This is a genomic window from Kitasatospora sp. NPDC088779 (assembly GCF_040685395.1).
GTDB lineage: Bacteria > Actinomycetota > Actinomycetes > Streptomycetales > Streptomycetaceae > Kitasatospora.
Genome location: NZ_JBFBHW010000016.1, coordinates 117,248 through 173,150, shown reverse-complemented (window position 1 = coordinate 173,150; position 55,903 = coordinate 117,248). Strand labels below are relative to the sequence as shown.

At 72.0% G+C, this 55,903-nt stretch carries 49 protein-coding genes and 1 pseudogene (1 of these 50 only partly in view); 27 read left to right on the top strand and 23 right to left on the bottom strand.

From position 1 onward, the window contains the following. On the bottom strand, positions 1–1,883 hold a 1,883-nt coding region (locus AB0P03_RS18045; protein ID WP_363629606.1), incomplete at its 3' end, for a choice-of-anchor A family protein. A 174-nt stretch (positions 1,884–2,057) separates the two neighbouring features. After that, positions 2,058–2,540 (bottom strand): MarR family transcriptional regulator, encoded by a 483-nt coding sequence (locus AB0P03_RS18040; RefSeq protein ID WP_063348015.1) that lies wholly within the window; start codon positions 2,538–2,540, stop codon positions 2,058–2,060. 122 nt (positions 2,541–2,662) lie between these two features. Between AB0P03_RS18040 and ilvA the strand changes: the two genes are divergently transcribed. The 3 genes from ilvA to AB0P03_RS18025 all read left to right on the top strand — a co-directional run bounded on the left by ilvA (position 2,663) and on the right by AB0P03_RS18025 (position 6,152). Continuing rightward, positions 2,663–3,874, top strand: coding sequence for a threonine ammonia-lyase (ilvA, locus tag AB0P03_RS18035; protein WP_363585470.1), 1,212 nt, complete (start codon positions 2,663–2,665; stop codon positions 3,872–3,874). A gap of 303 nt (positions 3,875–4,177) precedes the next feature. Then, the gene (locus AB0P03_RS18030) at positions 4,178–5,293 is read left to right on the top strand and encodes an ATP-binding cassette domain-containing protein (RefSeq protein WP_363629604.1); all 1,116 of its coding nucleotides are present in this window, start codon (positions 4,178–4,180) and stop codon (positions 5,291–5,293) included. 1 nt (position 5,294) lies between these two features. Further along, the gene (locus AB0P03_RS18025) at positions 5,295–6,152 is read left to right on the top strand and encodes an ABC transporter permease (protein ID WP_363621326.1); all 858 of its coding nucleotides are present in this window, start codon (positions 5,295–5,297) and stop codon (positions 6,150–6,152) included. Positions 6,153–6,269: 117 nt separating this feature from the next. Here the strand turns inward: AB0P03_RS18025 and greA are convergent, their stop codons facing one another. Further along, positions 6,270–6,770, bottom strand: coding sequence for a transcription elongation factor GreA (greA, locus tag AB0P03_RS18020; protein ID WP_363585467.1), 501 nt, complete (start codon positions 6,768–6,770; stop codon positions 6,270–6,272). A 380-nt stretch (positions 6,771–7,150) separates the two neighbouring features. Continuing rightward, positions 7,151–7,567, bottom strand: coding sequence for a DUF4307 domain-containing protein (locus AB0P03_RS18015; RefSeq protein WP_363585466.1), 417 nt, complete (start codon positions 7,565–7,567; stop codon positions 7,151–7,153). A gap of 239 nt (positions 7,568–7,806) precedes the next feature. On the opposite strand from AB0P03_RS18015, the gene mca reads away from it, so the two are divergent. From mca to AB0P03_RS18000, 3 genes and pseudogenes are all read left to right on the top strand, one after another. Continuing rightward, entirely contained in the window at positions 7,807–8,712 is a 906-nt protein-coding gene (gene mca / locus AB0P03_RS18010; RefSeq protein WP_063351176.1) for a mycothiol conjugate amidase Mca, read from the top strand. 49 nt (positions 8,713–8,761) lie between these two features. Next, complete coding sequence (locus tag AB0P03_RS18005) at positions 8,762–8,953, top strand: hypothetical protein (RefSeq protein WP_063348010.1); 192 nt, start codon at positions 8,762–8,764, stop codon at positions 8,951–8,953. 78 nt (positions 8,954–9,031) lie between these two features. Then, positions 9,032–9,190 (top strand): annotated as a pseudogene (locus AB0P03_RS18000) (DUF255 domain-containing protein); the annotation flags it as partial. Between the two features lie 111 nt (positions 9,191–9,301). Here AB0P03_RS18000 and AB0P03_RS17995 read toward each other — a convergent pair. Continuing rightward, positions 9,302–11,167 (bottom strand): DNA/RNA helicase domain-containing protein, encoded by a 1,866-nt coding sequence (locus AB0P03_RS17995; RefSeq protein WP_363629602.1) that lies wholly within the window; start codon positions 11,165–11,167, stop codon positions 9,302–9,304. A 321-nt stretch (positions 11,168–11,488) separates the two neighbouring features. On the opposite strand from AB0P03_RS17995, the gene AB0P03_RS17990 reads away from it, so the two are divergent. Then, positions 11,489–13,594 carry a thioredoxin domain-containing protein gene (locus tag AB0P03_RS17990; RefSeq protein ID WP_363629601.1) on the top strand — a complete coding sequence of 702 codons (2,106 nt, stop codon included), beginning with the start codon at positions 11,489–11,491 and terminating at the stop codon, positions 13,592–13,594. Positions 13,595–13,633: 39 nt separating this feature from the next. After that, positions 13,634–14,509, top strand: a complete 876-nt coding sequence (locus tag AB0P03_RS17985; protein WP_363629600.1) for a GNAT family N-acetyltransferase — start codon at positions 13,634–13,636, stop codon at positions 14,507–14,509. Here the strand turns inward: AB0P03_RS17985 and AB0P03_RS17980 are convergent. Further along, complete coding sequence (locus tag AB0P03_RS17980) at positions 14,500–14,856, bottom strand: hypothetical protein (protein ID WP_363629598.1); 357 nt, start codon at positions 14,854–14,856, stop codon at positions 14,500–14,502. The genes AB0P03_RS17985 and AB0P03_RS17980 overlap by 10 nt on opposite strands. Before the next feature lie 67 nt (positions 14,857–14,923). Here AB0P03_RS17980 and AB0P03_RS17975 point away from each other — a divergent pair, with 67 nt between their 5' ends. After that, positions 14,924–16,675, top strand: coding sequence for an alpha/beta hydrolase (locus AB0P03_RS17975; protein WP_363629596.1), 1,752 nt, complete (start codon positions 14,924–14,926; stop codon positions 16,673–16,675). Beyond that, positions 16,672–17,292: a hypothetical protein gene (locus tag AB0P03_RS17970; RefSeq protein WP_363585461.1), complete on the top strand. Its 621-nt coding sequence runs from the start codon at positions 16,672–16,674 to the stop codon at positions 17,290–17,292. Before AB0P03_RS17975 ends, AB0P03_RS17970 begins: the two co-directional genes overlap by 4 nt. An 11-nt stretch (positions 17,293–17,303) precedes the next feature. Here the strand turns inward: AB0P03_RS17970 and AB0P03_RS17965 are convergent, their stop codons facing one another. Continuing rightward, positions 17,304–18,236, bottom strand: a complete 933-nt coding sequence (locus AB0P03_RS17965; RefSeq protein ID WP_363629619.1) for a hypothetical protein — start codon at positions 18,234–18,236, stop codon at positions 17,304–17,306. A 265-nt stretch (positions 18,237–18,501) separates the two neighbouring features. Between AB0P03_RS17965 and AB0P03_RS17960 the strand changes: the two genes are divergently transcribed. The 3 genes from AB0P03_RS17960 to AB0P03_RS17950 all read left to right on the top strand — a co-directional run bounded on the left by AB0P03_RS17960 (position 18,502) and on the right by AB0P03_RS17950 (position 20,842). Continuing rightward, positions 18,502–19,176, top strand: coding sequence for a papain-like cysteine protease family protein (locus tag AB0P03_RS17960; protein WP_363629594.1), 675 nt, complete (start codon positions 18,502–18,504; stop codon positions 19,174–19,176). An 8-nt stretch (positions 19,177–19,184) separates the two neighbouring features. Then, positions 19,185–20,033 carry a hypothetical protein gene (locus AB0P03_RS17955; protein ID WP_363585459.1) on the top strand — a complete coding sequence of 283 codons (849 nt, stop codon included), beginning with the start codon at positions 19,185–19,187 and terminating at the stop codon, positions 20,031–20,033. A gap of 326 nt (positions 20,034–20,359) precedes the next feature. Beyond that, the gene (locus AB0P03_RS17950) at positions 20,360–20,842 is read left to right on the top strand and encodes a hypothetical protein (protein ID WP_363629592.1); all 483 of its coding nucleotides are present in this window, start codon (positions 20,360–20,362) and stop codon (positions 20,840–20,842) included. Here the strand turns inward: AB0P03_RS17950 and AB0P03_RS17945 are convergent. Continuing rightward, complete coding sequence (locus AB0P03_RS17945) at positions 20,813–21,508, bottom strand: hemolysin III family protein (RefSeq protein WP_063351175.1); 696 nt, start codon at positions 21,506–21,508, stop codon at positions 20,813–20,815. The genes AB0P03_RS17950 and AB0P03_RS17945 overlap by 30 nt on opposite strands. A gap of 285 nt (positions 21,509–21,793) precedes the next feature. Between AB0P03_RS17945 and AB0P03_RS17940 the strand changes: the two genes are divergently transcribed. Then, complete coding sequence (locus AB0P03_RS17940) at positions 21,794–23,620, top strand: phosphoenolpyruvate carboxykinase (GTP) (protein WP_363585457.1); 1,827 nt, start codon at positions 21,794–21,796, stop codon at positions 23,618–23,620. A 219-nt stretch (positions 23,621–23,839) separates the two neighbouring features. Here AB0P03_RS17940 and AB0P03_RS17935 read toward each other — a convergent pair whose 3' ends face one another. Together AB0P03_RS17935 and AB0P03_RS17930 are read right to left on the bottom strand one after the other, a co-directional pair. Then, positions 23,840–25,054: a pyridoxal phosphate-dependent aminotransferase gene (locus AB0P03_RS17935; protein ID WP_350879977.1), complete on the bottom strand. Its 1,215-nt coding sequence runs from the start codon at positions 25,052–25,054 to the stop codon at positions 23,840–23,842. Positions 25,055–25,154: 100 nt separating this feature from the next. Then, positions 25,155–25,862 carry a hypothetical protein gene (locus tag AB0P03_RS17930; protein ID WP_363629590.1) on the bottom strand — a complete coding sequence of 236 codons (708 nt, stop codon included), beginning with the start codon at positions 25,860–25,862 and terminating at the stop codon, positions 25,155–25,157. 99 nt (positions 25,863–25,961) lie between these two features. Between AB0P03_RS17930 and AB0P03_RS17925 the strand changes: the two genes are divergently transcribed. Then, positions 25,962–26,672, top strand: coding sequence for a prepilin peptidase (locus AB0P03_RS17925; protein ID WP_363585480.1), 711 nt, complete (start codon positions 25,962–25,964; stop codon positions 26,670–26,672). Between the two features lie 207 nt (positions 26,673–26,879). Here AB0P03_RS17925 and AB0P03_RS17920 read toward each other — a convergent pair whose 3' ends face one another. Then, positions 26,880–28,493 carry a glycosyl hydrolase family 18 protein gene (locus AB0P03_RS17920; protein ID WP_363629588.1) on the bottom strand — a complete coding sequence of 538 codons (1,614 nt, stop codon included), beginning with the start codon at positions 28,491–28,493 and terminating at the stop codon, positions 26,880–26,882. Positions 28,494–28,936: 443 nt separating this feature from the next. Here AB0P03_RS17920 and AB0P03_RS17915 point away from each other — a divergent pair, with 443 nt between their 5' ends. The 4 genes from AB0P03_RS17915 (at position 28,937) to AB0P03_RS17900 (ending at position 34,329) form a co-directional block, all read left to right on the top strand. Next, positions 28,937–29,731, top strand: coding sequence for an isoprenyl transferase (locus AB0P03_RS17915; protein ID WP_208869076.1), 795 nt, complete (start codon positions 28,937–28,939; stop codon positions 29,729–29,731). Between the two features lie 206 nt (positions 29,732–29,937). Further along, positions 29,938–31,272 carry a PhoH family protein gene (locus AB0P03_RS17910; protein ID WP_063347994.1) on the top strand — a complete coding sequence of 445 codons (1,335 nt, stop codon included), beginning with the start codon at positions 29,938–29,940 and terminating at the stop codon, positions 31,270–31,272. Between the two features lie 433 nt (positions 31,273–31,705). Continuing rightward, positions 31,706–32,464 carry a transglycosylase SLT domain-containing protein gene (locus tag AB0P03_RS17905; RefSeq protein WP_350879965.1) on the top strand — a complete coding sequence of 253 codons (759 nt, stop codon included), beginning with the start codon at positions 31,706–31,708 and terminating at the stop codon, positions 32,462–32,464. A gap of 473 nt (positions 32,465–32,937) precedes the next feature. After that, the gene (locus AB0P03_RS17900; RefSeq protein ID WP_363585454.1) at positions 32,938–34,329 is read left to right on the top strand and encodes an AI-2E family transporter; all 1,392 of its coding nucleotides are present in this window, start codon (positions 32,938–32,940) and stop codon (positions 34,327–34,329) included. Between the two features lie 75 nt (positions 34,330–34,404). Here AB0P03_RS17900 and AB0P03_RS17895 read toward each other — a convergent pair whose 3' ends face one another. Next, entirely contained in the window at positions 34,405–34,947 is a 543-nt protein-coding gene (locus tag AB0P03_RS17895; RefSeq protein ID WP_363629586.1) for an alkyl hydroperoxide reductase, read from the bottom strand. Positions 34,948–34,950: 3 nt separating this feature from the next. Then, positions 34,951–35,502 (bottom strand): peroxiredoxin, encoded by a 552-nt coding sequence (locus AB0P03_RS17890; RefSeq protein WP_063347991.1) that lies wholly within the window; start codon positions 35,500–35,502, stop codon positions 34,951–34,953. A gap of 117 nt (positions 35,503–35,619) precedes the next feature. Between AB0P03_RS17890 and AB0P03_RS17885 the strand changes: the two genes are divergently transcribed. Then, positions 35,620–36,645 carry a LysR substrate-binding domain-containing protein gene (locus AB0P03_RS17885; RefSeq protein ID WP_363629584.1) on the top strand — a complete coding sequence of 342 codons (1,026 nt, stop codon included), beginning with the start codon at positions 35,620–35,622 and terminating at the stop codon, positions 36,643–36,645. A 60-nt stretch (positions 36,646–36,705) separates the two neighbouring features. Here AB0P03_RS17885 and AB0P03_RS17880 read toward each other — a convergent pair whose 3' ends face one another. Continuing rightward, positions 36,706–37,329 (bottom strand): TetR/AcrR family transcriptional regulator, encoded by a 624-nt coding sequence (locus AB0P03_RS17880; protein WP_363585452.1) that lies wholly within the window; start codon positions 37,327–37,329, stop codon positions 36,706–36,708. A gap of 155 nt (positions 37,330–37,484) precedes the next feature. Between AB0P03_RS17880 and AB0P03_RS17875 the strand changes: the two genes are divergently transcribed. Beyond that, a complete protein-coding gene (locus tag AB0P03_RS17875; RefSeq protein ID WP_363629582.1) occupies positions 37,485–39,665 on the top strand; it encodes an MMPL family transporter in 2,181 nt (726 codons plus the stop codon). 94 nt (positions 39,666–39,759) lie between these two features. Here AB0P03_RS17875 and AB0P03_RS17870 read toward each other — a convergent pair whose 3' ends face one another. The 3 genes from AB0P03_RS17870 to AB0P03_RS17860 form a co-directional block, all read right to left on the bottom strand. Continuing rightward, positions 39,760–41,619, bottom strand: a complete 1,860-nt coding sequence (locus tag AB0P03_RS17870; protein WP_363629580.1) for an ATP-binding SpoIIE family protein phosphatase — start codon at positions 41,617–41,619, stop codon at positions 39,760–39,762. An 80-nt stretch (positions 41,620–41,699) separates the two neighbouring features. Further along, the gene (locus AB0P03_RS17865) at positions 41,700–42,464 is read right to left on the bottom strand and encodes a class I SAM-dependent methyltransferase (RefSeq protein WP_363585449.1); all 765 of its coding nucleotides are present in this window, start codon (positions 42,462–42,464) and stop codon (positions 41,700–41,702) included. Between the two features lie 471 nt (positions 42,465–42,935). Beyond that, entirely contained in the window at positions 42,936–45,911 is a 2,976-nt protein-coding gene (locus tag AB0P03_RS17860) for a BTAD domain-containing putative transcriptional regulator (protein ID WP_363629578.1), read from the bottom strand. A 215-nt stretch (positions 45,912–46,126) separates the two neighbouring features. Here AB0P03_RS17860 and AB0P03_RS17855 point away from each other — a divergent pair, with 215 nt between their 5' ends. Next, complete coding sequence (locus AB0P03_RS17855; protein WP_363629576.1) at positions 46,127–46,411, top strand: hypothetical protein; 285 nt, start codon at positions 46,127–46,129, stop codon at positions 46,409–46,411. A gap of 246 nt (positions 46,412–46,657) precedes the next feature. Here AB0P03_RS17855 and AB0P03_RS17850 read toward each other — a convergent pair whose 3' ends face one another. Further along, a complete protein-coding gene (locus AB0P03_RS17850; RefSeq protein ID WP_363585446.1) occupies positions 46,658–46,876 on the bottom strand; it encodes a hypothetical protein in 219 nt (72 codons plus the stop codon). 197 nt (positions 46,877–47,073) lie between these two features. Here AB0P03_RS17850 and AB0P03_RS17845 point away from each other — a divergent pair, with 197 nt between their 5' ends. Further along, entirely contained in the window at positions 47,074–47,832 is a 759-nt protein-coding gene (locus tag AB0P03_RS17845) for a GntR family transcriptional regulator (RefSeq protein ID WP_363585445.1), read from the top strand. Positions 47,833–47,898: 66 nt separating this feature from the next. Here AB0P03_RS17845 and AB0P03_RS17840 read toward each other — a convergent pair whose 3' ends face one another. After that, positions 47,899–49,566, bottom strand: coding sequence for a fumarate hydratase (locus AB0P03_RS17840; protein ID WP_063347981.1), 1,668 nt, complete (start codon positions 49,564–49,566; stop codon positions 47,899–47,901). 145 nt (positions 49,567–49,711) lie between these two features. Here AB0P03_RS17840 and AB0P03_RS17835 point away from each other — a divergent pair, with 145 nt between their 5' ends. Together AB0P03_RS17835 and AB0P03_RS17830 are read left to right on the top strand one after the other, a co-directional pair. Further along, positions 49,712–50,497: a DUF1707 domain-containing protein gene (locus tag AB0P03_RS17835; protein ID WP_363585444.1), complete on the top strand. Its 786-nt coding sequence runs from the start codon at positions 49,712–49,714 to the stop codon at positions 50,495–50,497. Between the two features lie 262 nt (positions 50,498–50,759). Then, positions 50,760–51,194: a WhiB family transcriptional regulator gene (locus AB0P03_RS17830; RefSeq protein WP_350879949.1), complete on the top strand. Its 435-nt coding sequence runs from the start codon at positions 50,760–50,762 to the stop codon at positions 51,192–51,194. Between the two features lie 87 nt (positions 51,195–51,281). On the opposite strand, the gene glpX is transcribed toward AB0P03_RS17830, so the two are convergent. Continuing rightward, a complete protein-coding gene (gene glpX, locus AB0P03_RS17825; RefSeq protein WP_063347979.1) occupies positions 51,282–52,322 on the bottom strand; it encodes a class II fructose-bisphosphatase in 1,041 nt (346 codons plus the stop codon). A 197-nt stretch (positions 52,323–52,519) separates the two neighbouring features. Between glpX and AB0P03_RS17820 the strand changes: the two genes are divergently transcribed. Further along, entirely contained in the window at positions 52,520–53,074 is a 555-nt protein-coding gene (locus AB0P03_RS17820; protein ID WP_363629574.1) for a DUF4245 domain-containing protein, read from the top strand. Between the two features lie 151 nt (positions 53,075–53,225). Here the strand turns inward: AB0P03_RS17820 and AB0P03_RS17815 are convergent, their stop codons facing one another. Next, on the bottom strand, positions 53,226–53,828 hold the full coding sequence (locus tag AB0P03_RS17815; RefSeq protein WP_363585443.1) for a malonic semialdehyde reductase: 603 nt from the start codon (positions 53,826–53,828) through the stop codon (positions 53,226–53,228). Positions 53,829–53,941: 113 nt separating this feature from the next. After that, the gene (locus AB0P03_RS17810; RefSeq protein WP_363585442.1) at positions 53,942–54,199 is read right to left on the bottom strand and encodes an exodeoxyribonuclease VII small subunit; all 258 of its coding nucleotides are present in this window, start codon (positions 54,197–54,199) and stop codon (positions 53,942–53,944) included. Positions 54,200–54,362: 163 nt separating this feature from the next. On the opposite strand from AB0P03_RS17810, the gene AB0P03_RS17805 reads away from it, so the two are divergent. Then, entirely contained in the window at positions 54,363–54,857 is a 495-nt protein-coding gene (locus AB0P03_RS17805) for a GNAT family N-acetyltransferase (protein WP_363585441.1), read from the top strand. Positions 54,858–54,926: 69 nt separating this feature from the next. On the opposite strand, the gene xseA is transcribed toward AB0P03_RS17805, so the two are convergent. Beyond that, positions 54,927–55,903: the 3' portion of an exodeoxyribonuclease VII large subunit gene (gene xseA, locus AB0P03_RS17800; protein ID WP_363629572.1), read on the bottom strand. Its footprint extends 244 nt past the window's final position; only the last 977 of its 1,221 coding nucleotides appear in the window; its start codon lies off the right edge, out of view; its stop codon occupies positions 54,927–54,929.

Below are 55,903 nucleotides of genomic sequence, written 5' to 3'. Positions count from 1 at the left end.
GGGGTGTCGGGGTTGGTTCCGGTGGTTTGGAGGCCGGGGGTGCCGTTGGTCTCGTGCCAGAGTTGGAAGGTGGCGCCGGCCAGTGGTTGTCCGGTGGCGGAGTCGACCTTGGTGACCGTGGTGGAGCCGGTCGGGGTGGTGGTCTTGGTGTCCTGGACGGTGATCGGGACGTTCTGTCCGTTGGTGTCGAGGACGACGGTGGTGACGTTGAGTTCCGGCAGGTCGTAGCCGGGGGGAGCGGCGGTCTCCTGCCAGTAGTAGGTGCCCAACGGGAGACCTGTCGTGGAGCAGGTGCCGTTTGCTCCGGTGGTGCAGGGGGAGCCGACGGGGGTGTCGGGGTTGGTTCCGGTGGTTTGGAGGCCGGGGACGCCGTTGGTCTCGTGCCACAGCTGGAAGGTGGCGCCGACCAGCGGTTGCCCGGTGGCGGAGTCGACCTTGGTCACGCTTGTGGACCCGGTCTCGACGATCGGGGACTTGGTGTCCTGGACGGTCACCGGGACGTTCTGCCCGTTCGTGTCCAGGACCACGGTCGTCACCGCGGGCTGCGGCAGGTCGTAACCGGGGGGAGCGGCGGTCTCCTGCCAGTAGTAGGTGCCCAACGGGAGACCGGCCGTGGAGCAGACGCCGTTCGCCCCGGTCGTGCAGGGGGCGCCCACCTCGGTGTCCGGGGTGACCCCCGAGGTCTGGAGGCCGGGGACGCCGTTGGTCTCACGCCACAGCTGGAAGGTGGCCCCCGCCAGGGGCTGCCCGGTGGCGGAGTCGACCTTGGTCACGCTGGTCGAGGCGGTGGGAGCGGGACTTCCGCACGCCGGAAGGTCGCCGTTGAAGGGATAGGCGTGGAACTCGGTCCCGGTCATCCCCGAGCCGGAGTTCTGGAGCAGCGAACCGGTGGTGAAGAACCGTCCGTTCAGACCGGGCAGGCTCATGGTGGCGGTGCTGGCCGGGTTGCCGACCAGCACACTGCCCTGGAACTGCCCCGATCCCTTGAGCGTGACGGACGTCGCGGCGGGGAAGTTCCACAGGAGGCGCTCGCGCAGCCGGTTCCAGGGATCGGTGTCCTGGAGGCTCCCGCTGTAGGTGTTGATGGTGCGGGCGCCGCCCACGAGGTTGACGAGTACCGTCGCGTTCGCGGGGATGCCGGCGAACGCGATGCCCTGAGTGGAGCCTCCGTTCCCGGCGATGTCGAAGTCGACGTTGAAGACCTGGAGTGCGGAGGTGCCGTCACCGGTGAACAGGGTCTGGAATCCCTGGTTGACCGCAGTTCCGGTGGCGGGGCGGGGTGTGCCGACCCCGGCGTAGCACTCGCTCGCCGTCTGCAGCTGACCGCGCAGCGGCGTGTAGGCGGCCACGGCCTGTGCTTCCTGGACCTTCGTGCCGACGATGGTGCCCGTGGCCGTGCCCGCGTAGCGGACGACGCCGCCCTCCGCCAGGAGCCTCTGCCCCGGGGCCACCGTGACGTTGCCTCCGGCGGTGAGGAAGTCGGCGCCGTTCGGCGGGGGGACCCGTGAGCCGACGCCGACGATGCCGATGTTGTAGACGGAGCTGCCTCCCGGGGCTTTGTTCAGGTCGAAGTTGCCGAGGGTCACCACGTGCCCCTCGGCCTCCGCGGCGGAACCGCCGACGTTGAAGTCGCCGCCGACGAAGATGTTCACGCCGTCGTCGCGGCCTGCGAAGGGACCGTTGTTGACCGGGGGGAACGTCGCGGGACAGTCCGCACCCAGGCACGGCCCGAGGCCGCCCGGAAGACCGGCCGCGTACGCGGCCGGCGGTGCGACGAGTGACATGCCGAAGGGCACGAGCGTCAGGGCCAGGACGGAACCCACCGTCCTGCCGAGTCGACGTCTCCAGGTGACGGTGGTCACCGGGTTCTGACTGGGCTTCACCTCAGTCCTCTCACCATGTGGACACAATGGGGCCCTCGGAGTGTTCCGGGCTGGAGGGCCGAGCATCGTGACTCGTTGGTGTTGTCATCTGAAAATCGTGTTAATGCACCCGTTCGGCTGTGTGTCGACGGGTGATCGGTCCGAGCGCGAGGGACGGCCTCCGGCCGTCGGCGGTCACTGGCCCTGCTGGTCCGCGGTGTACGACTCCATCGCGTGGTTGAAGCGGGCCAGCAGGGCGCAGAACGCCTGCTGTTCCTCGGGCGGCCAGTCGGCCGTCAGGCGGCGGGTCAACTCGGCCCGCCCGTCGCGGACTTCGGCCAGTCGGCCGGAGCCGACCGGGGTCAGCGCGAGGCGTACGGCGCGGCGGTCGGCCGGGTCCTGGACCCGGCCGACCAACCCGCCCGCGACCAGCGGGGCGACCTGCCGGGTCACCGTGGAGGAGTCGACGCCGAGCGACTCGGCCAGCGCCTTGACGTTCGCGGGCCCGTGCCGCTCCAGGCGGTCGAGCAGCAGGTAGGCGGCCCGGTCCAGCGCGCCGAGACCGCCGCCGGTGGTCCGGACCTGGTCCATCCGGCGGGCGAACACCGCCAGCTGGTACTGGAGTCGGGCGTGCACGGGGTCGGTGCGGTCGGTGGCCTGGGGCGAGGTCGTCGTCATCGCGGCTCACGATCGTCGTGCGGTGAGGGAGGCTCAGAAGCAGCAGCGTACGCGGGCGGGGCGGGCCCGGGAACAGCCCCGGCATCCCGGATTGCCGGTGTCGACCACCGTAGGCTGGCGTTATGCACAACTGGCCGGTCACCCTCGACGACGTCCGCGGCGCCCAGAAGATGCTCGCCGGAATCGCCCGGGTGACGCCGATGGAGGGCAGCCGGTACCTGTCCGGGCTGATCGGCGCGCCGGTCCACCTGAAGTGCGAGAACCTCCAGCGCACCGGTTCGTTCAAGCTGCGCGGCGCGTACGTGCGGATCGCCGGGCTCTCGCCGGTGCAGCGGGCCGGCGGGGTGGTGGCGGCGAGCGCGGGCAACCACGCGCAGGGGGTGGCGCTGGCGGCCTCGCTGCTGGGGGTGCACTCGACCGTGTTCATGCCGGTCGCGGCACCGCTGCCCAAGGTCGCGGCGACCCGGGAGTACGGCGCGCAGGTGAGGCTGCACGGTGCCACGGTGGACGAGGCGTTGCAGGCCGCGCAGCGGTACTCGGAGGCGACCGGCGCCGTGTTCATCCACCCCTTCGACCACTGGGACGTGGTCACCGGCCAGGCGACCGTCGGGCTGGAGATCCTGGAGCAGTGCCCCGAGGTGCGGACCATCCTGGCCGGGGTGGGCGGCGGCGGCCTGCTGGCCGGGATCGCGGCGGCGGTCAAGCCGTTGCGGCCGGACGTCCGGGTGGTGGGGGTGCAGGCGGCGGGCGCGGCCGCGTACCCGCCCTCGCTGGCGGCCGGGCGGCCGGTGTCGCTGGAGCACTACGCCACGATGGCCGACGGGATCATGGTCGGCCGGCCCGGGGACATCCCGTTCGAGGTGGTCAACTCGCTGGCGGACGGCGTCCGGACGGTCTCCGAGGACGCGCTGTCGCGGGCCCTGCTGCTCGGCCTGGAGCGGTTGAAACTGGTGGTCGAACCGGCCGGGGCGGCCCCGATCGCGGCGCTGCTGGAGCAGCCGGACTCCTTCGAGGGGCCGGTGGTGGCCGTGCTGTCCGGCGGCAACATCGACCCGCAGCTGATGCAGCGGGTGCTGCGGCACGGGCTGGCGGCGGCCGGCCGGTACCTGTCGCTGCGGGTGCGGCTGGCGGACAAGCCGGGCTCGCTGGCCGACCTGCTGGGGGTGCTGACCAGGCTGGACGCCAACGTGCTGGACGTCGCGCACGTGCGGATCGACCCGCGGCTGGGGCTGACCGAGGTCGAGGTGGACCTGCACCTGGAGACGAAGGGGCCGGAGCACTGCGCGGCCGTGGTCGGCGAGCTGCGGGACGCGGGGTACGTCGTTTCCAGCTGAGTCCCGAAGGCGCCTGAGGAGCATGAGGAGCCTGAGGAGCCTGAGAAGCCTGGGGCGCTTGGGGGGCTTGGCGTCTCGGGCGCCGGATGGTGCGGGGCGGGCCTCAGCGGATCTCGGTGGATGTCAGTGGTCCCTGTCACGATGGCGGAGCCCTATGCCTTGACGCGATATATCGCGTGCTGCCAGACTCGCGATACATCGCGTTCTGTGCGCCGGTAGGCGAAAACCGAGTCGCCCGCATGCCCGAAAAAGGGGCAGAGTGTGACAGATCGCCCATATTCGTCCGAGGAGATGAGGCAGGCCATGGCGCCAGCCATCCAAGCCGAGAACCTGGTCAAGACCTTCGGCGACGTACGAGCCCTGGACGGCGTGAGCCTCGACGTCCCCGAGGGCACGGTGCTCGGGCTGCTCGGCCCGAACGGCGCCGGCAAGACCACCACCGTGCGGGTCCTCACCACCCTGCTGCGCCCCGACTCGGGCCGCGCGGTGGTCGCCGGCGTCGACGTGCTCAAGCACCCCAACAAGGTCCGCAGTCTGATCGGCCTGTCCGGCCAGTACGCGGCGGTCGACGAGTACCTCACCGGCTTCGAGAACCTCCAGATGGTCGGCGAGCTCTACCAGATGAGCGCCCGTCAGGCGAAGGCCCGGGCGCTGGAGCTGCTGGAGTGGTTCAACCTCACCGAGGCCAAGGACCGCACCGCCAAGACCTACTCCGGCGGCATGCGCCGCCGCCTCGACCTCGCCGCCGCGCTGGTCGTCCGGCCGCCGGTGATGTTCCTCGACGAGCCGACCACCGGCCTCGACCCGCGCAACCGGCTCGCGCTCTGGGAGGTCATCGAGACCCTGGTCGAGCAGGGCACCACGCTGCTGCTCACCACCCAGTACTTGGAGGAGGCCGACCGGCTGGCGCACGACATCGCCGTCGTCGACCACGGCCGGGTGATCGCCCGCGGCACCGCCGACCAGCTCAAGGCCCAGATCGGCGGCGAGCGGATAGAGGTCGTGGTGCACGAGCCGGGCCTGGTCACCGACGCGGTCGCGGCGCTGTCCGGGTACGCGCTGGGCGAGCCGGCGGTGGAGAAGAACACCCGCCGGATCACCGTGCCGGTCAGCGGCGGCGCCCGGGTGCTCGCCGACGTCATCCGCGAACTGGACGCCCGCGGCATCGAGATCGACGACATCGGCCTGCGCCGCCCGACCCTGGACGACGTGTTCCTCACCCTCACCGGCCACGTCGCCGAGGCGGTGGAGGAGGAGAACGGCCGCCCCGGCCGCGGCCGGGGCGGCCGGGGCAAGGGCGGGCCGTCCGCCGAGGGGCCGCCCGCCGAGGGGCCGGACGGCTCCGACGGCCAGGGACAGGACGGCTCCGACGGCCAGGGACCGGACAAGCAGGCCGTCGCGGCCGGAACGGAGCGCTGAGATGAGCACCGCCACCGAGCACGCCATCGGCGAGGCGATGCCCAGGCAGCGCCGCGGCGTCGCCGCCACCCTGCACGACTCCTGGGTGGTCGCCAAGCGCAACCTGCGCCGGATGACCAGGATCCCCGAGATCGTGGTCTTCGGGCTGATGCAGCCGGTCATGTTCGTGCTGCTGTTCTCGTACGTGATGGGCGGGGCGATCAAGATCCCCGGGGCGAGCTCCAGCTCCGACTCGTACATCCAGTTCCTGATGGCCGGCATCTTCGCCCAGACCGTCACCTTCGCCGTCGCCGGCGCCTCCGCCGGGATCGCGGAGGACATGACCAAGGGCCTGGTGGACCGCTTCCGCTCGCTGCCGATGGCCCGCTCGGCCGTGCTGGTCGGCCGCACCCTGGCCGACCTGTGCCAGACCGCGTTCACCGTGGTCGTGCTGGCCCTGGTCGCGCTGCTGGTCGGCTGGCGGATCCACGACGGCGTGCTCAACGCACTCGGCGCCTTCGGCCTGCTGCTCCTGCTCGGCTACGCGTTCTCCTGGATCGGCGCGCTGATCGGCCTCTCGGTGCGCAGCCCCGAGGCGGCCACCTCGGCCGGCCTGATCTGGCTGTTCCCGCTGACCTTCGTCTCCAACGCCTTCGTGCCGGTCAGCTCGATGCCGGGCTGGCTGCAGGCGGTCGCGTACTGGAACCCGTTCAGCGCCACCGTGCAGGCCTGCCGGGACCTGTTCGGCAACCAGGTCGGCCCGGTGGACGCCACCTGGCCGATGCAGCACGCCGCACTGGTGTCGGTGCTCTGGTCGGTGCTGATCACCGCGGTGTTCTCCTGGCTGTCGGTGCGCAAGTACCGCTCGGCCGTGGGCTGAACCGCGCCCGGTACGCCGCGAGGGCGGCCGCGGGGTCCTGGACTCCGCGGCCGCCCTCGTCTGTCGGTCAGGCCTGGTCAGGCCGGATCGCGCCGGATCACGCCGGATCAGGCCTGGTCAGCCGGCGTGCGGCACGACCTTGACGATCTTCACCATGGCGGGCTTGCCGTTCGGCAGATCGTAGGTCGCCTCGTCGCCGATCTGCTTGCCGTCGATCGCGCGGCCCAGCGGCGACTGCGGCGAGTAGACGTCCATGGTGTCGGCGCCGGCGACCTCGCGCGAGGCGAGCAGGAACTCCATGGTGTCGTCCTCGTCGCCGTCGAAGGCGACCGTGACGACCATGCCCGGGGCCACCACACCCGAGTCGGCCGGGGCCTCGCCGACCTTGGCACGCTCCAGCAGCTGGGTCAGCTGGCGGATGCGCAGCTCGTACTTGCCCTGCTCCTCCTTGGCCGCGTGATAGCCGGCGTTCTCCTTGAGGTCGCCCTCCTCGCGCGCCGCCTCGATCTTCTGGGCGATCTCGATGCGCCAGGGCCCGGTCAGGTGATCCAGCTCGGCCTTCAGCTGGTCGTAGCCGGCCTGAGTGAGCCAGGTCACGTTCTCACTGGTCTGGGTCACGGGTGCTCCTCGTAGGTGCTGGGGCTGTGCTGAGGGTGTGAGTCGTCAGCAGGGTTGGTGGTGATATCGGTCGTAACTACAAAGCAACGCCCGCTCCCGTACCATCCGGTGCGGAAGGGGCGAAACCACGAGCCTAACAAGTCCTGCCGACAAGCAGAAGGGTCGTTGGCGCGCCATTGACGTCGGCGTTGCGCCACGGTGTACAGCGAATGCGCCACGGTGTACGGGGGCGGTGCGTGCCGGGCCGGGTGCGGGACTTCCTACGGATGCCCGTTCTCCCGATCGGTTATGCGCCGGTGCCCGGCAGAGTACCGGTGAGCGCGGCGCGCTGCCGGTGCGACTCGGCGGCCGGGCCTCCTCCTCCGCGCTCCTTCGGGGGCTTACTTCTTCGCCGGCGTGCAGCCCAGCAGTTCGGCGGTGGTGCCACGGGCGGTGGTCCGCAGCGTGACCACGGCGTCGTAGCTGGAGCCGCCGGCCGGCACCGGGAAGTCGGCCACCCCGACCACCGAGCCGTCCGAACCCTGCGAGCGGACCGTGCAGCTGCCGGCCGTCCCGCCGCTCTTGCGCACCGCCAGGTGCAGCTCGACCTCGGAGTCCGAGACCGCCTGGAAGGTCGGGACCGAGCCGTTGATCGTGGTCTCGCGCAGCAGGTAGGAGCCGCCCAGCCAGGCCACCAGGCCCAGGCCCAGCACGCCGCAGACCGCGCCGACCACCTTCAGGCGGCGGTCCGAATCGCGGTCGCCGCGCCGGCCGTAGCGCCCCTCGGGCAGCTGCGGGGTGGTGGTGCTCGCGTTCATCGGACCCAGTCCTCTCCTGACGGGAGGGCCGCGCGGGTGGTGCGGGGGAATGCGACGCTCCTCCAGTCCGTCACTATAGGAGGGGCACGCCCGCGGCCGGTCCGGCGGGGGCGGGGCTCGACCGGGCCGGGGTTCGTCCGCGGCCGGTCCCGCGGCGACGCGGCCCCGACGTGAGCGGCTCGTACGGTGGGCGGACCGGACTTCGCGGAACGCCCGATATGTGGAAGGAACGCAAGGCGTTGACTGAGCAGTTGCGACTGATGGCGGTGCACGCCCACCCGGACGACGAGTCCAGCAAGGGCGCGGCCACCATGGCCATGTACGTCGAGCAGGGAGTGGACGTGCTCGTGGCCACCTGCACCGGGGGCGAACGCGGGTCGGTTCTCAACCCCAAGCTCCAGGGGGACCCGTACATCGAGGAGAACATCCACGAGGTGCGCCGCAAGGAGATGGACGAGGCCCGGGCGATCCTGGGCGTCAAGCAGGCCTGGCTCGGCTTCGTCGACTCCGGCCTGCCCGAGGGCGACCCGCTGCCCCCGCTGCCCGAGGGCTGCTTCGCCCTGGAGGACGTGAAGGAGGCGGCCGAACCGCTGGTCCGGCTGATCCGGGAGTTCAAGCCGCAGGTCATCACGACCTACGACGAGAACGGCGGCTACCCGCACCCCGACCACATCATGACCCACAAGATCACCATGCTGGCCTTCGACGCCGCCGGAGACCCGGACGCCTACCCGGAGGCCGGCGAGCCCTGGCAGCCGCTGAAGGTCTACTACAACCACGGCTTCCCGATGGGCCGCATCCGCGCCCTGCACCAGTACCTCACCGAGCACGGCCACGACTCGCCGTACGGGGAGTGGATCGCGGGCTGGGAGAAGAGCGGCCGCCAGGAGCGCGAGATCACCACCCGGGTGAGCTGCGGCGACTGGTTCGAGACCCGCGACCGTGCGCTGATCGCCCACGCCACCCAGATCGACCCCGACGGGCCGTGGTTCCGCGTCCCGCTGGACGTCCAGCGCGAGGTCTGGCCCACCGAGGACTACGAACTCGCCCGTACCCTGATCGACGTGGACCTGCCGGAGGACGACCTGTTCGCCGGCCTGCGCACCCCCACCCTGGCCGTCGAGGCCGCCGACACGCGCGACTGAACCACCCCCCGATGGCCCGGCTCCCCGTGAGCCGGGCCACCATAGAGATATGAGCGCCCCCGTGAACCTCGTCAACCTCGCCGCCGACCTCGCCGTCGACGACGCCAAGGTCACCCCCGGACTCCTCGGCTTCGTCGTCTTCGCCGCCCTCGGCGTGGCCACCTGGTTCCTGGCCAAGTCCATGAACCGGCAGTTCAAGAAGGTCGACTTCGCGGAGGAGCCGGAAGCCCCCAAGGAGTAGCGCGCGGGCGCGCGCGGGGCCCGGCTCGCCGCAGCCGGTGTCCCGGCGCCCGGCCCCCGATGCGCGAGGATGGGGGGCATGCCGAACCGTCTCGCGGACGCGACCTCGCCGTACCTGCTGCAACATGCCGAGAACCCGGTCGACTGGTGGCCCTGGGGGCCGGAGGCCTTCGCGGAGGCGGAGCGGCGGGGGGTCCCGGTGCTGCTCAGCGTCGGGTACGCGGCGTGCCACTGGTGCCAGTGAACTCGTCAACCGAGTAGTCGGTCCGGCGGGACGTTACCGGCACCGCCCGGCCCGGGCTGAGGACCCATGGCGAGCCACCCGCCCGGCAAGCAGGAGACGGGCGGATCAGAGTTTCCGCACCCCGAGGTCAGCGAAGAGCTTCCTGGTGGCGGGGTCGACCGAGTAGAGCACCAGGCCGCGGATGGAACGGGTCATCAGCACGCCGTAGGCCCTGCACAACGCTCGGGTGAGTTCGGTGTCGTCCTCGATGCGTGAGGCCTTGCTCTTCACGTGCTCGCGTTGGGCGACCCAGGCGCCGTCCTCCCACGTGAGATCGGGGCCCACGATCACGCCGCCCCACTCGTACTCGAGCCCCTGGGCCGTGTGCACGCACCCGATCTGCCCGAAGCCTCCGGGGTCGGTCGCCCAGAACTTCCGCTTGGGTATTCCCTGGGTGCTGTGGTTGTCGCCGGCATTCCAGGGGCGTGCCCAGTCGGGATCGGGGCTGACGTCGGGGAAGGTGCCGGTGTCGTCGGTCCAGCCCCAGCACATTCCGGCGCTCATCCGGGCGCTCACGCCCGCCGGGTCCCTGCTTTGGAGGAAGGACTCCATCTCGGCGGCACTGTCAGCGTAGTAGAGCTCGAAGGGTTCGGGATCGGTGGCGCCGTCCGGGCGCCACGTGATGGGGTCCCCGGCCATGAGTCGGCTGACCCAAGTGTCGTAGGTCGAGCTGCCGACGGTTCGGAGTACCCGGTCCAAGTTGATCGGCACGATCTCCACGCCGAGGCTCCAGAGCTCGCTCTTGAGTCTCTCCGGAGACCAGACCTCCTCCGCGAAGAGGCGTTGATCGCCGTCGATGAAGAAGACCGGCACGCGAGCGCGGGTGACGACTACCTCCACCGAGCTCGGCCCCGTCGACCGCATGCTGAAGGAGCCGGTCATGGGCCGCTCGCTGAGGCGGTGGGCTTCGTCGCAGACGATCAGGTCCAGTTCGTCGGGTCCAAACTTGTCGGCGACCTGCACCAGCGGCCTGAAAACCTTCTGGTACCCCTTGGCGGCCCGCTTGAAGGTATCGCGGGAGGCGACGCCACCGGAAACGAAGGCAGCAGAGCGCCCGGCTTGCAGCGCGTCTCCCAGAGCGGTCAGCGCGACGAGCGACTTGCCGCTGCCCGCACGTCCCTCGATGACGAAGACCTTCTTCACCCCCTGAGACTCGACGGCTCCGGTGGCATCGGCGATCGCCCGGACCGCCCGCAGTTGGTGTTCGACGAGACTGAATCGGGTGTGCCCGTTGACGATCGCCCCGGTCTCGTCGGTCAGAAGGTTGCTCGAGCGTCGACGCCCGAGCAACTCCTGCGCGGCCTCCGCGCCGGAGTCCGAGCTGAAGTTCGCGGTCAGGAACTTCTCCAGGTCCCCTGGCTGCCGCGCGGTGAATGTGGGGATCCCGGGGCGAGGGGACACCTGGCTGATCCACTGGTGGTCCGGATCCATCAGGTTGTGCAGGTAGGCCGCGCCCACGAGGTTGACGTAGCGGTCGTCGAACATGCTGTGGTGTCTGAGAAGGTCGTCCATGTTGTTACTGACCTGGACCGCAGGATGCTTGACGTGCCTCTCGTACTCAGAGAACGGCGCATAGACCAGATCCCTGGCGCAGCGCTCGCAGAGCGTGCTGTTTCCCGCGGTCCTGCAGGAGGCGCAGAGCCCGGCCGTCTTCGAGACGGTCGGACGCTCGATACTGCCCCACTGCTTGAGCTCGATGACCGCGTAGCTGAGCCGTCCCGACGGATGCCGGCCGGCCAGGACCACGTCGATGTGGTTCATCCGGCCGTCGGCTAGGTACTCGATGAACATCCGCACCTGGCCGAGCCCGAGGTTGTCCAGTGTGGTTGCCAGCTCGTAGACGCTTTCACGCCAGGCTCTGACCTCGGCGGGACTCGGCTTTTTGTCCTTCGGGTGCGCGGCGGTGTAGCACTCGCTGATCTTCCGGACCAACTGATGGCGGTCTCGTACCAGACGCTGTACGGACCAGAACGCCTCCAGCGGCTTCCAACCGCCCCCGACCGCCATCCCGTTTACCCTCCAGCGAATGGAAACTCTCCCGAGCCGATTCACTGGAACCTAGCAGAATCGTATTGTCATTCAATCTGGGTTTCCCTGGCCGGGTGCGAGTGCAAGGGTTGCGACGGCACCGGGATGGAATCCACGCCTCCGTGCGCCAGAGGCAAGAGAGGTACTCCGGTTGTGGTACCCGGACCACGGCGGCGCCGGCCCGGGTGAGCCCTCAGGGCTGAGCCGCGTGAGAGGCTGGTTCGCATGAACCGTCTCGCCGACGTGACCTCGCCCTATCTCCAGCAGCATGCCGAGAACCCGGTCGACTGGTGGCCCTGGGGGCCGGAGGCCTTCGCGGAGGCGGAGCGGCGAGGGGTCCCGGTGCTGCTCAGCGTCGGGTACGCGGCGTGCCACTGGTGTCACGTGATGGCCCACGAGAGCTTCGAGGACACCGGGGTCGCCGGCTACCTGAACGAGCGGTTCGTCGCCGTCAAGGTGGACCGGGAGGAGCGGCCCGACGTCGATGCCGTCTACATGGAGGCCGTGCAGGCCGCCACCGGGCAGGGCGGCTGGCCGATGACGGTGTTCCTCACGCCCGACAAGGAGCCGTTCTACTTCGGCACCTACTTCCCGCCGGAGCCCCGGCACGGCATGCCGTCCTTCCGCCAGGTGCTGGAAGGCGTCGACGCCGCCTGGCGGGGCCGGCGGCAGGAGGTCGCGGAGGTCGCCGGGCGGATCCGGGCCGACCTCGCCGAGCGCGCCGCCGTCTACTCGGCCGGTGCCCACCATCCGCCCGCCGGCGCAGATCTGCACCAGGCGCTGGTCGCCCTCAGCCGGGAGTTCGACGACCGGCACGGCGGCTTCGGGGGCGCGCCCAAGTTCCCGCCGGCCATGGTCGTCGAGTTCCTGCTGCGCCACCACGCCCGCACCGGCTCCGAGGCGGCCCTGGAGATGGCCGTCCGCACCGGCGAGGCGATGGCCCGCGGCGGCATCCATGACCAACTCGGCGGCGGCTTCGCCCGGTACGCGGTCGACGCCGGCTGGGTCGTGCCGCACTTCGAGAAGATGCTGTACGACAACGCCCTGCTGCTGCGCGCCTACCTGCACCTGTGGCGGGCCACCGGCTCCCCGCTGGCCCGTCGGACCGCGCTGACCACCGCCGACTTCCTGCTGCGCGAACTGCGCACTCCCGAAGGCGCGTTCGCGTCCGCGCTGGACGCCGACAGCCTCGACGAGGAGACCGGGCAGTCCACCGAAGGCGCCTACTACGTGTGGGAACCCGGCCAGTTGGTCGACCTGCTCGGCCCCGCCGACGCGGCCACCGCCGCCCGGCTGTTCACCGTCACCGCCGGCGGAACCTTCGAACACGGCACCTCCGTTCTCCAACTCCTCGCCGATCCCGAGGACTTCACCGAGTACGAGACCATCCGCGCCCGGTTGTTCGAGGCCCGCGCCCGGCGGCCCGCCCCCGCCCGCGACGACAAGGTCGTCGCCGCCTGGAACGGCCTCGCCATCGCCGCCCTCGCCGAGACCGGCGCCCTCCTGGAGCGCCCCGACCTCGTCGAGGCCGCCGAACGCGCCGCCGACCTGCTGCTCGCCGTCCACCTCGCCCCCGACGGCCGGCTGCTGCGCACCTCCCGCGACGGCCGGGCCGGCACCAACGCGGGCGTCCTGGAGGACTACGCCGACACCGCCGAGGGCTTCCTGTCCCTGTACGCCGTCACCGGCGACGCCGCCTGGTTGCAACTGGCCGGCGGACTCCTCGACACCGTGCTCAAGCACTTCACCGACGAGGCCTCCGGCGCGCTCTACGACACCGCCGACGACGCCGAGGAACTCATCCGGCGCCCCCAGGACCCCACCGACAACGCCACCCCGTCCGGCTGGACCGCCGCCGCCGGCGCCCTGCTCACCTACGCCGCCTACACCGGCTCCGACCGGCACCGGACGGCCGCCGAACGGGCCCTCGGCATCGTCGGCGCGCTCGCGTCCCGGGCCCCCCGGTTCATCGGCTGGGGCCTCGCCGTCGCCGAGGCGCTGCTCGACGGGCCGCGCGAAGTCGCCGTCGTCGGCCCGGCCGAGGACCCGGCCACCGCCGCACTGCGCCGGGCCGCGCTGCTCGGGACCGCGCCCGGGGCGGTCGTCGCGGTGGGCGCGCCGGCGGGCCCGGCGGATGGTTCGGTGGAGAACCCGGCGGATGGTTCGGCGGACGGTTCGGTGGAGGACGGCGGCGCGGAGGTGCCGCTGCTGGCGGGTCGGCCGCTGGTCGGCGGAGCGCCCGCCGCCTACGTCTGCCGGCACTTCGCCTGTGAAGCGCCGACCACCGACCCGGCGGTCCTCGGCGAGCGGCTGGGCGTCGCCGTCGAATAAAACGCTGGTGGGAGGGGTGCGGCCGGGCCAGAATGGGCCATGACCTGGACCTTGAGCAGTTCGTTCGACGACTTCCGGCGCCACGCGGAAGAGTTCCTCGCCGCCCGCCCGGCCGAGAGCACCGTCCTGCTCACGGTCGTACACCGGCTGGCCGAACGCGGCCTGGACGTGTTCGGGCAGCGGCCACCGGTCTTCGGCTGGTGGCGCCCGACGGACGGCGGTCCGGTCGAAGGAGCCTTCCTCCAGACGCCGCCGTTCGGCCCCCGGCTCTCCTGCACACCGGCGGCGGCAGCCGAGCTGGCGGTCGAACTGGCCTCCGCCGGGAGCGAGTTCACCGAGGTGTCCGGCGTCGGCGGAGGCGCGGACGCGGTCCGGGCCTTCGCCGCGGCCTGGACCGCCGCCACCGGTGCCGGCCAGTCCGTCCGCTTCAACGAACGGCTCTACCGGCTCGGCGAGTTGACCGACCCGCCCCGCCCGCCCGCCGGCCACCACCGGCCCGCCGCCCCGGCCGACCGCGAACTGGCGATCCGCTGGTACGAGGAGTTCCTCGTCGAAGCCGGGGTCGACCTGCCCAACGTCCCCCAGGCCGTCGACGACCGGATCGCCACCGGCGGCCTCCGCCTGTGGGAGGACGGCGGCCGCCCCGTCGCCCTGGCCGGCAGTAGCCCGGTGATCGCCGGCATGTCCCGCATCGGCCCCGTCTACACCCCGACCGACCAGCGCGGACGCGGCTACGCCAGCGCCGTCACCGCCGCCGCCTCCGCCCACGCCCTCGCCCAGGGGGCGGCCGAGGTCCTGCTCTACACCGACCTCGCCAACCCGACCAGCAACTCCATCTACCAGCAGATCGGCTACCGGCCGGTCGAGGACTGCCTGACCCTGGACTTCACGACGCGGGGCGGAAATTACGCGTAGTCGACCGGGCGGCCGCCGACCACCTTCGTGTCGAAGGGGTCGACGGCCGCAGCTGCGGCGGGTGCCGGCAGGTGGTCCGCGTTCACGTACGTCTGCGCGCAGGTCAGCAGATTGCCGCCGGCCGACTTCATGTCACCGGCCAGGCCGTCCAGCAGCGCCTTCCAGGCCGCCCCGCACCCCTGCAACGCCGCCCCGCTCCGCCAACCCGCCAGACTCCCGGCCGCCTTGGCGCTCGGCTCGGCCAACTTCGCGGTCTCGTCGGGCACTTTCCCGGCGACGGTCAGCGCGCTGTTCCCGGCTGCGGTCAACTCGCCCGGCTTGACGGTGAATCCTGGGTCGCTCGGCACGATGTCCCCCCGGACGTCCGATGTCGGTCGTGGGCTATGGTAGCGGCGAGTACTGGGGGGTGCACTCATGGTTGACACGGATCGGCAAGCGGGAGAGAACCGCCTCGATCTCGCGAGCCTGAAGAACGCCAAGCCGGAGGATCTGCACACGGCGGCGGACGCCTACGACACGCTGCACAAGGCGTACACGCAGCACACCGCCGACTGGAAGAGCGGTACCGCCGACCGGGTCCACGGATCCGGCTGGACCGGCCCGGCGGCCGACGCCGCCTTCCACTCACTGGACGGCACCACCAGCCAACTGCACGCCGCCGAAACCGAACTGGCCGCCATCGGCCAGACCCTGCGAGACCACGCCGACCTCTTCGGGCTGGTTCAGTCGAAACTCCGTCAGGCCCTCATCGACGCCACCGCCAAAGGGCTGACGGTCAGCGACACCGGGACGGTGAGCTGGCCCCCGGCGACCGGCCCCGTGGACGCCACCTGGGAGACGAAACAGAAGACGGCGGCCGAGGACGTCGCCAAGCGGATCAATGCCGCCATCACGGAGGCGAGTGCGGCCGACCAGACCCTGGCGGGGCTGCTCAAGGGCTTCACCCAGCACGCCACCAGCAAGTCGGGGCTGACCCTCGCCGTCGCCGAGGCCGACCAGAAGGCGGCGAACAGCCCGGGCTCCCCCTACCTCAGGGACATGCCCGCCGTGGGGACGCCCCCGACGGAGGTCAACAACTGGTGGAACGGCCTAGACCCGGCGGGCCGGCAGTGGTACATCGACCACCACCCGGAGAACATCGGAAACCTGGACGGGGTTCCGGCGGAGGTGCGAAACCGGGTCAACCGGGCGTACCTGGACAAGCGGATGAGGGAACTCGAAGGTAGGAACCGGACGAAGGAAGAAGAGGCGGAGTACCAGAAGCTCAGGCCCATCCAAGAGCGCCTCGCCCAGGATGCCCGGGCGAAGGACGGTCGGCCACCCACCTACCTGATCGGCGTCGGCACCGAAGGCCAAGGCCGCGCGATCCTGTCCTTCGGAAACCCTGACACCGCCACCGACATCTCCTCCTACGTGCCGGGGATCACGACCACCCCCGATTCGCTCGGTGCGGCGAAGCCAGGTACCACGCCCGGCACCAACGAGGCGGAAAACGCGTTGAACGTCTGGCGAGAGGCCAACAAGAAGATCAAGCCCGGTGGATCGGCGGCCTCCATCATCTGGCTCGGATACGACCCGCCGGACATCGACATCAAAGCGGCCACGTCCGAGCGGGCGGTCAAGGGCGCACCCGATTATGCGAGGTTCGTCACCGGGCTCCGGGCGACCAACATGAGCGGCCAGAGCCCGCACATCACCTCGATGGGGCACAGTTACGGCTCGCTCCTCGTCGGACAGGCCACGAAGATGGCCGCCCACCAGGGGAACTGCACGCTGCCGGACGACGTGGTGATCATCGGCAGTCCCGGTGTCGGCGTGACACACGCCTCGGACCTGGGGATGCCCGCCGGGCATGTGTGGGCGGGCGCGGCCGGCAACGACCCGGTCACCCAAATCCCCTCGGCGAACGCCGCGACGGTGCCCTGGCCCTTCGGCGGCTTGGTCGGCGCCGACCCGCACGACCTCTGGTACGGGAGAGACCCAGCGAGCGAGTCCTTCGGGGCCAAGCGCTTCACCGTCGACGGTTGGAGCAAGTCGTGGAGCTGGGAGGACTTCGGGATGCACACCAAGTACCTGGCCCCGGAGACCGGCGGCCCCTCGTTGGGCAACATTGCCTCGATCGTGACGGGCAAGGCAGACGACGTTCACCTGACGGAGGGACGATGACGACCCGCTGGAAGGTGATCGGCTCGATCGTGCTGTCGTTCGTCGTCACGGTGGCCCTCGGTGCGGTGCTGTTCGCCAACGGGTACGGGCCATTGGCGTTGGCCGATCGATCGGGCCGGGTGAGGACAAGCGAGGGGAAGGGCCGGATCGACCATGCCCTGCGCGCCACCATGGATGGAGTTTCGCCTTCATTCACCTATGCGGGGGCCGAGTTCGAGGTGCGGAGGGAGGACGATCTCTGGGACGGCGAGCGGAGTATGGGTTCGGCCGTCACCGAGATCGTCACCGTGCGGACCGCGGTCTCGCGGGCAAAACTGCCGACCTTGATGGATCAGGTGACCCAAGCCTGGAAGGCACTTGGGAGCCGGGTGGTCGATCGATCGGACCCCGCCGATGAGATTCAGGCCCTGCGCGGTATGGGAGACGTGGGTGGGGAGACGTTCCTAACGTTCTACGCGAGGGCCCAGCAAGACTCGACCTACCTGGTGATGTTCAGGGCAGAGGCCATTGGGGTGCTGTACCAGCCCGCCCATGAGTACAAGCCCGTGCCCCCGCTCGTCCGAACATCGCTCGACGCCAAGGTCGATGTGGTCGACGACCCGTACTGGTCGCACTGACGCCGCGCCCGTCACTCCCAGTCCCACCTGATTCCCAGCAGGCACGGCCGCAGTGCCGTCGCGACCAGGTGGACGCAGTGGTGGCCGTCCAGGGTCAGTTCCTCCGTCTCGTAGGGGGCTTCGCCCGGGGAGTGGAGGGCGAAGCGGTGGCAGCGGACGGGGAGGGCGGCGGGGTGGAAGGTGATCTGGAGGACGTACTGGCCGGCGCCGGAGTTGAAGCCGCGGACGTATTCGCAGCTGGGGTCGGGGGAGGGGGCGTCGTCGAAGCCGTAGCCGAGGAGGTGGGTGTCGCCGGCGCGTAGGCGGCGGTCGAGGAGGAGTTCGGCGACGAGCAGGTGGTGGGTCTGGTCGCGGCGGATGCGGCCGGGGCGGCAGTTCTCTTCGGCGCGGACGCCGACGCGGGTGATGTCGCTGCCGGGGTCGCCCTGGTAGAGCGCGAGGTAGCGGTCGATGCCGTCGCGGTGGGCGCGGAGGGCGTGTTGGGAGTCGCGACGGGCGAGTTGGCGGTCGGGGCCGAGGCGGATGCGTTCGATGTGGGTGATGGTGTGCAGGCCGGTGTCGCGGGGGCCGGCGATGGTGGCGAGCAGGTCGTCGACGGCGGTGGCGGGGGAGATGAGGTCGCGGTAGGGGCGTACGGGTGGGCCGGCGGGGGTGGTGTCGGCGGCGCGGCGGGGGCCGAGCAGGCGGGTGAGGGAGTGTTCGGGGAGGTCGAGGACGTCTTCGAGGGCGGCGACGGCGCGGAGGGATTCGGGGCGTTCGGGGCGGCGGCGGCCTTGTTGCCAGTAGCTGAGGCTGGTGAGTCCGACGTGGACGCCGCGCAGGGCGAGGTGGCGTCGGATGCGGTGGAGGGCGAGGCCGCGGGTGGCGATGGCGGTGCGCAGGGCGAGGTGGAAGGGGCCGGTGCGGAGGGCGGCGGTGAGGTCGGCCTGGTCGGTGCGGTGGATGACGGCCTCCTGGGGGACGGGCGCGGGCAGACCGTGTTTGACCGTGAATATTCACATCAGGGCGGCGGTTTGTCACCGGTCCTGGCGTGCCACGCGGGGGTTTTCGGGGTGGCGTTCACACCCGTGGCCGGTCGTTCACACCTGAACTGTGATGGTCCTGGGGGCCGTTGACCGGCTTCCGGGGGCGGCGGGATGCTCATGGCGCGATCCGGACCGCGCCCCCACACAGCACCTCGCTCCGCTTGTGCAAGGAGGCATTTCCCCCATGCCAGTTCCACGGATACGGCTGCGCCGCGCGGTCTCGCTGCTCGCCCTCGGCGTGCTGGGCCCGGCGTTGACCGCGGTGGCGGCCACTCCGGCGCTCGCCGCCCCCGCCCAGGATCTCGCTCCCGTCCAGGACCGTGCCCCGGCGCAGGTTCGCCAGGCTGCCGCGCCCGGCAGCACGGCCGATCTGGCCGGCACGTTCAAGAAGCTCAACATCACCATGCAGCAGCAACAGCAGACCAACTGGTGCTGGGCGGCGAGCGGGAACACCATCGCCACCTGGTTCGGCTACAACTACAGCCAGAACCAGTTCTGCAACGCCGCGTTCGGCCGTTCGGCCAACTCCAGCTGCCCCAACAACCAGGCCTCGCTGGCCGATGTGCAGAACGGGCTGGACTGGGTCGGCATCAACCCGGGTTCGTACGTCACCGGCTACCTGCGCTACAACACCGTGCAGGCCGAGGTGGACGCGAACCGGCCGATCGAGACCCGGATCCAGTGGAGTTCCGGCGGCGGGCACATGCACGTCGTCTACGGCTACGACACCAGCAGCAACTGGGTGTACTGGGGCGACCCGTGGCCGTCCAACTACCGCTACAACTGGGCGGACTACAACTACTACGTGAACAACAACACGTTCTCGTGGACCCACTCCCTGTACCGGATCGGCGCGTGAGGGCGACCATGACTGACCTCGGAAAGGCCCGTCGGGCCGCCGTCACCGCCCTGCTCGCCGCCGGCCTCGGGCTGGCGCTGGCCCCGGCCGCGCACGCGGACGGGCCGGCCGGCGCCCCGGTGCCGGTGCCCGTCGCGGATCTGGCGAAGGCCCGTGGCGTGGTCCAGGACCAGGCCGTCCTCGACAAGGTGGGCCACTTCTTCGCCCGCAAGGGCGTCCCGCCGACCCAGCAGCTGACCATCGGTGCGGCGCAGGAGGCGCAGGCGGCGAGCGCGGCCGCGCCGCGGCTGGCCGGCGACACCGTGCCGGTGTACACCCTGGACGCGGGTTTCGTGGCCGGCGCCCCGGGTGCGCCGGTGGCGACGGCCGAGTTCACCGCGAGCAAGGTGGTCGCGGCGGACGGGCAGACGGCCTCGGTGTGGACGATCCGGCAGGGCGACTCCTGGCGGGTGGTCAACATCGCCTCCGGCGGTGACGAGAGCGACTACGCGGCGAAGGCGGCAGGCGGCGGTGGCGGTACGGCGTTCCGCGAGCCGCAGGTGAACGCCTGGTACGTGCTGCGCGACGGCCGGGTGCTGCCGCTGGACGACGAGGCCCGGCGCTCGGTGGGCGCGGGCGGGGTGTCGCTGGCCGCGTACCAGAAGCTGGTGCACCAGCGGTACGGGGACAAGCTGCCCGGCTCGGCGTACGACCGGGAGGGCAAGGGCGGCGGCTACCAGCTGGCGGCCGACCGGGAACGGGCGGCGGGCGGCGGTTCGGCGCTGCCGGCCGTGACGGCGGCCGCGGCCCTGGGCGTCACCGCGCTCGTGGGCGCGGGTGCGGCCGTGCGGCGCAGGGCGGGTGTCCGACGGGGGTAGGGCCTCTCGGGCGCGACGTGCGCGCCACACGTGGGATGCGGCGGGGTCCGGCTGACACAGCCGGGCCCCGCCGTGCTGCGTGCGGCCCCGGCACGCCAGCCCGTAGTCGAGCGGGCGCGCTGCGTGATGTGTCCTGGAAGTAATGCTTCCGCACAAGGAATTGACGCAACGTTGATCTGTCGTTCGCCGCCCGGGGGCAGCTCCGGGTGACGGACGGTAGATACCATGTGGCAATCGGTCAGTGCTGACTGACGCGTGCCGAGAGCGGAGAAGGGGTGGGGCGGCCGGAGCCGACCACGAGCCCGGCGCCGGGAAAGGGGAGTCGAATGGCCGGCAGGGAGTCGAACGCCCAGGTGTGGGGTGCGGCGGTGGTGGTGGCGTCCGCGCTCGCCGTGGTCGCGGCCTACCTGATCAACGGGGCGATGCTGGTCCTGGTCGTCGCCGGGGTCGAGGTGCTGCTGCTCATGGTCTACGTGGGCCGCCGCTGGCGGGCGCTCCACCGGCCGACCGCCCCGCGGGGGCACCGGCCGTCGGCCGTCACCCCGGACGCCGCGCACTGCGAGCGCTGCCGCCGGGCCCGCGAGGCGCTGGACGCCCGGCAGGCGCGCGGCCGCACCGCCGGGCCGGCGGCGGAGCCGTGGCCGGAGGCCGACGTGGCGGACCACCCGCCGTACCCGCGCCGCCCGCAGGGCCGGGCGCCGTACGAGCGCCCCTGGACGGCGGAGCGGGCGGTCGCCCGGTCCGTGGACCGCGCGGCCGCCCGCCGTGGCGCGCCGGGTTCAGCCGGCCGCGCTGTACGCCACCAGTGAGACCCCGACGTACTGCACGATGAACGCGCCCAGGGTGAAGGCGTGGAACACCTCGTGGAAGCCGAACCAGCGCGGTGACGGATTGGGCCGCTTGAGCCCGTACACCACGCCGCCGATGCTGTAGAGCACCCCGCCGACGATCATCAGCACCAGGACGGCGACGCCGCCGGCGTGCAGGAAGTCCGGCAGGAAGAAGGCGGCGGCCCAGCCGAGCGCGATGTACACCGGTGTGTACAGCCAGCGCGGCGCGCCGACCCAGAACACCCGGAACGCTATTCCGGCCAGCGCGCCGCCCCAGGCCACCCAGAGCAGCACCTGCTGGTCGGCGCCCTTGAGCAGCAGGATCGTGAACGGCGTGTAGGTGCCCGCGATGATCAGGAAGATGTTCGCGTGGTCCAGCCGCCGCAGCACGGCGTCCCCGCGCGGGCCCCAGTCGAAGCGGTGGTAGACCGCGCTGACCCCGAACAGCAGCCAGGCGCTGATCGAGTAGATCGCGCAGGCGATCTTGGCGGGGGTGGAGTCGGCCAGGCAGATCAGCACGATCCCGGCGGCGACGGTGGCGGGGAACATCCCGGCGTGCAGCCAGCCGCGCCACTTCGGCTTGCGTCCCGAGGCCTCGTTCTCCGCGCCCTCGTTCTCCGTGCTCTCGACGAGCTCAGCAGTCATGCGCAGCATGCTACCCGCTACCTACGGGGCCGTAGGTTACTGACGCGTAGGAAAGTGGTGATCATCACTCTTGGACGTTTTGGAGTATTCGAGGTGTCCGCGAGGGTGTCCGGGCCGGGATGTGGACGACCTATTACTGGCCGGTAATCGTACTTACTGTAGTAAAAGATAAGTCAATTTCGACGCTGTGCCGCAGTTTGGCGTTGGAGCCGGAGCTACGCTGCAAGCACCCTCAGACCCCCGCTACGCCACCTCCTCGCCGAGATGGTGTGAAACGGAGCGATCGTGTCGTACGAGATCTCTGCTCTCAGCGCCTCCGCGCCCACCCGCCACCAGCGCCTGCTCGCGTGGGTGAACGAGATCGCCGAGCTCACCCAGCCGGACCGCGTCGAGTGGTGCGACGGCTCCGACGAGGAGTACCAGCGCCTCGCGGACCTGCTGGTGGCTCAGGGCACCTTCAAGAAGCTCAACGAGGAAAAGCGCCCCAACTCCTACTACGCCGCCTCGGACCCGACGGACGTGGCGCGCGTGGAGGACCGCACCTACATCTGCTCCGAGCAGGAGAAGGACGCCGGTCCGACCAACAACTGGAAGGCCCCGGCCGAGATGCGGGAGGTCTTCCAGGGCGAGAAGGGACTGTTTCGCGGCGCGATGAAGGGCCGCACGATGTACGTCGTGCCCTTCTCGATGGGCCCGGTCGGTTCCCCGCTGGCCGCGTACGGCGTCGAGATCACCGACTCCGCCTACGTCGCCGTGTCGATGCGCGTGATGACCCGCATGGGCAAGGCGGTGCTGGACCAGCTCGGCGAGGACGGCGACTTCGTCAAGGCCGTGCACACCGTCGGCGCCCCGCTGGCCGAGGGCCAGGCGGACGTGCCGTGGCCGTGCAACAGCACCAAGTACATCTCGCACTTCCCGGAGACCCGGGAGATCTGGTCCTTCGGCTCCGGCTACGGCGGCAACGCCCTGCTCGGCAAGAAGTGCTACGCGCTGCGCATCGCCTCGACCATGGCCCGTGACGAGGGCTGGCTGGCCGAGCACATGCTGATCCTGAAGCTCACCCCGCCGTCCGGCGAGGTCAAGTACGTCGCCGCCGCCTTCCCGTCGGCCTGCGGCAAGACCAACCTGGCCATGCTCCAGCCGACCGTCCCGGGCTGGAAGGTCGAGACGATCGGCGACGACATCGCCTGGATGCGCTTCGGCGCCGACGGCCAGCTCTACGCGATCAACCCCGAGGCCGGTTTCTTCGGTGTCGCCCCCGGCACCGGCGTGGACACCAACGCCAACGCCATCGACACCCTGTGGGGCAACACGGTCTTCACCAACGTCGCGCTGACCGACGACGGCGACGTGTGGTGGGAGGGCCTGACCGAGGAGCCCCCGGCGCACCTCACCGACTGGCGCGGCAACGACTGGACCCCCGAGTCCGGCACCCCGGCCGCCCACCCGAACGCCCGCTTCGCCGTCCCGGCCGCGCAGTGCCCGACCATCGCCCCCGAGTGGGAGGACCAGTCGGGCGTGCCGATCTCGGCGATCCTGTTCGGCGGCCGCCGCGCCACCGCCGTCCCGCTGGTGACCGAGTCCTTCACCTGGCAGCACGGCGTCTTCCTCGGCGCCAACATCGCGTCCGAGAAGACCGCCGCCGCCGAGGGCACCGTCGGCGAGCTGCGCCGCGACCCGTTCGCGATGCTGCCGTTCTGCGGCTACAACATGGGCGACTACTTCGCCCACTGGCTGAAGGTCGGCGCCCAGGCGGACGCCGCGAAGCTGCCGAAGATCTACTACGTCAACTGGTTCCGCAAGAACGCCGAGGGCGCGTTCGTCTGGCCGGGCTACGGCGAGAACAGCCGCGTCCTCAAGTGGATCGTCGAGCGCCTGGAGGGCACCGGCGAGGGCGTCGAGACCCCGATCGGCGTGCTGCCGACCGTCGACGGCTTCGACCTCGGCGACCTGAAGCTGTCCCAGGAGGACCTCGACCTGCTCTTCACCGTGGACGCCGACATCTGGCGCCAGGAGGCCGCGCTGGTGCCGGCCCACCTGGAGCTGTTCGGCGACCACACCCCGAAGGAGCTGTGGGACGAGTACCGGAGCCTCGTCGCGCGCCTCGGCTGAGCCTGAGCCTCAGCAGAGCGAGAGGCGGTCGCGCGGCACGAACCGCGCGCCCGCCGAGTGACAGGACGGCCGGAGTTCCCCCGGGCGGTCTTTCCCCGACCAAGGAGACCGCCCGGGCCGGGACTCCGGCCGTAGTGCTTTCCCCGGGTGCCGGGTGCCAGGTGCCAGGTGTCAGGGTGTCGGGCGCGGGGGCCACGGCTGGGTGCGGCCGTTCCGGGGCTACGGCTGGGTGTAGCCGCTCAGGAAGTCGCCGATCCTGGTCACCGCGTCGGTGATCTCCTCCGCCCGGGGCAGCGTGACCAGCCGGAAGTGGTCCGGCTCGGGCCAGTTGAAGCCGGTGCCCTGGACCAGCAGGATGCGCTGGGAGCGCAGCAGGTCCAGCACCATCTGGGCGTCGTCCTTGATCTTGTAGACCTTCGGATCCAGCCGCGGGAACGCGTACAGCGCGCCCTTGGGCTTGACGCAGCTGACCCCCGGGATCTCGTTGAGCAGCCGGTACGCCGCGTCGCGCGAGGCGAGCAGCCGCCCGCCGGGCAGCACCAGGTCGCGGATCGACTGCCGGCCGCCGAGCGCGGCGGCCACCGCGTGCTGGGCGGGCATGTTGGCGCACAGCCGCATCGAGGCCAGCACGGCCAGGCCCTCGATATAGCTGTGGGCCCGCTGCCGGTCGCCGGAGAGCACCATCCAGCCGGAGCGGAAACCCGCGACCCGGTACGCCTTGGACAGGCCGTTGAAGGTGACGCAGAAGAGGTCGGGCGCCAGGGTGGCCAGCGGGACGTGCTCGGCGTCGTCGTAGAGGATCTTGTCGTAGATCTCGTCCGCGTAGACCACCAGCCGGTGCCGGCGGGCGATCTCGACGATGCCCTCCAGCACCTCGCGCGGGTAGACCGCGCCGGTCGGGTTGTTCGGGTTGATCACCACGATGGCCCGGGTCCGGTCGGTGACCTTGGCCTCGATGTCGGCGAGGTCCGGGTACCACTCGGCCTGCTCGTCGCAGCGGTAGTGCACCGCGGTGCCGCCGGCCAGCGAGACCGAGGCGGTCCACAGCGGGTAGTCGGGCGCCGGGACGAGCACCTCGTCGCCGTCGTCCAGCAGCGCGGTCATGGCCAGCTGGATCAGCTCGGAGACGCCGTTGCCGAGGAAGACGTCCTCGACGCTCAGCCCGTGCAGGCCGCGGTCCTCGTAGTGCATGACCACCGCGCGGCGGGCGGCGAGCAGGCCCTTGGAGTCGCCGTACCCGTGCGCGGTCGAGAGGTTGCGCAGGATGTCCTGGAGGATCTCCGGCGGCGCCTCGAAGCCGAAGACGGCGGGGTTGCCGGTGTTGAGCTTGAGGATGCGGTGGCCCTGTTCCTCCAGCCGCATCGCCTCGTCGAGTACCGGGCCGCGGATGTCGTAGCAGACATTGGCGAGCTTGCTGGACTGGATGACCTGCATGCCTGCCTACTTTAGGGGCACCTCCGGGCACTTCGGTGCGCGTCCCGGGACGCGCACCGAACCGCCCGGAGCGGCCTCCTTGGATCGGGAGGCGGGGGTGTCAGCCGACCTTCCAAACCAGGGGCGCGGTGTCCAGGATGTTCCCGTACGTGAGGAAGCTGGGCGGGGTCTCGTTCGGGACGAGATAGACGGCACACAGCTTGACGGACTGCCCGTCCGCGAGCGTGACCAGCGACCGGGTGTCGCACTGCGGGATCGCCTTCTGCAGGGTCGCGGCCGGCAGCGCGCCCGCCGAGTGGTCCTTGGGCTTCACCCAGACCCGCATCATGTAGGCGTCCTCGGCCAGCGGGGCGCCGGTGCGGTTGGTGAAGGAGACGGTGACGTAGTACGGCGTCTTGCCGCTGGTGCTCGTCGACGGGAGGTTGAGCGGGGCGATCTCCGCGGCGGTGCCCTTGACGATCGAGACCGCGGCGGCGTCCACCACCGAGCTCTTGCCGACGTAGCGGCCGGCGCTGCCGAGCGGCAGCGGGCGGTCGTAGCTGACCTGGGTGACGTTGTTGCCGCCGGCGGTGACGGACGGCTGCGGTCCGGCCGGGGCGGTCGGGGCGGTCGGGGCGGTCGGGGCCGCGGAGCCGGTCGGGGTGCCGGGAGCCGTGGAGGCCCCGGCGGCGCCGGTGGGCGGCGCGGCCGGGGCGCTCGGGACGGCCGCCGGGTCGGCGTTGTCCGGCCCGCAGGCCGACAGCGCCAGGACGAGCGCCGCCGCCGGCAGGCCGGCCGCGATTCTCCGGATGGACTGGGTCTTCGTCATGGTCGTTCCCCCGTTGGATGATGTGGTCGGTGCGCCCCGCCCGGTTCCCGGGTGCCGCACGGGCGTGCGGGCGTTGATCGAAAAGGGGGTGCGCCGGTGATGCTAGCCGCAGTCGGTGCGGTGCTGGCCGCATTTCTGGTGGCTCCGCTGCTGCGCGGGCTGGTCGCCCGGTTCGCCGTGCCGGAGGGCGAACCCTGGTGCGGTGCCTGCCCGTTGTGCGGGCGCGAGGTGCGACTGCTGCCGCCCACCGGGCGCTGTCCGGGCTGCCGGGAGCGGTTGGGCGCGGGCGCCTGGTCGGTGGAGCTGGTGGCGGCCGTGGTCGCCGCCGGGCTGGCGTACGCGGCGGACGGGCCGTCGGCCGCGGCGCTGGGCTGGGCGGCCGGGCTCGGCGTGGTGCTCGGCTTCGTCGACGCCCGGGTGCGCCGGCTGCCGTACCGGCTGACCCTGCCGCTGGTCGGCGGGGTGGCCCCCCTGCTGGCGGTGGCGGCGCTGGCCGCGGGGCGCCCGGGGGTGCTGCTGCGCTGCCTGCTGGTGGCCCTCGCGGTCGGGGCCCTGCTCGAACTGGCGGTCTGGATCGGCGCGTTGGGCCCGGGTGACTCGCCGCTGGGGTTCGCCCTGGGCGGGCTGCTCGGCTGGTACGGCTGGCCGGTGGCGGTCGCCGGGCTGTTCGCCGCGGTGGTGCTCGCCGGGCTCTGGGCGATCCTGCGGGCCGCCGTCGCGCTGGCCCGCCGACGCCCGGTGCGCGGGCTCGACGTCCCGGTCGGACCGTTCCTGCTGCTCGGCGCGCTGCTGGCGGTGCTGGCCCGGTAGCCCCCGGGCCCGGGAGGCCGGACTTCCCGGGCCACCGCGACGCCACAGGTGGCGCCTGGGCCCGGGGGCCGGACCGGACCTGGCGCTACCGGGCCCGGACGCGGGAGGGCCCGCCGTACCGGGTCGGGTACGGCGGGCCCCGCCGCCGGCGCGCAGGCCCCACCCTCAAGGAGCGGCGCGCCGGTGGGGGATTGGCGGTGGGGGGGGTTACGGCATCTTGTGGACGAACGGGCCGACCGCGTTGGAGAACGCGTTGCCGTTGTTGGCGTCCCAGTTGGTGGACCAGGTCATCGCACCGCGGATGGTCGGCCACTTGGCCGGCGGGACGAAGCTGCCGCAGTTGTTGCCGGTGGCCAGGCAGTCCAGCGCGTTGTTCACCACGGTCGGCGAGACGTAGCCGCCGCCGGCCGCCTTGGCGGAGGCGGGGACGCCGATGCCGACCTGGTCGGGCCGCAGGCCGCCCTGGATGTGGGTGCAGACCTGCGAGGTGATGAAGTCGATGGTGCCCTGGTTGTAGACCTTGCCGTCGCAGCCGTTCATGCCGCCCGAGTTGTAGAACTGGGTGTTGACGACGGTGAGGATGTCCTTGGTGTTCAGCGCCAGCTGGAAGTAGGCGCCGGCGGTGCTGTACATCCCGATCGTCTCGGGCGCCATGGTCAGGATGAAGCCGGGGCCGACCTTGGCCTGGAGGGTGTGCAGCGCGTTGCCGAGCGGGCCGGCCTGGACGCCGTTCTCCAGGTCGACGTCGATGCCGTCGAAGCCGTAGTCCTTGATGATCGCGTAGGCGCTGTTGGCGAAGTTGTTGCCGGCGGTGGCGTCGCCGACGGTGATCGCGCCGTTCTGGCCGCCGATGGAGAGGACGACCTTCTTGCCGGCCGCCTGCTTGGCCTTGATGTCGGCGCGGAACTGTGCGTCGCTGTAGCCGCCGAGGGCCTTGGACAGGCCGGGGTCGAGGGTGAAGCTGATCGCGCCGGTCTGGGTGGGCACGGCGTCGGCGAAGGACACCGCGATGATGTCGTAGGCGCTCTGCACGTCGCCGAGGCGCTGCGGGGTCGAGCCGTTGTCGAAGTTCTGCCAGTAGCCGGTGACCGCGTGCGCGGGCAGGCCGGTGACCGGCGGGGTGGTGGCGGTCGCGGTGGCCGTGGGGGTCGGCGTCGCGGTCGCGGTCGCGGTGGCGGTCGGGGTCGCGGTGGCCGTCGGCGTGCCGGTCGCGGTGGGGGAGGAGGTCGCGGTGGCCGTGGCGGTCGGTGACGGGGTGGCGGTGGCGGTCGGGCTCGGGGTGGAGGGGCCGCCGGGGCCGATCAGGCTCACGTCGTCGGCGAGGTAGGCGCTCTGGCCGTACCAGCCGTGCAGGTAGACGGTGACGCTGGTGGCGTTCGCGCCGGTGGTGAAGGTGGAGGACAGCTGGTTCCAGCTGTTCTGGTTCGACCAGCTGGACGGGTCGGTGCCGCCGGTGCCGCGCGCGCCGAGGTAGACGTACGGGCCCTGGACCCAGGCGCTCAGCGTGTAGCTGGTGTTGGGCAGCACGCTGATGGTCTGGGTGCACTCGGCGGTGTCGCCGGCGCCCGGGGTGGCCTGTAGCGCGCCGGTGCCGGAGTGGGCCGGGGAGGAGACGGTGGTCGCCGCGCCGGCGCAGTTCCAGCCGCCCAGCCCGCTGTCGAAGCCGCCGTTGGTGACCAGGTTGCCGACGGCCGCGCTGGCGCCGCCGGCGAAGAGGGCCAGGCCGCCGCCGGCCAGGGCGAGGGCGGTGGCGCCGGCCGCGACGGCCGGGAGGGGGCTGCGCCGGCGCTTGTGCGCGGGCTGGTTCAGCGTACGGGCCATGGGGTGACGCTCCTGGGGAGGGAGCGGCCGCCGCGGTGGGGGGCGCGGCGGCCGCGTGTGGGGGAGGGGAGGTCCGTCGTGGTGCGTGGGGTCGTCGTACCTGGGGGTGGGCGACCGCGGCGGTGCATGGTGGTGCACGGTGGTGCGTGGGGGTGGGGCGGGGCCGTGGGGTTCGTTCCGCCTTGGATCAAAAGCTGGACTAGACCATTGCCGGTCGTCAAGCATTGGACAGTCGGCTTACGGATTCCTTAAGGATTCGGAGACCGTTCCGTGTCCGCCGTCGGAGCCGTCGGGCAAGGCCCGCGACACGCCCGCCGGGGCGGACTCCGTACAGGACCGTGACCAGACCGCTACCTGCGGCTTTACCGTGTGCCTGCCCGCCGGAGTAGGCTGCGCCGGGGCGTTGACGCACCAGCTGAACGAGCACGGAGGGGCCGGGAATCATGGGTCTGCGCGATGTCGCCGAACGGACGCCGGGTCTGCGTACCCTGCTGGGCGGGATGTACGGGCTCTACGGCCGCCGGGTCGAGGTCCACCTCGCCCGCACCCCGCACCACATCGGCGTGATCCTGGACGGCAACCGCCGCTGGGCGAAGGCCGCCGGGGGCACCACCGTGTACGGCCACCAGCGCGGCGCCGACAAGATCAGCGAGTTCCTCGGCTGGTGCGACGAGACCCACGTCAAGGTCGTCACCCTCTGGATGCTCTCCACCGACAACCTCGACCGCCCCGCCGACGAGCTCGTCCCGCTGCTGGGCATCATCGAGGACGCCGTCACCGGGCTGGCCGCCGCCCGCCGCTGGAAGGTCCACCCGGTCGGCGCACTGGACCTGCTCCCGCAGCACACCGCCGACGTGCTCAAGCGGGCCGCCGAGGAGACCGCCGACATCGACGGCATCACGGTCAACGTCGCGGTCGGCTACGGGGGCCGGCACGAGATCGCCGACGCCGTCCGCTCGCTGCTCCAGGAGCACGCCGGGCGCGGCACCTCGATCGAGGAACTGGCCGAGATCCTCGACGTCGAGCACATCGCCGAGCACCTCTACACCCGCAACCAACCCGACCCGGACCTGATCATCCGCACCTCGGGCGAGCAGCGCCTGTCCGGTTTCCTGCTCTGGCAGAGCGCGCACAGCGAGTTCTACTTCTGCGAGGCGTACTGGCCGGCCTTCCGCAAGGTCGACTTCCTGCGGGCGCTGCGGGCGTTCGAGCAGCGCAACCGGCGACTGGGCCTCTGAACGGGTGAAGTGACCGCCGTAGGGCTGGCCTACCCGGAGTCCTCGTGAGGCCAAACGTTCACCGGCAATGATCCGTCAGTTCGCCGGGGGCGCGAATGCACCGTCCCTCGCCTGGGAATACTCCAGGCAGTCCGGTCCCGAGGCCACCGGGGCAGCGGGGGCCGGCTTGCCGCGGATGACGCAGGGTCATCCGCTCTGGAGGCCTAGTGGTCAGTTCCAAGAGCCGCCGGACGCCAGACCGGCGCACGTACGTTCTCGACACCAGCGTGCTCCTGGCGGACCCGCTCGCCATGACCCGCTTCGAGGAGCACGAGGTCGTCCTGCCGGTGGTGGTCGTCACCGAGCTGGAGGCCAAGCGGCACCACCCGGAGCTGGGCTACTTCGCCCGCCAGGCGCTGCGACTGCTCGACGACTACCGCATCCGCCACGGCCGGCTCGACGAGCCGATCCCGGTCGGCGAGCTCGGCGGCACCATCAGGGTCGAGCTCAACCACTCCGACCTGTCGATACTGCCGGCCGGCTACCGGGTCGGCGGCGGCGAGGCGGACTCGCGGATCCTCGCGGTCGCCCGGAACCTCCAGGCCGAGGGGTACGACGTCACGGTCGTCTCCAAGGACCTGCCGCTGCGGATCAAGGCCAGCTCGGTGGGCCTGCTCGCCGAGGAGTACCGGGCCGAGCTCGCCATCACCTCCGGCTGGACGGGGATGTCCGAGCTGCACGTCCCGGCGGAGCAGGTGGACGCGCTGTTCGCGGCCGGCCACGACGCCGCGGTGGACGTCGAGGGGGCGGACGAGCTGCCCGTGCACACCGGGCTGGTGCTCACCTCGGAGCGCGGTCGGGCGCTCGGCCGGGTGACCGGCGACGGCCGGGTCCGGCTGGTGCGCGGCGAGCGCGAGGCGTTCGGACTGCGCGGGCGCAGCGCCGAGCAGCGGGTGGCGCTGGACCTGCTGCTCGATCCGGACGTCGGCATCGTCTCGATGGGCGGCCGGGCGGGCACCGGCAAGTCCGCGCTGGCGCTGTGCGCGGGGCTGGAGGCGGTGCTGGAGCGGGGGCAGCACCGCAAGGTGATGGTCTTCCGACCGCTGTACGCGGTCGGCGGGCAGGAGCTCGGCTACCTGCCGGGCTCCGAGACGGAGAAGATGAGCCCCTGGGCGCAGGCGGTCTTCGACACCCTCTCCGCCGTCACCACCCCGGACGTGATCGAGGAGGTGATCTCCCGGGGGATGCTGGAGGTGCTGCCGCTGACCCACATCCGGGGCCGCTCGCTGCACGACGCCTTCGTGATCGTGGACGAGGCCCAGTCGCTGGAGCGGAACGTCCTGCTGACGGTGCTGTCCCGGATCGGCCAGGGTTCGCGGGTGGTGCTCACCCACGACGTGGCGCAGCGCGACAACCTCCGGGTGGGCCGGTACGACGGCGTGGTGGCGGTGGTGGAGAAGCTGAAGGGGCATCCGCTCTTCGCGCACATCACGCTCACCCGCTCGGAGCGTTCGCCGATCGCGGCGCTGGTCACGGAGATGCTGGAGGACATCCACCCGTGATTCGCCCCTGACCGGGACATAGTCGGACAATACGGTCAACTCTTGGTGTGGGGCCCGCTCCTGACGGGGCGGGCCCTCACCCCTTTCATCACATCGAGTGCTTTCCGCCCGGGGAACTCCCGTGCGGTGAATGTGACGTGCGCCACGCGAACGGGAATTGCGTCGACAGCGTCCGGTGCGGCATGGTGAGGGTTCTGTCAGGCCCCGCGTACGGCGTGGCAGGGCTTCCGGACTCCACGAGTCCGGGCCCGGATGGTCCACCAACTCCGGTCGGTGGACGCACAATTGAAGACCGATGAGCCGTACGCCGCCCGATTCCAACGCCCGGTCGCCTCACCTCGGCCGGACGCCGGGCCAGCACCTCCCGTGACCAGAGCACCTGCGGAGGTCAGTGCCAAGGGGCATGTTGCGCCCGCACGGTCACGCGTGGGCGATGCTGGAAGGAATCCATGTGACTCGGATCTCGGTCCGGGGAGTCGCTGTGGCCTCCGCCACCGCCGTCACCGCTGTCGGTGCCGTCGTGGGTGTGGCCTCGGGCAGCGAGGGCAAGACGACGCAGACGGTCGACGTCGCGGGCGCGACCCTGCTTGCCGAAGTCCCCTCTGGCGCCCAGGCGCAGACCATCAGTGACAACATCGGCCAGCAGGCATCCGCCCAGCAGGCCTCCGCCGACGCCGCGGCCAAGGCCGCCGCCGAGCAGAAGGCCGCCGAGGAGGCCGCGCGCCAGAAGGCCGCCGCGGACGCCCAGGCGAAGGCCGATGCCCAGGCCAAGGCCGACGCGGACAAGGCTGCCAAGGCCGCCGAGGACAAGCGCAAGGCCGACGAGGCCGCTGCCAACCGTTCCAAGGCGCGTTCGGCGATGGCCGCCACCGACAACAGCGCCCCGCCGGTCTCGGTCAGCCCCGGATCCGTCCAGGACATCGCCCGGCAGGTCGTCGGTGACGACGCCCAGTTCCAGTGCTTCAGTCAGATCGTGAAGCGCGAGAGCGGCTGGGACTACACCGCGACCAACCGGAGCTCCGGCGCGTACGGCCTGGTCCAGGCGCTGCCCGGCACCAAGATGGCCTCGGCCGGTGCCGACTGGCGCACCAACCCGGCCACCCAGATCAAGTGGGGTCTGGGCTACATGAACAGCCGCTACGGCAGCCCCTGTGGCGCCTGGTCGTTCTGGCAGTCCCACAACTGGTACTAGGAGCCGCCACCGCCCGGCGGTGGACTCTCCCGTACGGCCCCCGGCCGCTCGTCCCGCCCGACGAGCGACCGGGGGCCGTCGCGTTCCCGCCCGCCGGGAGCCGGGTCGGGCCGCGCCGCCCGGGCTGCGCTGACCAGTGCGCCTGCGGGCGGTGCGGACCCGGTGCGGACGCGGGGCGCGGGAAGGGGTCCTGGTCGCTTCCCGCACCGGCCGGTCCGCCGACAGTTGGTCCGTGGTCCGAGGCCTCGCTCTCCCCGGGGGCCTCGTTTCGACTCCTCCCCAGCGATCTCGGTCCGAAACCATCTGAAACCTGACGTTTTGCCCCGGTTTGATGGCGAGGTTGTTCGAGCCGAACCCGGCGGGGGCCGGACTCGCCGGGCCGCCGCCGGGTAGCGTCATCCCTGACGGCCGTGGCGGGACCCACGGCGTACCGCCGGGCACGGCGGCTCAGCAGGGGAGCGGTGGTAGCGAGGATGGCGCGGGGCGGAAAGGCCTTCAAGGCCGTGGCCAAGGGCATGGCCGTGGTGGCGAGCGCGGCCGCCGTGATCGAACGGCGCCGGCGTGCCGCGATGGCGGCCGACCCGCACGAGCTCGCCGTCCCCGCGCTGGCCGAGGCGCCCGATCCGGTGCCGGCCCCGCGGGTCGAACCCGCCGCGGTGCCGGCCGCCGCCCCGGCGGCCCCCGCGCCGGCCGCACCGCCAGGCCTGGCGCGGGAGTACCACCCCGGCCGGCCCGCCACCCCGGCCGAGGCCGTGCCCTGGGGGCTGCGGGTGGCCGCCGAGTCGACCTGGCGGTTGCTGCTGCTCGGCGGCGCGCTCTACGTCGTCTTCTACATCGTCGACATGCTGCGGCTGGTCGCCTTCGCGGTGCTGGCCTCGCTGCTGATCTCCGCGCTGCTGGAGCCGACGGTCTCCTGGCTGCGCCGGCACGGGGTGCCGCGCTCGCTGGCGGCGGGCGGGGTGTTCCTGAGCGGTCTGGCCGGAATCGGGCTGGTCGGCTGGTTCGTGGTCTGGCAGGTGTCCACCAACCTGTCGACGGTCACCAGCAAGGTGAAGGACGGCGTCGACCAACTGCGGGACTGGCTGAGCACCGGGCCGCTGCACCTGACCCAGCAGCAGATCAACGACTACGCCGACCAGATCGGCAAGGCGATCACCACCAACACCGACCAGATCACCTCGGCCAGCCTGACCGGCGCGCAGATCGCCGTCGAGGTGCTGACCGCCGTGGCGCTGGCCTTCTTCACCACCTTCTTCTTCCTCTACGACGGCGCGCGGATCTGGAACTGGGCGTTGCGCGGACTGCCCCGGCACTCCCGCTTCGCCATGGCCGGAGCCGGCCCGAAGGCCTGGGCGACGCTCACCGCGTACGTGCGCGGCACCGTCTGCGTGGCCTTCATCGACGCGGTCTGCATCGGCATCGGCATCGACCTGCTGGGCGTGCCGATGGCGATGCCGTTGGCCGTGATCATCTTCCTGGGCGCCTTCGTCCCGCTGGTCGGCGCACTCGTCACCGGCACGGTCGCGATGCTGATCGCCCTGGTCACCGAGGGGCCGTGGACGGCGCTGATGGTGCTGATCGTGCTGGTCGCGGTGATGCAGATCGAGAGCCACATCCTGCAGCCGCTGATCCTCGGCCGGGCCGTCCGGGTGCACCCGCTGGGCGTCGTCCTCGGCGTCGCGGCCGGCGGCATCATCGGCGGCATCGGCGGTGCGGTGGTGGCCGTCCCGCTGATCGCCGTCACCAACACCGTGATCACCCACCTGCGCCGCCGCAACGAGGCCGGCCAGGCCGTCTTCACCGCCATGGAGGCCGCCCGCGAGGCCGCGGGCCGGACCTCCGCCGCCCCGGCCGGGGACGGCTGAGGCCGAAGCGCAACGCCGACGGGCCCTCCCGGACGTGGTGTCCGGGAGGGCCCGTCGGCGTTGGTGCGGGGTCCGTCAGGCGCCGGCGGCGGCGAGGGCGGCCTCGGAGTCGAGGACGCCCGCCACGGCCTGGAGGACGGCGGCGATCTTCATCGAGGCCTGGACGACCTCGCGCTCGACGCCGGCCTTGCGCAGCACGGCCTCGTGCGAGTCGAGGCACTGGCCGCAGCCGTTGATGGCCGAGACGGCGAAGCACCAGAGCTCGAAGTCGACCTTCTCGACGCCCGGGGTGCCGATGATGTTCATCCGCAGACCGGCCCGCATCGTGCTGTACTCCTTGTCGGAGAGCAGGTGCAGCGTCCGGTAGTAGACGTTGTTCATCCCCATGATCGCGGCCGCGCCCTTGGCGGCGGTGTACGCCTCCGGGGAGAGGTTGGCCTTGGCCTCGGGCTCCAGCTCACGCAGCAGGGCGGCGCTGCGGGTGGCCATCGCGCAGGACAGCACGGTGCCCCAGAGCTGCTGGGCGGGGAGGTCGGAGTTGCCGATGACCGAGCCCAGGTTGAGCTTGAGGTCCTTGGCGTAGTCCGGGAGGGCGGCCTTCAGGTCGTCGAGGGCCATGGGTCAGCCCGCCAGCAGGGCCTGGGCGTCGAGGGTGTCCTCGCCCTTGGTCCAGTTGCACGGGCACAGCTCGTCGGTCTGCAGGGCGTCCAGCACCCGCAGGACCTCCTTGGGGTTACGGCCGACGGAGCCGGCGGTCACCATGACGAACTGGATCTCGTTGTTGGGGTCGACGATGAACACCGCGCGCTGGGCGGTGCCGTCGGCGCCCTCGACGCCGCAGGCGCGCATCAGGTCGTGCTTGACGTCGGCCAGCATCGGGAAGGGCAGGTCGCGCAGGTCCTTGTGGTCCTTGCGCCAGGCGTGGTGCACGAACTCGGAGTCGCCGGAGACGCCGAGGATCTGGGCGTCGCGGTCCGCGAACTCGTCGTTCAGCTTGCCGAACGCGGCGATCTCGGTCGGGCAGACGAAGGTGAAGTCCATCGGCCAGAAGAAGACGATCTTCCACTTGCCCTCGTAGGACTTGTGGTTGATCTCGGCGAAGGCGTTCGCGGCGTCCAGGTCGACGCAGGCGTTGAGTTCGAACTCGGGGAACTTGTCACCGATCGTGAGCACGTTCGCTTCTCCTGAAGTGAGACTGAGGGGAGTTTTGTCCGGATTCCGGACACGCCCTACGTTTCCACATCGTGGACTGATCAGGGAAATAGCTACACTTGATGTGTCTGATCGGAGATGGCTATCAGTACCGAACCGCCCACGTCGCGGCCCCGCCCCCGCAGGGTCGCCGCCGCCAAACCCGAGGCCGCTGTGGCGAGCGCCACAGTCCGCAGCCCCCGGGCGCCGACCGTCGCCCAGCTCAAGGCCTTCCTCGCGGTCGCCGAGCACCGGCACTTCCGGGAGGCCGCCGCCGCCACCGGGACCAGCCAGCCGGCCCTGTCCGGGGCGGTCGCGGCACTGGAGGAGTCGCTGGGCGCGCAGCTGGTCGAGCGTACGACGCGCAGGGTGATTATCACCCCCCTGGGTGAGCGCGTGCGCGAGCACGCACGCCGGGTGCTCGCCTCGCTGCAAGCCCTCACCGAGGAGGTCGAGGCCGCCCGCCGCCCGTTCACCGGGCCGCTGCACCTCGGCGTCATCCCGACCGTCGCGCCCTACCTGCTGCCCACCGTGCTGCGGCTGGTCCGCGACCGCTTCCCGGAGCTGGAGCTGCACGTCCACGAGGAGCGCACCCCCGCGCTGCTGGAGGGGCTGGCCGCCGGGCGGCTGGACGTCCTGCTGCTCGCGCTCCCGGTCGGCGGTACCTCGCCGACCCGCGACATCCCGCTGTTCGACGAGGACTTCGTCCTGGTCACCCCGCCCGAGCACCCGCTCGCCGGGCGGATCGACGTCCCGCGCGACGTGCTGCTCGACCTGGACGTGCTGCTGCTGGAGGAGGGCCACTGCCTGCGCGACCAGGCCCTCGACATCTGCCGTGAGGTCGGTGCCGATCCCGGGGGCTCCACCACCCGCGCGGCCGGCCTGTCCACCCTGGTCCAACTGGTCGCCGGCGGCCTCGGGGTGACGCTGCTGCCCGCCACCGCGCTGGACGTCGAGGCCGGCCGCACCGACCGGCTGGCCGCCGTCCGCTTCGCCGCCCCGGCCCCCGGCCGCCGGATCGGGCTGGCCACCCGCCCGGGCTCGGCCCGCAGCACCGAGTACGAGCGCTTCGCGGCCGCGCTGCGCGAGGTGCTGGCCGAACTCCCGGTCCGGATCGCCTCCTAGCGGCCTGCGGTCCTACGGCCTCATGGCCTCATGGCCTCATGGCCTCATGGCCTCATGGCCTCACGGCTTCGCCGGGGCGCCGAGGCAGAGCCCGACCGTGGTGGCCACCAGCAGGTCCAGGGCCCGCAGGGTGCCGTGGTCGGGCTGCTCGCCGGGCGCGCGCAGGGCCAGGTAGCGGTCGGTGAGACCGTCGAAGCCGGTGAGGAAGTGGACGGCGATCTCCTCGGCGGGCATGGCCAGTTCGAGGCCGTGCGCCTCGGCGAGGGTCGTGAGCATCTCCGCCGCGGTGCGTTCGATCCCGTGCTGGAGCGCCCGCATGATCTCCTGTAGGTCCGGGTCGCGCATCGCCAGCGCCGCGAACTCGCCCAGCAGCGCGCAGCGCCCGTCCGCGCCGGTCGAGCTCTCCCAGAGCGCGTGGACCAGCGTGGCGACCTGTTCGCCGAAGGAGCCGTCGCCCGGGTAGGCGGCGCGGACGTGGCCGATGAACTCGGCGGTCAGCTGCTCGACGACGGCCCGGTAGAGGTCCTTCTTGGTGCCGAAGGTGTAGTGCACCGTCGCCTGCGCCACGCCCAGCTCGGCCGCGATCGCCCGGGTGCTGCCGGCGGCGACCCCCTCCCGGGTCATCAGGTCGAGGGCGGCCTGGACCAGTTGCGGTCGGCGTTCGGAGGCGGGGACATGAGCCATCCAGCCAGGGTATCGCCATGGTCGGATAACTGCGTCGAATGATTCCGTCACTTGATTCTGTCGACCAACTTTGTCGCCTGACAATATTGCGCGTACGGTGGACCGCGACCTGTTCAGGCACCTGCCTGCCCGACGACCTGACCGAGGGGTCACCCATGGCCACGCACCTCTACCGACTGGGCCGCTACTGCTTCCGGAGACGGCGGGCGGTGCTGGCGGTCTGGATCGCGGTGCTGATCGCGATCGGCGGGGCCGCGGGTGCCTTCGCCGGCAAGACCAGCGACGAGTTCAAGGTGCCGGGCACCGAGGCGCAGACCACCCTGGACCGGATCAAGGACACCTTCCCGGAGCAGGGCCACGGCTCCGCCCAGGTCGTCTTCGCGGCCCCCGCGCCCGGCGGCGCCACCACGCCCGAGGCGGGCAGAGCGGTCAGCGAGGCGGTCGCCCGGATCACCGCCGTCCCCGGCGTGGCCGCCGTGCCCGACCCGTACGCCACCCACGCCGTCTCACCGGACGGCCGGGTCGCGATCGCCCTGGTCTCCTTCGACCACAAGCTCGCCAACGTCACCGACCAGCAGCGCGATGCCGTCAAGGCCGCCGCCGAACCGGCCCGCGCGGCCGGGCTGGACGTCGCCTTCGGCGGTGACGCGTACAACCGGATGGCGCAGGTCGACGGCGGCGAGGCGATCGGTCTGGCCGTCGCCGGGGTGGTCCTGGTGATCACCCTCGGCTCGTTGGTCGCCGCCGGGCTGCCGCTGCTGACCGCGCTGGTCGGGGTCGGTGTGGCGATGGCCGCGATCATGGCGCTGTCCGGCTCGTTCGAGATCATCACCACCGCGCCGGTGCTGGCCCTGATGGTCGGTCTCGCCGTCGGCATCGACTACGCGCTGTTCATCCTCTCCCGGCACCGCCGCCACCTGGACGAGGGCCTGGAGCCGGACGAGGCCGCCGCCCGCGCCACCGCCACCGCCGGCAGCGCCGTCGTCTTCGCCGGCCTCACCGTGGTCGTGGCGCTCGCCGGGCTCGCCGTCGCCGGCGTCCCCTTCCTGACCGTGATGGGCCTGGCCGCCTCCGGCGCCGTCGTGGTGGCCGTCCTGGTCGCGATCACGCTGCTGCCCGCACTGCTCGGCTTCGCCGGCCGCGCCATCGACCGGCTGCCGGTCTGGAAGCGGGCGCTGCGCACCGGCAGCCGCACCACCCTGGGCGAGCGCTGGGGCCGGTTCGTGGTCCGCCGCCCGCTGGCCGTGCTGCTCGTCGGACTGGCCGGACTGGGCCTGCTCGCGGTGCCCGCTGCGAGCCTCCGGCTCGGCCTGCCGGGCGGCGGCTCGCAGGCCGCCGGCACCGATGCGCGCAAGGCCTACGACCTGGTCGGCGAGAGCTTCGGGCCGGGCTTCAACGCGCCACTGGTGGTCGTCGTGGACGCCGGGGGCGTGCCGCAGCCGGAGCAGGCGGTGCAGGGGGTGGCGGCCAGGCTGCAGACCCTGCCGGGCGTGCGGACACTGCTGCCCCCGGCCGTCGACCAGGCCGGGCGCACCGCCCTGCTCACCGTCATCCCGCAGACCGGACCGGACGACGCCGGCACCAGGACACTGGTCAACGAGATCCGCGACCAGCGCGCGCCGCTCAAGACCTCGACCGGCGCGGACATCGCCGTCACCGGTACCACCGCCGCCAACATCGACGTCTCCACCAAGCTCGGCCAGGCACTGCCGCCGTTCCTCGCGGTGATCGTCGGCATTGCGGTGGTGCTGCTGGCGCTGGCGTTCCGCTCGGTGCTCGTCCCGCTCAAGGCGGTGGCCGGCTTCCTGCTCAGCATCACCGCCTCGCTCGGCGCGGTGGTCGCGGTCTACCAGTGGGGCTGGCTGGACGGCCTGATCGACGTGCCGAAGGTCGGGCCGGTGGTGAGCTTCGTGCCGATCCTGCTGATCGGCGTGCTGTTCGGGCTGGCGATGGACTACGAGCTGTTCCTGGTCTCCGGGATGAAGGAGCAGTACGTCCACGGGAAGGCGCCGCGGGACGCCGTGGTGGCCGGGGTGCGCGGCGGCGCCCGGGTGGTCACGGCGGCGGCGCTGATCATGGTGTCGGTGTTCGGCTCGTTCGTCTTCGGCCACGACCCGATCGTGCAGCCGATCGGCTTCGCCCTCGCGGTGGGCGTGCTGGTGGACGCCTTCGTGGTGCGGATGGCGCTGGTGCCGGCCGCGATGGCGCTGTTCGGCAAGGCCGCCTGGTGGTTCCCGAAGAGGCTGGAGAAGGTCGTGCCGCGGGTCGACATGGAGGGCGAGCAGCTGATCGCGCGGCTGGAGCAGCATCCGGTGAAGGAGCCGGCCGGGGTCTGAACCGCTCCCGGGCGCTCGGCGGGCCGCTCCCGTCGGGCGCCCGCGCGCTGCGGCAGCCGCTGCTCGACGGGCGGCTGCGGGTGGTTACGGGTGGTTACGGTAGCCGCTGCTCGACGGGCGGTTGGGGCAGTCGCTGCTCGAACCAGACCACCTTGCCGGTGCCCAGCCGGGTGGCGCCCCAGCGGTCCGCGCACCGGGCCACTATCTGCAGGCCGCGACCGCGTTCGTCCTCCAGCCCGGTACGGCGCGGCCGCGGCAGCAGCGGGCTGTCGTCGCCGACCTCGCAGCGCAGCCGAGTGGTGCGCACCAGGCTCAGGGTGACCGGGCGGGTCGCGTGCTGGACGGCGTTGGTCACCAGCTCGCTGATCATCAGCTCGGTCGCCTCGCTGAGCTCGCCGAGCCCCCAGCGGCGCAGCGTGTGGGCGGCCAGCCGGCGGGCCCGGCCGGGCGTCTCGTTGCGCGGCTGGAGGTACCAGTGCGCGACGTCCCCGGCCGGGATGCCGTCGAAGCACGCGCCCAGCAGGGCGATGTCGTCGCCGCGGTCGCCGGGCGGCAGGATCCGCAGCGCCTCCTGGCACAGCTGCTCGGGGGACTGCCAGCGGGCGGCGGCGATCCGGGCGCGGAGGACCTCCAGGCCGTCGCTGATCGGGCGGCTGCGGGTCTCCACCAGGCCGTCGGTGAACAGCAGCAGGGCCGAGCCGGGCGGGGCGGGAAGTTCGACCGAGTTGAAGTCCACCCCGCCGACCCCGATCGGGGCCCCGGAGTCCAGCTCCACCAACTCGGCGGTGCCGTCCGGCCGGACCAGGACGGGCGGGACGTGCCCGGCGTTGGCCAGCACCACCCGGTTGGCGATCGGGTCGTACACCGCGTACACGCAGGTCGCCAGGTGCTGTTCGCGGCCGAGCCGTTGGGCCTGCTCGTCCAGGTGGTAGAGCACCTCGTGCGGCGGAAGGTCGAGGGCGGCCAAGGTCTGGGCGCTGGTGCGCAGTTGGCCCATGATGGCGGCCGAGGTGAGCGAGTGGCCCATCACGTCGCCGACGATCAGGGCGACCCGGTTGCCGGGCAGTGGCACGGCGTCGTACCAGTCGCCGCCGACCTGCGCGCCGCGCTCGCCCGGCAGGTAGCGCTGGGCGAGGCGGACGCCGTGCGGCTGCGGCAGGCGCAACGGCAGCATGCTGCGCTGGAGTTCGTTGGCTATCTCCCACTCGCGGGCGTACCGCAGGGCGGTGTCCACCGCCAGCCCCGCCTGGGTGGCGAGGTGCGCGGCGGTCGCGGTGTCGGCGGCGTCGAAGGCGGGCCGGCCGGTGCGTTCAGGAGGGCGGCGGATCAGCACCAGCAGGCCGAGCACGGCCTTGCGGCCGCGCAGCGGCAGGGCCAGCACCGACGTGCCCGCGGCCAGGCGGGCCAGCCCGCGGGTGCCGTACAGCTCGCGCAGCAGCGCCTCGGTGCGTTCGGCGCCGGGTGTGCCGAGCACCGCGGACTCGGCGGGGCGGCGGCTCAGCAGGGCGTGCGCGAGCGCCCCGCCGCGGGTCACCGGGGTGGCGGGGCCGGTGTCGGCGGTGGAGCGGGAGCCGTACCGGGAGCGGTGCCGGTCGTCCGCGCCGCTCGGCCGGCCGCGTCGCCCGATCCGGGTGCCGGTGCTGTGGTGGATCCGCAGCTCGTCCGGGAAGCCGGGCTCGCGCTCGACGTTGGGCAGCGGATCGCGCAGGTGGACCACGGCGGCGTCGGCCAGCGTGGGAACGAGTACCCGGCCGATGTTGCGCAGCGTCGCGGACAGGTCGAGCGCGCTGTTGATCCGCCGGGTGGCCAGGTCGAGGTAGCCGAGCCGGCCCGCCACGTCCTCGCGCTCCGGGCGCGCGGTCGGTTGGTGTGCCGGTGCCGGTGCCAGGGGCAGGCCGCGCTGGCCCGGGACGGCAGCCGGCTGTCCGGCCTCGGTCTTGAGCTGGTCGCGCACGGCTGCCTGTCCTGGATTCGGTGTGGTCTCTGTGGTGGTCTGCGGTGTCCTGCTGGCGGGCCTTGCTGCCGTGCGGTGGGTCAGCCGACGCGTCGACAGCACAGGAACAGCTGTTCCTCCGGCGGCAGCGTGGTGCTGGCCGGCGCGTACGGATGCCCCGAGCACTCCTCGACGGCGAAGCCCGCCGTGACGAGAACCCGCTCCAGATCCTCCCTCAGATACCCACTGATCCGCAGCTCTCTGCCAAGGAACGGAAGCGGAACGTGATCCAGATCCGCCTCGACCATACCGAGCGCCAGCAGTCCGCCCGGCCGGAGGAGTTCGCGCAGCCGCGCGAGCACGGTCGGGATCTCGTCCTGCGGCAGCAGGATCAGGGAGAAGAACGCGGTGACGGCGGCGAACCCGTCCTTGCCCAGCGGCCCCAGCCCGGGGGCGTTCCAGACCTGCCCGGCGCGCTCGGTGGCCAGATCGAACAGGTCGATCCGATGGAACTCCGGCGGGTGTTCGCCCGGGAACCGGGCCTGCCGGGCCAGCGAGAGCATCACGTCCGAGAGGTCTATCCCGGTCACCCGCAGCCCGCCCGCGACCAGCTGCCTGACCGTCGGGTCCCCGGTGCCGCAGCCCACGTCCAGCACCCGCGCGCCGGGTTCGAGCTCGGCCAGCAGCTGCCGTCCGCAGGCCAGCTGCCCGTCCTTGGCCGGGAACGCCTCGCCGTACCCGGCGCCGATGGTGTCGAAGGCGACGGCTTGCAGGGCACGCGCCGCCCGGCGCCGCCGCACGTCGGGCCCGTCGTCTCCCGCGTCCTCGTCGACGGGGAACGAGTCGGATATCTGTCCGGTCGTCACGATTGAGAGGCACCCTTCCACCCGTGGCCTCCGGCCGGCTGCACGCGGCCGCACGGGAGCGGGATGCCGTCCGCCCCGGCGCCCGTCCTGCCTCGCCGGCCCACACGTTGCCGGCAGACACTCGTGTGTGTACTGGCATCTGAGAATATGCGTGATCTCTGCGCCATGGGGTCCCTTTCCAGCCAACTCGTCATGCTTGGGCCGGTGTGGACGGGGTTGCGGAAGCACGACGGTGCGGGCGGGGGTGGTGCGTGCGGGCTCCGCGCGCCGCATGGCGCGCCGTGGTGGAACGGCTGACCTGCGGTTTCGCCGGGGCGAGGGCCGGCCGTCGGGCGTTTATCGAACGTCAATCGCCGGGGTGCAGAGTGGAGTCCAGCGCCGGGGAAGCGTTGAGGGCGCTCCCGCAGCCGGGGGGCTGCGGGGGCGCCGACGCGCACAACGGGGGTAGGGGCTCTGCCGGGGGGCGGAGACCTACGGCGCTGGGGAAGATGGGGGAGGCTCGGTGTGCTGTTGGGAGATGAGGTCCGCCACGGGGGAGGCCTCCGGCACACCGAGCCGCGTGAAGATCGCGTGCGCCTCGCGCAGGCAGGCGAGTCCGCGGGCCGGCTGGGCCAGGGCGAGCAGCGACTCGCCGAGGGTGGCGTTCGCGAGGCCCTGGCAGTAGGCGGAGTCCAGTTCCTGGGCGATCACGAGCGACTCGTCGGCCGCTTCGGCCGCCTCGGCGTGTTGTCCGGCGGCGAGCAGGGCGGAGGCCAGGCGGGCGAGGGTGTAGCCCTCCCAGAGCGGATTCTGCTGGGCCTGGAACAGCTGGTGAGCCTCTCGCAGGTAGCCCACCGCCGCCCTCGGCTCGTCGGTGGAGGCGAGCACCACACCGGTCTGGTACAGGGTGTCGGCGAGGCAGGGACCGTTCCTCGACGTCCGGGCCGTCGCCACCGCCTCGATGACCGAGCGGACAGCGGTCTCGGTGTCGCCCAGCTTGAGCTGTGCCCGCGCCATGTTGCCGAGCAGCCGGGCCTCGTTGATCGGAACGCGGACCACCCGGCTGATGCCGAGGGCCTGCTCGAAGAGCGGGATGGCTTCGGCGGGGCGGTTCGTCAGGCTGAGGATGATCCCCAGGTCGTTGCTCGCCGCCGACCGCAGGATCGTCATGTCGTCGGAGCGCTGGAGGGTCAGGCTCTTGCGGAGCGACTGTTCGGCGCCCTGGAAGTCATTGGTGATCGACTGCAGCGTGCCGAAGGCGAAGTGCACCCGGGCCAGGGCGGCAGCGTCTCCGTAGGCGGCGGCGTTGCGCTCGGCGGTCACCAGGAACCGGCGCATCCGCGAGCCGTGCGTGGGATCCCTGACCAGGCTGTTCAGGACGATCAGCAGGTCGACGGCCGGGCGCAGCACGAAGTCCGGTCCTCGCACGGCCGCCTCGACGGCGCTGAGCAGGAAGGTGATCTCCGTCCGCAGCCACTGCCGGGCGTCCCGGCTCGTCGGCAGATCCAGGCCTGACGAGCCCAGGGGGTTGAGCGGTTCCGGGAGCTGGTCGTCGGGCTCGATCACCTGGGCCGCGTTGCGGACGGTCGGGATCAGCAGGTCGAGCAGGCGCAGCACCGCCCGCTCCTGCTCCGTGGTGTCCCCGATCCGCTCGTTCTGCCGCTGGGCGTAGAGCCGGAGCAGGTCGTGGTAGCGGTAGCGGCCGGGGGTGAAGCACTCCAGCATGTTCGCCTCGACCAGCGCCTCGGCGAGGTCCTCGGCGGTGTACTCGTTCGCGCCGAGCAGCGCCGCGGCGGCGGGCAGCGGGATGTCCGGGGAGTCGATCAGGGCGAGCAGCCGAAAGGCACGGGCCTCGTCCGTCGAGAGCTGCCCGTAGCCGAGTCCGATGGTGGTCTCCACGGCGAGGTTGCCGAGCTGGAGTTCGTCCAGTCGCCGCCGCTGGTCGGCTAACCGTCTGGCCAGGTCGGAGACGCTCCAGCGCGGACGGCTGGCCAGCCGGGCGGCGGCGATGCGGACGGCGAGCGGCAGGAACCCGCAGGCGGTGACCACCTGCATGGCCGCCTCCGGTTCGGCGGCGACCCGCTGCTCGCCGACGATGGCCGAGAACAGCGCCAGCGCTTCGTTCGGGGTCAGCTCCTCGACGTCGAACAACTGTGCACCCGGGATGCCGGCCAGCCGGGAGCGGCTGGTGGCGAGCACGGCGCAGCCGGAGACGCCGGGGATCAGCGGTCGGATCTGCTCGGCGTCGCGCGCGTTGTCGAGCAGGATGAGCATCCGCCGGCTGGCGAGCAGCGACCGGTAGAGGGCGGCGCGCTGTTCGAGCGAGTCGGGGCTGTCGGTGACGCCGAGCGCGTGCAGGAAGTCGCCCAGGACGGCCACCGGGTCGGCCGGCGAGGTGCCGGCGCCGCGCAGGTCGACGTACAACTGCCCGTCCGGGAACTCGCCGCGGACGCGGTGGGCGACGTGGACGGCGAGGGTGGTCTTCCCGACCCCGCCGATACCGGCCAGCGAAGTCACCACCACGGCCTGGCCGGTGGCGTTCATCAGGACCGTCGAGAGGTCGCTCACCAGGTCGGTTCGGCCGCTGAAGTCCGATACGTCGGCCGGGAGTTGGGCGGGCGCCGGGGGAGCGGCCGGACCGTCCTCACGGCTCGCCGGGGTGGGTACGGCCGGGAGGGCGAGTGTCGGGTCCGCCGCCAGGATGCGGGCGTGCATCGCGGACAGGCCGGCTCCGGGTTCGACCCCGAGCTCCTCGATCAGCAGCTTGCGGGTGTCGGTGTAGACGCCGAGCGCCTCGGCCTGGCGCCCGCAGCGGTACAGCGCCAGCATCAGCAGCTCGCTCAGGCGCTCGCGCAGCGGGTGTTCGGCCGTCAGGCCGTTCAGCTCGCCGACGATCTCGGCGTGCAGGCCGATGTCGAGGGCGACGGCGCACAGCTCCTCGGCGGCGGCCACCTGCCGTTCGGCGAGCCGCAGCCGCTGGGTGTCGGCGTAGGGGCCGGGGATGCCGGTGAGCGGCCGGCCGCTGAACAGGTCCAGCGCCCGCGCCAGCAGCCGGTGCGCCTCGTGCTTGTCGCCCGAGGCCCGGGCGGCCGCGGCCTCGGCGCAGAGCCGTTCGAAGACCGTCAGGTCGAGGGCCTCGCCGGGGATGCGCAGCGCGTAGCCGTCGGCGACCGAGATCAGCAGTTCGGAGGGCCGGCGTACCTCCCGCCGGGGCTCGATGACGGAGCGCAGGCGGGAGACGTAGGTGCGCAGTGCCGCCACCGCCTGGGCCGGGTGCCGCTCGCCCCAGAGTGCGTCGACCAGGTCCTGCGTGGTGACCGGGCGTCCGGAATGCAGCAGAAGGGTGGTCAGAACTGCCTGTTGCTGGGGAGATCCGAGGGAAAGGGGCTTGCCGTCGAGCCAGGCCTGGACCGGACCGAGGACTTGGAAGCGCAGCGCAGGGGTCTGCGGCGTCTCCCGAAACTCCATGAAAGTCCCCCGATGGCCTGTGGTGTCGATTCCGTGAAAGGGCGCTCGGCGGTCCGCCGTGGTGCTTCAGCTTAGGCGGACGCCCGACTCTGCCGGGCGGCAGCGCAAGCCGCGCGATGTTTATCGGACATTTAATCAACCCTACGATACTGTCCGCACGCCCGTGCCACGGAGGTCGGGCGAGACACATTTGATGACCGAAAGGCGGCCGCCCAATGGCCAACGACCAGAGCGAGACCCCGGTGGCTTCGGCGCCCGAGAACGCGGCGACGACGGATGTCCCGGCCGTCGCTGTGGAGGCGGGCGAGGCTGTCGAGGGCGCGGTGGCCGCGTCCTCGAACACGACCGAGTACACCGCGCCGTCCGACGCGCAGAAGGCGGCGATAGAGAACGACCTGTTCGGGGACGAGGCCGCGCACGTGGTGGAGCCCGTCGCGCCGGCCACGGTCGGGCCGGGCAAGCGGTACGAGCCGGAAGGCATGATCTCCGGCCACCCGTAAGCCGGTCCGGCCGAAGGCCCCGTGCCCCCCGTGTCCCGGTCCGGGCACGGGGGCGCTGTGGGTTTTGGGCGTGCTCCATTCGGCACCGGTGCCCGCCCGGTGGCCGAATCCCGCCCGTGATGCACTCATGGTGACCGGTGATATCCGTAACGTGCCCGACGGTGGGTGCGGGGCGTTCCGGAATTCCGGATTCACTCGGGGGGATTGCGGGTGGGAATGTTGCTGTTTGCGTGCTTTTTGCCGCAATTAGCGCGGAAGATCGTATTCGGCTGAATCGCGGGGCCTGGGAACGGGCGAGACCCGTCCGGGTTCGGCGGTCCATTCGCGGCCGCCGCCCTCGGGGCGCAGGTAGTGCTCCCCGCCGATGGTGTCCATGTAGATGCCGGTGCGTCCGGTCCTCCGGTCGAGGACGAGTTCACCCACGTGCGGCCGGTAGGCCGCGGAGTCGCGCTGACGGGTGCTCACCGCACTGCTCCTCGCTGTTCTGGTGCGGGTGCGGCGCCGGGTGGGGGCCGCGCCCTGGTCGCTGTCCGTGTGTGTGGTGCTCGGCGACTACCCAGCATCTCTAGAGAAGCTAATATCTCTAGAGATGTCAATGGTCGTATCGGCTTACCGTCGGCCGTGGGCGCGCCTACGATTTGTCCGAGGGAGAGGGAGCGGCGATGACCGGCAGCAGTGGCGACAAACAGCCCAAGTACCAACGGATCGCCGACACGCTGAAGGCGGCCATCGACGACGGCCGGTACCGCGCGGGTGACCGGCTGCCGGGCGAGAACGACCTCATGGACGAGTACGGCGTGGCCCGGATGACCGCCCGCCAGGCGCTCGGCGTGCTGCAGAGCGAGGGCATCGCCGAGGCGCGCCGGGGAGCGGGGGTCTTCGTCCGGGACTTCCGGCCGCTGCGCCGGCGCGGGATCCAGCGGCTGGCGCAGGGGCAGTGGGGCTCGGGCCGGTCCATATGGTCGGCGGACATCGACAACCGCCTGCTGGTGGTCGACCAGGTGTCCGTCACCGAACGGGGCGCGCCGGAGCACGTCGCCCGGGTGCTGGGAGTGGATCCGGGCGCGTCGATGTGCGTACGGCACCGCCGCTTCGTGCTGGACGGCAAGCCGGTGCTGCTGTCGACCTCCTACCTGCCGGCCGGCCTGGTCGCCGGTACGGCCATCACCCGCGAGGACACCGGCCCGGGCGGCACCTACGCCCGGCTGGCCGAGATCGGCGCGAAGCCCGTCCACTTCCGCGAGGAGGTCCGCTCCCGGATGCCCGGCGCGGACGAGGCCGCCCGCCTGGAGCTGTCGGCGGGCACCCCGGTCATCCTGATCTGCCGCACCGCCTTCGCCGACGACGGCCAGGTCGTCGAGCTCAACGAGATGATCCTCGACGCCGCCTCCTACGTCCTGGAGTACGACTTCGACGCGTGAGCACGCGCAACGCGGCCGCCCCGGTCGCGACGGACGCGGCCGGGGCGGTTGACGAACGCGGCGCGGCTACTCCTTGGAGCGGACCCGGAGGCTGGTGATCAGCGGGCCCTCGGTGGTCTCGCGGAAGAAGTCGTTGCCCTTGTCGTCGACCACGATGAAGGCCGGGAAGTCCTCGACCTCGATGCGCCAGACGGCCTCCATGCCGAGCTCGGCGTACTCCAGGACCTCGACCTTCTTGATGCAGTCCTGGGCGAGACGGGCGGCGGGGCCGCCGATGGAGCCGAGGTAGAAGCCGCCGTGGGCGGCGCAGGCGTCGGTGACCTGCTTGCTGCGGTTGCCCTTGGCGAGCATGACCATGGAGCCGCCGGCGGCCTGGAACTGGTCGACGTAGGAGTCCATCCGGCCGGCGGTGGTGGGGCCGAAGGAGCCGGAGGCGTAGCCCTCGGGGGTCTTGGCCGGGCCGGCGTAGTAGACGGGGTGGTCCTGGAGGTACTTGGGCATGCCCTCGCCGGCGTCCAGGCGCTCCTTGATCTTGGCGTGGGCGATGTCGCGGGCGACGACCAGGGTGCCGGTGAGCGAGAGCCGGGTCTTGACCGGGTACTTGGACAGCTCGGCGCGGATCGCGGACATCGGCTGGTCGAGGTCGACGCGCACGACGTCGTCGTCCAGGTGCTCGTCGGTGGTGTCCGGCAGGTACTTGGCCGGATCGGTCTCCAACTGCTCCAGGAAGACGCCCTCGGCGGTGATCTTGCCGAGCGCCTGGCGGTCGGCGGAGCAGGAGACGGCCATGGCGACCGGCAGCGAGGCGCCGTGGCGCGGCAGGCGGACGACCCGCACGTCGTGGCAGAAGTACTTGCCGCCGAACTGGGCGCCGATGCCGATCTTCTGGGTCAGCTCGGTGACCTTCGCCTCCAGCTCCAGGTCGCGGAAGCCGTGGCCGGTCTTGGCGTCGCCGGAGGTCGGCAGGTTGTCCAGGTAGTGCGCGGACGCGTACTTGGCGGTCTTGAGCGCGAACTCGGCGCTGGTGCCGCCGATCACGATCGCCAGGTGGTACGGCGGGCAGGCGGCGGTGCCGAGGGAGCGGATCTTCTGCTCCAGGAACGAGAGCATGCTCGCCTCGTTCAGGATGGCCTTGGTCTCCTGGTACAGGTACGACTTGTTGGCGGAGCCGCCGCCCTTGGCCATGAAGAGGAACTTGTACGCGCCGCCGTCGGTGGCGTACAGCTCGATCTGGGCCGGCAGGTTGTTGCCGGTGTTCTTCTCGTCCCACATGGTCACCGGGGCCATCTGGGAGTAGCGCAGGTTGAGCTTGGTGTACGCGTCGAAGACGCCGCGCGCGATGGCCGACTCGTCGCCGCCCTCGGTGAGCACGTTCTGGCCGCGCTTGCCCATGACGATGGCGGTGCCGGTGTCCTGGCACATCGGCAGGATGCCGCCGGCCGAGATGTTGACGTTCTTCAGCAGGTCGAGCGCGACGAAGCGGTCGTTCGGGCTGGCCTCCGGGTCGTCCAGGATGCGGCGCAGCTGGGCGAGGTGGGCGGGGCGCAGGTAGTGCGAGATGTCGTGCATCGCCTCGGCGGTGAGCAGCCGCAGCGCCTCGGGCTCGACCTGGAGGAAGGTGCGACCGCCGGCCTCGAAGGTGGAGACACCCTCGGAGGTCAGCTTGCGGTACGGGGTCGGGTCAGCGCCCAGGGGGAGCAGGTCGCTGTACTCGAAGTCTGGCGTGGGAGCCATGGGGGCGGTCCTTAGGTTTCCAGTGGTCCGGCTGCGTCGGCGAAGCACCCTCAAGGGTAGGACCCGGCTCCGCGTCGCACGCGGACAGGGCAGCCTGCGTGACCGGGCTCACTCGGCCGCACGTACGAGCGACTAGTCTTGGGCCGTGGACAACTCGCCGTCGCAGGACGATCCGGGGCAGCCGTCCGTGCCGGCGCCCGTACCGATGACCAAGCCCGAGAGCCGGCCCGAGCCGCAGCCGCAACTCCGGCCGCTGCCGGAGCAGCAGACCCAGCCGTCGCACGCCCCGGTGGCGCAGGCGGAGATGCGGGTGTCGGACGCCGACCGCGAGCGGATCGCGGAGCTGCTGCGGGACGCCTACGCCGAGGGCCGGCTGGACGCGGACGAGCACGCGGACCGGATCGGGGCCGCGTACGCCGCCAAGACCTTCGGCGATCTGGTGCCGCTGACCAGGGACCTGCCGGGCCACCGGCCGCTGTCGTTCGAGAAGCCGCCGCTGGAGGCCCCGGCGCCGCGTGCGGTGACGCCGGCGCTGCCGCCCGCGCGCCAGGAGTCGCCGTCGATGGTGGCGATCTTCGGCGGATCGTCCCGCAAGGGCCGCTGGCGGGTGGGGTCGCACCTGAAGGCGTTCGCGGCGTTCGGCGGGGTGGAGATCGACCTGACCGACGCCGTCTTCGAGTCGCCCGAGGTGGAGATCGAGGTGACGGCGCTGTTCGGCGGCGTCGAGATCCGGGTGCCGGAGAACGTGAGCCTGCACGGCGGCGGCGTCGGCATCTTCGGCGGATTCGACGTCAAGGAGCAGACGGCGGCGGACCCGTACGCGCCGGTGGTCCGGGTCAAGGGCGTCGCGGTGTTCGGCGGTTGCGAGGCCAAGCCGCGCCGGGGCAAGAAGCTCAAGGAGTGGGTGCGCAAGCAACTCGGCACCGAGTAGCCGGGGTTGGCGGGTCGAACGCCCGGTCGGGGATCAACTCCCGGCCGGGCGTTCCGCGTTGTCTCCGGTGCGCTCCGTAGTCGATTGCGTGCAGTGTGCATGAATCGCGGGCGGGCGGGGTAGTTCCTTCCGCACATCGCTTCTTGTACGGCTGCGCACCGGAGGCGGCCCAGCGGCCGACTCGGGGTTGGACAGCGGGGGCTCGCAGCCGGGCAGGGGAGCGAGCTTCCCCGTGTCCGAGAGTCTCGTCAGGAGTACGGCCGTGCTGCATCCGATCGAGTCCCGCACCACCTCGCCCGTCGCCGCCGCGCAGTTGCTGGAGCGCAGTCCGCAGCCGCACCCCCCGGGCGGCCAGGGCCCCCAGACCGCCGCCCAGGGCGCGTCCTCGGGCGAGGACAGCCCCTGGCACACCGGCGCGGCCTGCCGGCGGGACGAGGTGGGGCTGTTCTTCGCGCCCTCGAAGGAGCCGACTGCGGCCCGGTTGTCGCGCGAGGAGCAGGCGAAGCAGGTGTGCGCCCGGTGTCCGGTGCTGCTGGAGTGCCGCGAGCACGCGCTGGCGCAGCCGGAGCCGTACGGGGTCTGGGGCGGGCTGACGGCCGCCGAGCGCCGGGTGGTGCTGGCCCGTCGCCGCCGCCGGGAGTCGGAGCTGCGCGAGGCGACCCGGGTGGTCGCGGGGCAGCGGCGGATAGCGGGCTGACGGGGCTCCTGGTGCGCCCCGGGCCGGACGCGCCGCGGCCTCGGCGGAGGGGGATTCCGCCGAGGCCGCGGGTGCGGTCGCCCGGTGTCAGTTGGCGCGGTCGAAGTCGATCGCGCTGTAGGCCCGCAGCTTCGACAGCTTGTGGACGGAGTTGATCTCGCGGATCGTGCCGCTCTTGGAGCGCATCACCAGCGAGCTGGTGGTGGCGGTCTCCTGGCGGTAGTGCACGCCGCGCAGCAGCTCGCCGTCGGTGATGCCGGTGGCGACGAAGAACACGTTCTCGCCGCTGACCAGGTCGTCGGTGGTGAGCACCCGGTCCAGGTCGTGGCCTGCGTCGAGGGCCTTCTGCCGCTCGGCGTCGTCCTTGGGCCACAGCCGGCCCTGGATGACGCCGCCCATGCACTTCATGGCGCAGGCCGCGATGATGCCCTCGGGGGTGCCGCCGATGCCCATCAGCAGGTCGACGCCGGTGCCCTCGCGGGCGGCCATGATGGCGCCGGCCACGTCGCCGTCGGAGATGAACTTGATCCGGGCGCCCGCTTCGCGGATCTCCCGGACCAGGCCGTCGTGGCGCGGGCGGTCGAGGACGACGACGGTGACGTCCTCGACGGCGCTGCCCTTGGCCTTGGCGACCCGGCGGATGTTGACGGCCGCGGGGGCGGTGATGTCGACGAACTCGGCGGCCTCGGGGCCGGCCACCAGCTTGTCCATGTAGAACACGGCGCTGGGGTCGAACATGGTGCCGCGGTCGGCGACGGCCAGGACGGCGACGGCGTTGTTCATGCCCTTGGCGGTGAGCGTGGTGCCGTCGACCGGGTCGACCGCGACGTCGCACTCGGCGCCGGTGCCGTCGCCGACCCGCTCGCCGTTGTAGAGCATCGGGGCTTCGTCCTTCTCGCCCTCCCCGATGACGACCACGCCGTTCATCGAGACGGTCGAGACGAGGGTGCGCATCGCCTTGACGGCGGCGCCGTCCGCGCCGTTCTTGTCGCCACGGCCGACCCACCGGCCGGCGGCCATCGCGGCCGCCTCGGTGACCCGGACGAGTTCGAGCGCGAGGTTCCGGTCCGGAGCCTCGGGCGCGACCTCCAGGGCGCTGGGAAGGTGGTTCGGGTACTGCGTGGTCATCGTCGTTACCTCTCTGTACGCGACGGCCAGTAAGCGCCCGACTACTGCCTGGTCGAACGCCGTGGTGAGGGTCCTGCGATCGTATCTGCCTATGAGATGACTGTCTGTGGCGCGGGTCGCCACCCGGCGCCCGACCAGGTCGGTTCGTCCCGCTTCACCCGTACGCGGGCACCCCGGGTGGCCGTACCGCCGTAGGGATGAGTCACCATGTGGGGGTGGCTGGAGAGAGCAAACGCATGAGGGGCCGGGAGACCGTACGGGACATGGTCCTGTCGATGCTGGCGGTCGGCGCCGTGGTCTGGATCGGGTACCTGTTCCTTCCGCACGACGCGAACAGCGACCCGGTGCACGTGGTCGAGTACAAGGTGGCGGCGGCCTCCGCGAAGCGCGGCGCGCCGTACCCGCTGCTCTCCCCGGACGGGCTGTCCGACCAGTGGCGGGCCACCTCGGTCGGCTACCAGCCGGCCGCGATCAGCAAGGGCAAGGGCAACGCCTGGCACCTGGGCTTCGTCACGCCGTCCGGCCAGTACGCGGCGGTCGAGCAGAGCGACGTCCCCCGCGACGCGCTGCTGGCCGACAAGATCGCGGGCGGCAAGCCGGACGGCACCTCGGAGGTCGCCGGGCGCACCTGGGAGCGGGTGCAGGGCGAGAAGTCCCGCGCCCTGACCGTGCAGACCGGTGACGCGACCACCGTGCTCACCGGCACCGCCTCCTACGAGGAACTGGCCGAGCTGGCCCAGGCGCTCAAGTAGCCCGTGCCCCCGGGTCGCCCCGGGGGGAACAGCTCCGTACGCCCCCGCGAACGCCCCGCGGACGCGCCCGTACGACCCCGAACGCCCCCGTGCGCATACGGAGAGGGCCCGCACCGGACGAACCGGTGCGGGCCCTCGCGCGTGCGGTGGATCAGACCGTGGTGACGACCTGGTCGTACTCCAGGCGCGGCGAGCGCGGGAACCACGCGTCGTCGCCCGGCTTGCCGATGTTGACCACGGCCAGCACCGAGTGCTCGCCGTCGCCGAAGAACTCCTTGTTGATGCCCTCGGCGTCGTAGCCGGTCATCGGGCCGGCGGCCAGGCCGGCGGCGCGCACGCCGATGATGAAGTAGGCGGCCTGCAGCGCGCCGTTCAGCGAGGCGGAGCGCTCGCGGACGGTGCGCTCGGAGAAGAACACGTCCTTGGCCTGCGGGAAGTGCGGGAACTGGGTCGGCAGCTCCTCGTGGAACTCGTTGTCCGCGGCGAGGATGGCGACCAGCGGGGCGGTGCTGGTCTTGGCCTTGTTGCCGTCCGCCAGGTGCTGGACGAGGCGCTCGCGGCCCTCGGTCGAGCGGACCAGGACGACGCGCAGCGGCTGCTGGTTGAAGGCGGTCGGGCCGTACTTGACCAGCTCGTAGATGGCCTGGACCTGCTCCTCGGTCACCGGCTCGTCGGTGAAGGTGTTCGCGGTGCGGGCCTCGCGGAACAGCAGGTCCTGAGCGGCGGCGTCGAGTACCAGGGCGTCGGTGGTCATGCTTGTCTGCACCTCATGCGGGAGGGGGTTCGTCGGATTGACCGGCCGTGGCCGGTCAGACCATCTCAACATGGATGAAGTTTCAACGATTCCCCGGCCTACTGTGAGCCGCGTCACTGCCCGCCCGCGGCCCCGTCCTCCTCGGCGGCCAGCGCCGCGTCCAGCCGGGCCCGGGCGCCGTCCAGCCAGCGCTGGCACACCTTCGCCAGCTGCTCGCCGCGCTCCCACAGCGCCAGCGACTCCTCCAGCGACGTCCCGCCGTTCTCCAGCTGCCGGACCACCTCCAGCAGCGCGTCCCGGGCGTGCTCGTAGCCCAGCGCGTCGTCCGGGGTCGGTGCCGCCGCGTCCTGCTGCTCCTGCTGCTCTGCCATGCGTGCCAGCGTAGGGGCTGGAGCCGACAGAGCCCGCGCAGCACCGACACAACGGCCGTGGCGGGGTGAAAGCGGCAGGGCGAAGGCGGCGGGCGAAGGCAGCGGTGGAGGCAGCGGCGAAATCGGATGCAACCGGCCGGCCGGCGGCGCTACCCTCCGCCGCATGATCACGGTCCGACCCGCCGCCCCGGCCGACGCCTCCGAGCTCGTCCGGCTGCGCAACCTGATGTTCGAGGCGATGCCCAGCATGGCCGGCCTGACCGGGCCGGGGCCCTGGCAGGCCACCGCCGAGCGGATACTGCGCGAGCGCCTCGCCGCCCCGGCCGGGGAACTGACCATGCCGTCCTTCGTGGTGGACGATCCGCGGCGGCCCGGCCGGCTCGCCGCCTGCGCGGTCGGCACGCTGGAGCACCGGCTGCCCGCGCCGGGAAACCCGGACGGCCGGTTCGGCTTCGTCTTCAACATCTGCACCGACCCCGGCCACCGGCTGCGCGGCTACGCCCGGGCCTGCACCGAGGCGCTGCTGGACTGGTTCGACGACCAGCGGGTCGGCCGGATCGACCTGCACGCCAGCAGTGGCGGCGAGGCGCTCTACCGCAGCCTCGGCTTCGGCGAGCACTCCCGCGCACTCTCCCGGCAGCGCTCCTACGAGGCCTGACCGTCGTCCACCGTGACGCCGGGCGTTCCTACGAGCCCTGGCCGTCCGCCACCGCGACGCCGGGCGTTCCTACGAGCCCTGGCCGTCCGCCACCGCGACGTCGAAGGCCCCGCCCGCGACCCGGGCGCGCAGCCCCTCGCCGGCCGTGACCTGCGCCGGGTCGGTCACCACCGTGCCGTCCGTCCGCTGGAGCACCGCGTAGCCGCGCTCCAGGGTGGCCGCCGGGGACAGCGCGACCACCCGGGCGAGGGTGTGCCCGAGGTCGCTCTGCGCGTGGTCCAGCCGGTGCCGCAGGGTGCGCCGGGCCCGCTCCAGCAGCGCGGTGACCTCCTGGCCGCGCCCGTCCAGCATCCGGTGCGGAGCGGCCAGCGCGGGGCGGCTGCGCACGCCGTCCAGCCCGTGCTGCTCGCGCTCGACCCGGCCGAGGACGTGCCGCCGGGCACGGTCCCGCAGCAGGCGGACCTTGGCCAGCTCCTCGCCGACGTCCGGAACCACCCGTTTGGCGGCGTCGGTCGGGGTGGAGGCGCGCAGGTCGGCGACGAAGTCCAGCAGCGGCTGGTCCGGCTCGTGGCCGATCGCGCTGACCACCGGCGTACGGGCGTCCGCGACCAGCCGCACCAGCCCCTCGTCCGAGAACGGCAGCAGGTCCTCGACGCTGCCACCGCCGCGGGCCACGATGATCACGTCCACCTCGGGGTGCTCGTCCAGCTCCCGGACGGCCGCGCTCACCCGCTCCACCGCGCTGACCCCCTGCACCGGGACGTTGCGCACCTCGAAGCGGACGGCCGGCCAGCGCCGCCGGGCGTTCTCCAGCACGTCCCGCTCGGCCGCCGAGCCGCGCCCGGTGACCAGCCCGACGCACTGCGGCAGGAACGGCAGCGGGCGCTTGCGCTCGGCCGCGAACAGGCCCTCCCCGGCGAGCCGCCGCTTCAGCTGCTCCAGCCGGGCCAGCAGCTCGCCCAGCCCGACCGGCCGGATCTCCGAGGCCCGCAGCGACAGCTGCCCGCGCGCCGCGTACCACTCCGGCTTGGCGTGTACGACGACCC

Bases quoted from the DNA above. Each gene is read 5' to 3' on its own strand.
- AB0P03_RS18040 (WP_063348015.1), bottom strand. From the start codon at position 2,540: ATGACGACGACCTCGCCCCAGGCCACCGACCGCACCGACCCCGTGCAC.
- ilvA (WP_363585470.1), top strand. From the start codon at position 2,663: ATGCACAACTGGCCGGTCACCCTCGACGACGTCCGCGGCGCCCAGAAG.
- AB0P03_RS18030 (WP_363629604.1), top strand. From the start codon at position 4,178: ATGGCGCCAGCCATCCAAGCCGAGAACCTGGTCAAGACCTTCGGCGAC.
- AB0P03_RS18025 (WP_363621326.1), top strand. From the start codon at position 5,295: ATGAGCACCGCCACCGAGCACGCCATCGGCGAGGCGATGCCCAGGCAG.
- AB0P03_RS18015 (WP_363585466.1), bottom strand. From the start codon at position 7,567: ATGAACGCGAGCACCACCACCCCGCAGCTGCCCGAGGGGCGCTACGGC.
- AB0P03_RS18005 (WP_063348010.1), top strand. From the start codon at position 8,762: ATGAGCGCCCCCGTGAACCTCGTCAACCTCGCCGCCGACCTCGCCGTC.
- AB0P03_RS17990 (WP_363629601.1), top strand. From the start codon at position 11,489: ATGAACCGTCTCGCCGACGTGACCTCGCCCTATCTCCAGCAGCATGCC.
- AB0P03_RS17985 (WP_363629600.1), top strand. From the start codon at position 13,634: ATGACCTGGACCTTGAGCAGTTCGTTCGACGACTTCCGGCGCCACGCG.
- AB0P03_RS17975 (WP_363629596.1), top strand. From the start codon at position 14,924: ATGGTTGACACGGATCGGCAAGCGGGAGAGAACCGCCTCGATCTCGCG.
- AB0P03_RS17970 (WP_363585461.1), top strand. From the start codon at position 16,672: ATGACGACCCGCTGGAAGGTGATCGGCTCGATCGTGCTGTCGTTCGTC.
- AB0P03_RS17960 (WP_363629594.1), top strand. From the start codon at position 18,502: ATGCCAGTTCCACGGATACGGCTGCGCCGCGCGGTCTCGCTGCTCGCC.
- AB0P03_RS17955 (WP_363585459.1), top strand. From the start codon at position 19,185: ATGACTGACCTCGGAAAGGCCCGTCGGGCCGCCGTCACCGCCCTGCTC.
- AB0P03_RS17950 (WP_363629592.1), top strand. From the start codon at position 20,360: ATGGCCGGCAGGGAGTCGAACGCCCAGGTGTGGGGTGCGGCGGTGGTG.
- AB0P03_RS17945 (WP_063351175.1), bottom strand. From the start codon at position 21,508: ATGACTGCTGAGCTCGTCGAGAGCACGGAGAACGAGGGCGCGGAGAAC.
- AB0P03_RS17935 (WP_350879977.1), bottom strand. From the start codon at position 25,054: ATGCAGGTCATCCAGTCCAGCAAGCTCGCCAATGTCTGCTACGACATC.
- AB0P03_RS17930 (WP_363629590.1), bottom strand. From the start codon at position 25,862: ATGACGAAGACCCAGTCCATCCGGAGAATCGCGGCCGGCCTGCCGGCG.
- AB0P03_RS17925 (WP_363585480.1), top strand. From the start codon at position 25,962: ATGCTAGCCGCAGTCGGTGCGGTGCTGGCCGCATTTCTGGTGGCTCCG.
- AB0P03_RS17920 (WP_363629588.1), bottom strand. From the start codon at position 28,493: ATGGCCCGTACGCTGAACCAGCCCGCGCACAAGCGCCGGCGCAGCCCC.
- AB0P03_RS17915 (WP_208869076.1), top strand. From the start codon at position 28,937: ATGGGTCTGCGCGATGTCGCCGAACGGACGCCGGGTCTGCGTACCCTG.
- AB0P03_RS17905 (WP_350879965.1), top strand. From the start codon at position 31,706: ATGCTGGAAGGAATCCATGTGACTCGGATCTCGGTCCGGGGAGTCGCT.
- AB0P03_RS17900 (WP_363585454.1), top strand. From the start codon at position 32,938: ATGGCGCGGGGCGGAAAGGCCTTCAAGGCCGTGGCCAAGGGCATGGCC.
- AB0P03_RS17895 (WP_363629586.1), bottom strand. From the start codon at position 34,947: ATGGCCCTCGACGACCTGAAGGCCGCCCTCCCGGACTACGCCAAGGAC.
- AB0P03_RS17885 (WP_363629584.1), top strand. From the start codon at position 35,620: ATGGCTATCAGTACCGAACCGCCCACGTCGCGGCCCCGCCCCCGCAGG.
- AB0P03_RS17880 (WP_363585452.1), bottom strand. From the start codon at position 37,329: ATGGCTCATGTCCCCGCCTCCGAACGCCGACCGCAACTGGTCCAGGCC.
- AB0P03_RS17875 (WP_363629582.1), top strand. From the start codon at position 37,485: ATGGCCACGCACCTCTACCGACTGGGCCGCTACTGCTTCCGGAGACGG.
- AB0P03_RS17860 (WP_363629578.1), bottom strand. From the start codon at position 45,911: ATGGAGTTTCGGGAGACGCCGCAGACCCCTGCGCTGCGCTTCCAAGTC.
- AB0P03_RS17855 (WP_363629576.1), top strand. From the start codon at position 46,127: ATGGCCAACGACCAGAGCGAGACCCCGGTGGCTTCGGCGCCCGAGAAC.
- AB0P03_RS17845 (WP_363585445.1), top strand. From the start codon at position 47,074: ATGACCGGCAGCAGTGGCGACAAACAGCCCAAGTACCAACGGATCGCC.
- AB0P03_RS17840 (WP_063347981.1), bottom strand. From the start codon at position 49,566: ATGGCTCCCACGCCAGACTTCGAGTACAGCGACCTGCTCCCCCTGGGC.
- glpX (WP_063347979.1), bottom strand. From the start codon at position 52,322: ATGACCACGCAGTACCCGAACCACCTTCCCAGCGCCCTGGAGGTCGCG.
- AB0P03_RS17820 (WP_363629574.1), top strand. From the start codon at position 52,520: ATGAGTCACCATGTGGGGGTGGCTGGAGAGAGCAAACGCATGAGGGGC.
- AB0P03_RS17815 (WP_363585443.1), bottom strand. From the start codon at position 53,828: ATGACCACCGACGCCCTGGTACTCGACGCCGCCGCTCAGGACCTGCTG.
- AB0P03_RS17810 (WP_363585442.1), bottom strand. From the start codon at position 54,199: ATGGCAGAGCAGCAGGAGCAGCAGGACGCGGCGGCACCGACCCCGGAC.
- AB0P03_RS17805 (WP_363585441.1), top strand. From the start codon at position 54,363: ATGATCACGGTCCGACCCGCCGCCCCGGCCGACGCCTCCGAGCTCGTC.